The organism is Psychrobacter sp. bablab_jr014 (assembly GCF_016464015.1).
In the GTDB taxonomy this organism is placed as follows: Bacteria; Pseudomonadota; Gammaproteobacteria; order Pseudomonadales; family Moraxellaceae; genus Psychrobacter.
The window spans coordinates 1-57671 of record NZ_JACDXT010000001.1 but is presented as its reverse complement, the minus strand read 5'-3'; the positions used below and the strand labels follow the sequence as shown (position 1 = coordinate 57671).

The following is a 57671-nucleotide window of genomic DNA, read 5'->3' as shown; positions in this document are numbered from 1 at the left end:
CCGTTTCATCAGTACCGCCAAAGGCTTGCGGCATCATTGCCCACTGACACGCTGGAATGTCATTATAGGGCTGATTTTCGCCATGAATCGCACGCTCAACCGTATAGCCGTCATTGTTGACCAGTACGATGACAGGGTTGATACGCTGGTTAATGATGGTCGCCAGCTCTTGTATGGTCAGTAGCGCCGAGCCATCGCCAATCAATACCACGCTGCGCTTGTGCGGGGATGCGATTGCCGCGCCGAGACTGGCAGGCAAGGTATAACCGATAGACCCCCACATAGGCTGACCGTAGCAGGTGACGCCTTCAGGCAAGCGCACGTCACTGATGCCAAAGTACGCCGTCCCCTGATCGGCAAAGACCAAGTTGTTATCCGCCAACTGATCGGCGACGATGTGCCATAAGTCGTCTTGTCTAATGGCTTCATCATCCGCGCCTTGTTGCTGGTGCGGCTGCACTGGCTCACAAAACGGCTTTGGCGTGATGGCGATGCCTGAGGTCATAACGTCGTGCAAAGCTTGTAAGGCGTCTTTTAGCGCAATCGGTGCAAAGGTTTTGCCGCTTACCGAGGCGCGCTCGTAATGCAAATCGACCACCACATCATCATCAATATCTTGGGTAAAGCCTGCCGTAGTGGTATCGGTATAATTAACCCCAATTTTAATCAAGCATTCACAGTTTTCGACCGCGTCTTTGACCACAGGACGTGACGCCACACCCGCATACGTGCCCGCCCAGCGCTCGCTGTGCTCATCGAGTAAGGTTTTGCCCCATGACAGCGTGGTATACGGAATATTTGTGTCCGCAATCAAGGCTTTTAGCTCGTTTTGTAGTCCCAAACGATGTACCATTAAATCCGCCATCAGTGTGGTGGTTTTGTTGGGTAAAAACTCCATCAGCGCTTGCCTAAAGTCTTTGAGTGCCGCCTGACTGGTGATGTCTTCTTCACTGTCTATCAGCTTGGTGGTCGGTGGATAAATGGGCTGGCGCGCCACATCAGGCGACAGCATCAGATAGCCTGGGCGGTGCTTTTTAAGCACCATACGAATCACGCGGTCAATCTCTGATGCCGCATTTTCAGGCGTGATTTGTGCGCGTGCGACGGTGACAGGCTCGACCATCTTAATAAAATGGTTAAACACCCCATCGCCAAGCGTATGGTGAATACGTCGTTTGGCGTTTTGCTGCGCTATAGATGGTGCGCCCACCACATGCAGTACGGGCGCGTATTCGGCGAATGACCCTGCCGTGGCATTGATGGCGGACAGCTCCCCCACCCCGAAGGTCGTGATCATCGCGGCAAACCCACGCTCACGCGCATAGCCATCGGCAGCGTAGCCTGCGTTTAGCTCATTGGCATTGCCCACCCAGCGCAAATCTTTGGAGGCAATAACATTGTCCAAAAATGGTAGGTTAAAATCCCCAGGCACGCCAAAGATATCGGTCGCCCCCGCTTCGTGAATACGTTCAAACAAATAATCTGCAATCGTATATTGCTGTGTCATTTTGTCGTTCCTTGTCTATTATTGTGAATCATGATGCTCTGAGGCATCTGTTTATTTATGATTTATGGCCATATTTTTGGAATACATATCATAAAAATAAGTTATAACATAAGTCGGCAGATGCTTTGTACCTTATTTTGATAATTTTTGCGTTTTTAACGAAAAGGTTTGCATGAATATGAACAAAAAAAGCCAAGACACATCAATAACCTGAGTTATGGATATGTCTTGGCTTTGACTAGATATCGAAACGAGAGCGCTATTTTAAATCAAGGGCGCGTTTTAGCACGTAGCGTACTTAGCTGCTGCTGACCATCGTATCAGGTGATAAGATTGCCGCTAGTTGTTCGTCACTAAGCAGCTTTTCTTGTTTGACCAGCTCTGCCACGCCTGAGCCACTTAGCAAGGCATTACCTGCAATACGACTGGCATTGTCATAGCCAATATGTGGCACAAGCGCGGTCACGATACCGATGCTGTTTTGGACATGCTGCTCACAGCGCGCTTCATTAGCGGTGATACCTTTAATGCACAACTCATCGAGCATACGGATTGATTTTTCTAGCAGACGCGCATTGTTTAATAGGTTATAAACAATCAGCGGCTCCATCGCGTTGAGCTGGAGCTGTGCGGCCTCTGCTGCCATAGTAATGGTGGTATCCGTACCCATCACTTGATACGCGGTTTGACTCATGGCTTCAGGAATCACAGGATTGACTTTACCCGGCATAATAGATGAGCCAGGCTGCATCGCAGGCAAGTTAATCTCACCCAAGCCTGTACGTGGTCCACTAGAGAGCAAACGCAAGTCATTGCTTATTTTCGACAGCTTGATAGACAGACGTTTGAGCGCACCAGAGAAAGTCACGAACGCGCCCATGTCCGCGCTGGCGGCGATCAAATCATCAGCCAATGTCACGGGCAAACCACTGATGGCCGCCAGCTCTTCAATCGCCAAGCTGGCATAGCCTTTTGGTGCGTTGATGCCTGTGCCAATCGCCGTGCCGCCTAAATTTAATTCGCACAGTTGCAAGCACGCCTGTTCGATACTCGCTGTTTCGCTGCCCAAATCATTGGCAAATGCATGAAACTCTTGACCGAGCGTCATTGGTACCGCATCTTGTAATTGGGTACGACCCATTTTTAAGATACCGCTAAATTCTTCACCTTTTGCCGCTAGGCTGTGTTGCAGATTATTAATGGCTGTCTTTAACGGCGCTGCCGCAAACACAATCGCTAGACGCGCCGCGCTTGGATACACATCATTGGTCGATTGCGAACGGTTCACATCGTTATTGGGATGCAAATGGCTGTATTGACCGTACTCAAAGCCCATCTTTTTTAGACCAATATTGGCAATAACTTCATTGGCATTCATATTGGTCGACGTGCCCGCCCCACCTTGGATAAGGTCAACGATAAACTGCTCATGATGCTCGCCATTGATCAAATCAGCGCACGCTTCGGTGATGGCGCTGAGCTTGTCGTCAGTCAGTAAGCCATGCTGATAGTTGGCTTTGGCAGCGGCGGTTTTTACCATCGCAAGCGCTTTAATCAAGTCAGGAAACGCGCTGATTGGTGTGCCTGTGATGTCAAAGTTTTGATAGGCGCGCTGGGTCTGGATACCATACAGTGCCGCCGCGGGCACAGCTTGTTCGCCAAGCAAATCTTTTTCGATACGCGTTTGGGTGTTGTCGTGGCTTAAGGTGTCAGTGTTTTTCATAGTTCTCGGTCTTTTAAGATAGGTCGGTGGCATCAGTCTTGGTAGGACTGAAAAACAAAGCCATCGTAACCGAGAAGCAAGCAACAGAAAAACGCAAATATTCATCGCTCAGAGACAAAAATATTTGTGCTTAAAAATATTTTATTATAGATATGGTTGTGCTATTAGGATGATATATTTTTGGGTAATGCCAATGCAAAAAAACTACAGCCCCAGCACTTGCTTTAACGCTGTAATTTGCGGCTTTTGACGATCGGCATAGCGATACGCCAACACGACTTCGCGCATTAAACTGTTATCGCCTAGATGATGTACTTGCACAGGCGCGGCACTACGAATCCACAGCCCTGCATAGGGTATCAACGCCACGCCAAGCCCCGACTCGACCATCCTAACGATGGCATCTAAGTCGTTGATTTCCATGATGGTATTGACTTTAATGTCTTGCTGCTTAAAAAACTTGCTAAGCTTTGCCCCTGCTGAGGACTGTAAGCTATAATGAATAAATGGGTGCTGTTCAAGCGTTTGTTTGACGCTATGAAATGCCCATTTTTTGGGACTTATCAGCACATACGGTTCGGTCATAATCGACTGAGTGACAATATCTTTGGGTAAGGCAAAAGACGGCTGTATGGTAATCGCCGCATCTATCTCACCGACTTCGAGCGTGTCAAACAGCTCGACCGCGCGTCCAGGAACAATTTCTGTCTGCATCAGGGGCGCAAGGAGCGTAATCGCCTTAAGCGCTTCGGGCAAGATGCCCACTTGCACGGAGTTAATCGCGCCAATCCTCAGCTGACCGTAATAACTGGCAATATCGGTATCCGACGGCAGCTGCATAGTGGCATACAGCGCTAGGATTTCTTTTGCAATCGGCAAAATACGCGTGCCTTGCGGGTTTAGCGTAATGGCTCTGGCAGAGCGCGTAAACAGCGACACACCCAGATTGTCTTCTAGCGTTTTAATCTGCGCGCTGACCGCCGATTGCGTCAGGTTGATGTGCCGAGCAGCGGCGGCAAAGCTGTCTAATTCGCAAACCGCGACAAAGGTTTTTAGCTCTCTGATCATTTATGTCACCATTATTATTACGATACGTTTTTAGGGCGTGTCTTCATTTTAAAAATGGTGATAAAAATGAGATAAATTAAAGGCAAACAAGGAAAATAGCACAGACAATATCAAGATATTGACCAGCTATTTGACACCGTTTGCCGAAGATTTAGCCATTTTTAGCCCATTTAGTCGTAGACGTTTGAATTGAAGAAACGCCCTAATACCAAAAAAAAGCCAGACCGCTGATGCTATCTGGCTTTTTATTACCGTTTATATTTTAAATTTAAGTTCTATACAGAACTTTCACTACATGCCAGCCAAATTTGGTTTTGACCAAATGCGGAGTGAACAGCTCGCCTGTAAAGCACACCTTATCAAACGCGGGTACCATCTGCCCTTTGGTGAACTCGCCCAAGTTGCCGCCATTTTTCCCCGATGGGCAAGTTGAATGCTTTTTAGCGAGCACATCAAAATGCGCGCCGTTGTTAAGCTGAGCAATCAAACTTTCAGCCAATTCTTTATTTTTTACCAAAATATGCAGTGCGCTTGCGGTACGAGCCATAGCCAAACCCTTTTTAAAGTATCAGTTTTAAAGTATCAATGATTGGCGCATTATAGCATTACTTTGATGGCCTGCTTTCATTGTTGACTTTGCTGACTTTGCTGAATGATGCGCAGTGTATTGGCGTCATAGTCGCCTGCGAAGAATTGCTGCAAAAGCGCGGCAAAAATACTGTCCTTGCCCGCCGCGAGCGCAAACAAGGTCAATGAAGAATGCAGCTTTAGATTGTCAGGTGTGCCAAAAATGTCCAAAGCGCTTTTATTCGGGTGCAATTGCAACAGCTCAGCGCATTCTATCAATCGTGCGCCAAGCACTTTATGCTGCAAATAAGCTGCTGCCTGCGCCACACTTGCCAGCGCAAAGCGCTGCGCCATCATGCTGTGACCCAGCCCTGCTATCTGCGGGAAAATAAACCACATCCAGTGTGTGCGCTTACGACCTTGGGTCAGCTCGGCAAGTACTGACGGATAGATATCATTTTGCGCGTGGATAAAGTCGTCAAATAGGTCGTCATTATTCGTGTTCATAGGCGTTGGCAACGGTTTGAGAAATGGATGATATTTTCTATTATCCCCTTAAATGCTAACGTGCATGTATAAATATTGAATACGAATGTTTTACGCCCTTCCCCAACGCCAGCCCTTAAACTTGGCAAAAAAGCCTTTGAGCTTGCTTGAGAAGTCAAAGGTTTCAGATTCAGGGACGTCTTCGACATGATGACGGGCAGCGAGTATCGGCTGTTGTACCAGTGCTTCGTGGTGCTGGTAAGCGCGGTCGAGGCTGATACCCATAATGGTGAGATTGGTCGGGCGCGGCAAACAGCGATAGATTTGCCCTTTGTTAATCAAATCAATAATCATGTGCGCGTCTTTAAATTCAGTCAGCATCAGCATCATTAAATCAGGTTGTAGGTTTTTTAGCGCATACACCACAGGCGCAATATTGTCGCCATTGAGCGTCACATCAGCGATGGCCACACCAAACTTTTGCTTTTGTAGCAGTGTTGATGCGTCATCTAAATTACTCGCCCAGCTCACTTGATAAGCGCTGTCAAAGTGCTGTTTGATTTGTAAATACACGTCCTCGTCATCATCGAGTACCAGCACATGACGATGGCGGCGTGAAGGCGTACTCTCTACCGTAGGCGCAGCGACATCACGCGTCTGCTGGGCGATTTCGGTGGCTTTATCGACGACGCGCTTTAGCTCGTCATTTTGCCACGGCTTGGTAATGTAGCGGTAAATTTCGCCTTCATTGACCGAGTCGATGACCGCATTTAAGTCGGCATAGCCTGTCAGTAGGATGCGGATGGTATTGGGCGAGGCTTCTTTGACTTCACGCAGCACCTCTGTGCCTTGCTTGTCAGGCATACGCTGGTCGCTGATGACCACTTGCACGTCATTTTGACTGACGTATTCGATCAGCTGCTCAGGGTCGGTGGTGGTAAACACATCATGTGACTGGCGAAAGTGCATCTTTAGACTGCGTAAGATGCGCTGCTCGTCATCTATAAAAGCAATTTTGGGTTTTGGCATACTCATGGTTTGGGCTCTCAATCAATAAAATCAGCACGGTATCGGTAGGTACAGCGGCTCATAAATGCTTCGTTAAGCAAACAACACTTTTTGCGGTCTTTCGGCTTTGGCGGTTGGCGTATACGCCTCAATGGGTAAACGAATGGTAAAGGTCGTGCCGCGTCCAATCACTGAATGTACGCCGATTTCGCCGCCGTGTTGTTCAATGATTTGCGCACAAATCGCCAGTCCAAGCCCCGTGCCCTCGCCTGCCTTTTTGGTGGTAAAAAACGGCTCAAAAATACGCGCCAGCACCGCATCCTCAATACCGCTGCCGTTATCGGTGACGCTAATTAAGACCGTATCGCCTGCATCATTATCAAGGCACGTGACCACTTTTAGCTCGCCTTTGGTGTCTTGACGCATCGCTTGCGCGGCATTGTTAAACAGGTTGAGCAGCACTTGGTTAATTTGCGAAGGGTTACACTGTACCGCTGGCAGCTCAGCAAGGTCGGTCGTGACATTTAGCGTTTTTAGATTATTACGCGCCATGGTCAGGGAGCTTGCAATACAGTCGTTAATATCGACGTTTTTAATCTTAGATTCATCAATACGCGAGAAGTCACGTAGACTGACGACCAGCTCGGCAATTTGGTCAACGCCATACAAACTGTCGCCAATCAGATGCGCCAAGTCGTCACTGACTTCATCTTCTTTAATCTCATCACAGCAGCGTAACGTCTCAGCAATCCGTTTATTTTTGTCATCTTGGCTGGTGCTTGGGTCGTTTAGCGCGACCAGCAGCGCTTCGGTGTGCGTCATCAGCTCATCAAAACGGGTTAAATTATCACCAATCAATTCCATATTACTGCGCACGTAGCCGAGCGGTGTGTTGACCTCATGTGCCACACCCGCGACCATCTGACCGAGCGTTGCCATTTTCTCTGAGCGCACCAGCTGCACTTGCGAGGCTTTTAGCTCATGCAAAGCGTGCTCTAAATCTTTGGTACGGTTGGCGACCTGCTGCTCAAGATGGACGTTAATCTCGGCTAGCGCGCCTTCGTTTTCGACCACGCGGTCAATCAGGCGGTTGGTCTTGTCACTGATTAATTGGATTTCACTGACACTTGAATTTGGCAATTTGTGTTCGCCAAGTTTTTGATATTGCTTTTGTTCAATCAGTTTGCCCATGCGCGATACCGAGCTTGCCATGTTTTTTAGTGGCTCGGTAAAGTAGCGGCGAAACGCCCACGCAGTCAGCAGCAAGATGGGTAAGAAACCCAACAGCATCGCGCGTACCAACTGGTCAGACAAGGTATTTGCCACACCCATCAAATCGCTGTCAGGCTTGACCACGACCATCTTCCAATAGGTAAACGGCATCTTAAATACAAATGCCGTCGCAGGCTCGTTTAAAATAAAATCATTGCTAATCTTGACCGTATCGACCAAATGACTGTCAACGAGGTTAAAAGCTTGGTCAACGTTTAAGAGCAGTAGCGCGGACAATAGGTTAGATTCGTTTTCGCTGATGCGGTTCATGTTGGTGGTTGATAAGATACTGCGCGCGGCAAGGTTGTAGCGTCCTTCGTCCTTTTGCTTGGCGTTATTAATCAGCTGATTGTTGACCGTCTCCAAACTGTTAGCAATCGGCGCAAAGCTGGCTTGCTTTTCGGCAAGTTGGCTGGCGGTCATCATCTCGCCTTGCGGGTTGTTCTCAGTCACTGTGGTCACGGTGGATTTGTCAGGGAAAGTCAAAAAATGGTTGTCCAAATCAACCAAGAACACATAGCCGCCCACTTTTTCTTGCCACTTTTGCATGGCGGTATCTAGGTTATCGAGCAGTAAGTTAAACGACACCACGCCATCAAAGGCTTGGTTTTGGCTGTTGTATAGCGCTTTGGCACAGGTCATCATGGGATTGTTACTGACAGGGTCAATATAGGCGCGGCTCCAGACGCAGTGGTCGTGGCGTGCATACATCGCAGGGATATACCACCAGTCACGGTAGTAGGCATTGGGCGTCACAGTGCTGCTGTTATAGCGCTCGGTGGGCTGCATATTGCCATTGGCATCACGCGACCAAACAAAGGACTGGCGCTCAACGCCGTCTTGATACATGTTGGGGTCGAACCACACGCCGCCACCGACGATGCGCTGATCAGTCTGCTGCATCAGATTGCCGACCGTGTCTTGATAGCTCTCAGGCGTTTTTGGCAAACCGCCCACCACAGCACTGGTCGCTTTCGCCATACCGTCCACATGGTTGATACCGACCATAATGCTGTTAATGACTTCGTTACCTGTCTCGACGACCGTCTCCGATGTCATTTCAGAGATGCGCGGCTTGGCTTGAGTGTCAATGACCCAATACACCATCACTACCATCAAAGAAAACGCCAATACCAAAATCACCAGCATTCTTGTGGTAATACTGCCAAACTTGCCCACTCGACCCATACCTATTGCCTTTATCCGTGGCACCATTGTCATTCGCGTTATGTACTGGCTAACAAGAAAACTATTTTTACTGTAAAAGAAAAGAGGTGTTTGCTAGAAATATCGATAATGAGCCGCTGCCGTTAATATTGCGCTCAAGGATAGGGGTTAAATATGACAAAATGATGATAATCGTTAAAATTAGCGCAATGGCTAAAATAATGTCCAAAAAAAGCGCCACAACGTCCGCTGCGGTGCTTTTCTTTTGCAAAAATTAAATGAATGTAAAACCAACCTCAGTCTGACTAGCTGACTTTGTCCCACAGTTTGCTCAATCGCTTGGGCGATACAGGCTGGCGCGTTTTCATCGGCTGGGCAAACAGCTGAATGCGGTATTCTTCTACCAGCCAGCGATAGGCGCTGATGGCATCGCTGTCCGCACGTCCCGCCAAGCGCTCCATGTGTACATCGAGCGCATATACGCCATCAAGATCGGCATCGAGATTGTGCTCAAGGCGCTCTAGGCGAATCTCCAGCGCCTCAAGGTAGCGTGGATACTGCTGCCAATGGCTGTAATCCATCCGATACACAAAATCCGCCAGATGCAAATCTTCTAACTGGTCTTCCATATCGTCAATCGACTCGCCAAAGACTTCTCTATCGAGCATCAATAGACCTTGGCGCACACGCTGCCAGCGGGTGTAGACGTCTTTGAGCGTCTTAATGACCTTTTGCCCTGTCAACAAAAACTGCTGCAATACCACATCGGCAGTCTGTTTGTATTCCGCCTGCGTCAATGGCAGCATCTCTGCCAGCTCAACCGCGACTTCAGGCGCATTTTCAGGCAAATGCTGATGATGGTCGAAGAGCACATAATGCTCTTCAAGTGTGGCATCCAGCGTTGCATCAATGACAATGGTCTTAAGCGCGTCAAGGTCACCGAGCGGCGCAAAGGCCAGCTTAAATATCTTGTCAATTTGGCTGGTCAGCTGTTTTTTCTTCGCGCCCAAGCTGCCTTTTATCAAGGTCAGCACGCCGATACGATGCGCCTGCAACGCAGCGGTGACGTCGGTATACTCATGAATCGAGACCGCCTCGCCCGCCTCATCCGCGACCAGTGCCGAAAACTGCTTCATCACCACGCCCGCGCTGTGATGGTTTTTGCTAAAGCCAAAATGCTCAGGAAAGCTGGTGTGCGCGCCCTGCTGCGTGGTCAGTGCTTGACTGGTTTCGCTGGCATGACGCAGCTGCAAAGTGGCAAGGTCACGCCCTTTTTCAATCACACGGTTTTTATCATCAACCACACAGATTTGCGGCTGTAGATACTTATCAACGCTTGCAGGATTAAACATCTCAGGCGTGACGGTCGTAATACCGCGGCGCGCTAAAGCCTGACACAGCTGCTTGAGTAGCCCTTGTGAATGTTCAGGCGCCAGCTCATCAAACAAGGCATCCGCCGTATCAGGAATCGGGACGATTTGGCGGCGCACATCTTTAGGCAGCGATTTTAAGAGCTGGAGCACCAGCTCAAAACGCCAACCGGGCACACCCCACATCAGCTCCAGCGCATCCAGCTGCGGCAAAGCAGCTAAAGGCACGCGAATACTCACACCATCATCTTCGCTCGCAGGGTCAAACACATAGCGCAGCGGTAGTTTTAAATCGCCCAATTGCCACTGCTCAGGAAAATCGCCTGTGGTCGGTGCTTGACTGGTTAACACATCATCATCTGAGAAGAACAAATAACGGCTGTCGCTTTTTTCTACCTCAGCGCGCCAGTCCTCAAAGGCTTTACGGCTGGCGATATGCTCAGGAATCTTGCGGTCATAAAACTGATACAGCGCCTCTTCATCGACCAGCAAATCACGACGACGCAGCTTGTCTTCGATGCGCTCAACATGAGCAATCTTGTCCATATTGTGCTGCAAAAATGGCGCTTGACGACCAAAATTACCCGTCACCAAACCATCACGGATAAAGATTTCGCGTGCCTCGGTCATATTGACCTGCTCATAGTTAGCAAGCTGCTTACCGATAATAATCAAGCCAAACAAGCTAATCTGCGCGTAAGCTTTAACACGCCCTGTTTTTTTCGACCAATGCGGCTCAAAGTAATGGTATTTTAGCAAGTTGCCCGCCGCTGAGATAATCCACTCAGGCTCAATCTTGGCAACCGTACGCATAAAGACCTGCGAGGTCTCTACCATCTCAAATGCCATGACCCACGGCGGCGTTTGTTTAAATACCGTACTTGCGGGGAAAATCTTGGTCTTTTGCTGGCGCGCGGCAAGGTATTCACCACGGTTTTCCGTCTTATGCGCGATGATGGACAGCAATCCTGTCAATAAAGCACGGTGCAAGTTGGCATATTTGACTGCCTTTTGCTGCGTATCATCGCCAATCGGCGTGCTGTTATTATTTTGCGTTTGCTCATCGATGAGGTTTAAATCCCCAACCATTTGCTCAAGCTGGCGCTGGGTCTTGTGCCATTCACGGATACGCGGAAAGCTTAAGTAATGCTTTTTGGCAAACTGCTTGCGCTGGTTGCTGGACAGTTTTTGTCCTTCGCTGTCGGTCTCAAACAGCGCTTGCCACAGACTGATATAAAATAAAAAGTCCGAATCGTCTTGGCGGAACAGCGCATGCTTTTGATCTGCTTGCGTGCGCTTATTGGCAGGGCGTTCACGCGGGTCTTGTACCGCGAGCGCCGCCACCACAATCAGCATCTCTTTGATACAGTCAAACTCACTGCCCGCCACCAGCATACGCGCCAAACGCGGGTCAATCGGCATACGCGCCATTTGTTGCCCAACGCGAGTCAACTGTAGACCATTGGCCGTGTGCTTTTTACCGCGTGGTTTGCCTTTGGGCTGCGTAGCTTTTGCGGCATTGTTTGCACTGTTAATCGCACCCAGCTCATCCAAGAGCTTGCGCCCATCAGTCACCAAACGGCTGTCAGGCGGCTCGATAAAATCAAAGTCCTCGACACTGCCCAGACGTAGGCTCGCCATCTGCAAAATCACCGATGCCAAGTTGGTACGCAGAATCTCAGGCTCAGTAAATTCAGGACGGCTGGTAAAATCTTCTTCACTGTACAAGCGAATACATACGCCAGGCGCGACACGACCACAGCGCCCTTTACGCTGGTTTGCCGCCGCTTGCGAAATGGCTTCAATAGGTAAGCGCTGCACACGCGAGCGATAAGAATAACGCGAAATACGCGCAAAGCCCAAGTCCACCACATAGCGGATACCAGGTACGGTCAAGGCAGTCTCAGCGACGTTGGTCGCGATGACGATACGCCGCCCGCGTCCAGACGGCTGGAAGATACGCTGCTGCTCAGCGTAGGTTTGGCGCGCAAATAAAGGCAATACCTCGGTATGGCGCGGACCATGCCGCTCAAGCACTTCTTGTAACTCACGAATCTCCGCCTCTGTCGCCGCAAAGATTAGAATGTCCGCTTGGTCAGGGTGTCCTTTGCTTTTGGCGTCATCAAAGCACTCCTCGACCGCCGCCACGACAGCACGCGGCAGATTATCTTCAAAGTCATCATAGCTGTCATCATTCGAGCTGGTCACAGGCTCATCGGTCAGCGGACGATAACGCACTTCAACAGGATAGCTGCGCCCTTCGACATTAAAAATCGGCGCAGGCACGCGGCGTTTGCTCGCCTTGTCATAATGACTAAAATATTCACTAAAGCGCTGGGTGTCTAGAGTTGCCGAGGTAATAATCACCTTTAAGTCAGGGCGCTTAGGCAATAGGTTTTTTAGATAACCCATAATAAAGTCAATGTTTAAGCTGCGCTCGTGCGCCTCATCAATGATGATGGTGTCGTATTTGCTTAAAAACTTATCGTGACCGAGTTCGGCAAGCAAAATGCCATCGGTCATCAATTTGACCAGCGATTGCGCCGAGCCTTGCTCATTAAAGCGAATCTTAAAGCTGATGGTCTGACCTAGCGGCTCGCCCAATTCTTCGGCAACACGGTTGGCAACACTGCGCGCGGCAAGACGGCGTGGCTGGGTATGACCGATTTGCCCTGTGACGCCGCGCCCTGCGAGCATGGCAAGCTTAGGCAGCTGGGTGGTTTTACCCGAGCCTGTCTCCCCCGCCACAATAATCACTTGATGCTCACGAATCGCGTTGATTAGGTCTTCAGCGCGCTGACTGACAGGCAAATCCATATTGAGGCGCGCTGCCAAATCATCAGGCACGCTATCAACACGCGCTTGTACCGCCTCTTGTGAGCGGGTTTTTATCTTTTCCAGCTGTGCGGTTTTTTTGTCCAGCTCGCTTTGTTTGCGCTCGTCCACTTTGCCGTTAGACAGACGGCGAATGTCTTGCTCAAGGCGATATAGATAATGGCGGTCTTTGGCGAGTACTGGCAGATCAGTATTCGTATCAGTCGGTGCTTGGGTCATTGATTACTCACTGTCTGTCGTTGTCTGTTGTTACTTAAAAAATGAGTCAAAATGGGTTTGGTGTTAAAAACTACTATCTTGCTTAGGCTATTTATTTCATTCAATGTTAAAATTATGGGGCTTGTGCAGCTATCATTCAAGCGCACACTAATTAGTAAAGGCAGCGCTAACAGATAACCGCTTTGTGTTTTTTCTTAGTCAGTACCATAAAAAACGACCAGTCCCAATTGATAAACAACTCTATATAGAATCATTATCAATAGATACTGGTCGCTCTTGGTAATGCTGTTCACCACGGCTTAAAGCTTAGCTATCAAGCTGTGATTTTGTCCAAACGATTAAGACGCGCCAAGCTCTAGTAGGCTTGCATTACCACCGATAGCGGTAGTGTTGATGGTCTTAACGCGCTCGGTCACAAAGCGGTGGATATAGTCAGGTGTCAACATTTCAGACAAACCTGCCATATCTGTAACGCCGATGGTCTGAGTCAAGATGCCACCAGTCTTGGCAAGCTCTTGACTCACGCTTTGTACTTCGCTTGGGCTGCCAGAAACGGCAACCTGTGCCAAACGGTCAATGTGCAACAACGTGATGGTTTGAGAGTCGTTTGCGACACTCAAGACATCTTCGTTGATGCCCGCATCGTACAAGGCACGCGCTGCTTCTTCACACATTTCTTCTTGGCTTGGGCAATGCAAAATCACCTCATTACCTGTCAGTAGCGCTGCGACCAGCTGACCGATGACTGCCATTGCTTTGGTAGACTCACCGCCCATGACCATGGTTTTACCACGGGCAGTCAGGTACAAGTCGTTCGACTCCCCTGTTGCGCCGATAAGATGCGTGACTTCGTCCAGCTCAGCGGTGTGGCTCAGCAGATGCTCAAACAATCGACGTGCTTTATTGGCATTACCAGTAATCAAAGCCAGCTTTGGAATCGCCGCTTCGATATAACGGGCGCGCTCAGCTGCACTTAGTAAACGCCACGCTTCACAAACTTGCGCATGATTTTTCTTAAATTCTTTAGCCATGTCGTTACTCCTTATGCGGCGCTGGTTGCAGTATTGGTTTCAGACTCATTTTTTAGCGTCATTAGGCGCGCTACGTAGTGAGGGCCACCTGCTTTTGGACCTGTACCAGACAGACCACAACCACCAAATGGCTGTACGTTAACAATCGCACCAATCTGGTTACGGTTCACGTAAGTGTTACCAACACGTACACGGCTTTCGATACGCTCTGCTAAATGCTCAATACGGCTATGGATACCTAGTGTCAAACCAAAGCCTGTCGCATTGATAGAATCAATCAATTGATCCAAATCGCGTGCTTGGTAGCGTAAGACGTGTAAGATTGGGCCGAAGTGCTCACCACCAATCACATCGATGTTTTGTACTTCAATCGCAGTTGGCAATACAAACGTGGTGTCTTGACCTACATTTGAGCTGCCGCTCACTGGCGTTTGGCTAATGATGGTCGTCGTTGACTCGTCACGCATACGCTCGATATGCGCATTCAAGCCACTTTGTGCGTCTTCATCAATCACAGGACCCACATCGGTTGAAATCTCTAGTGGATTACCAACGATAAGCTCAGACATGTGACCTTTTAACAGCTCGATCATCTCATCAGCGACTTCTTCTTGCACACACAAGATACGACAGGCTGAACAGCGCTGACCAGCTGAACCAAAGGCAGACATGACTGCATCACGTACGACCTGCTCTGGCAATGCGGTTGAGTCCGCAATCATTGCATTCTGACCGCCAGTTTCTGCGATCAAGATTGGCAATTCACGACCTGCATAGTCTTTACTGTTTAGGCTTTCGTTAATGCGCTGCGCTGTTTGCGTTGAACCTGTGAAAATAACGCCTGCTAGGTTGTCCGCTGTGGTCAATGCCGCACCGACTTCACCTGCGCCTGTTACGAACTGTAGTGCGCCAGCAGGAACGCCTGCTTGGTACATCAGCTGCGCGGCAAAGTGTGCAATCAAGCTGGTTTGTTCAGCAGGTTTGGCCACTACGGTGTTACCCGCAGCTAATGCTGCAACAATCTGACCGGTATAAATTGCCAATGGGAAATTCCATGGGCTGATACAGACAAACGTACCACGTGCGCGGTAAACTTGGCGCATTTGGTTGCCATTTAGATCGGTAAAGCTGTATGCCTTGTCTTCTAAACGCTCCGCTTCATTGGCATAAAAGCGGCAGAAGTCAACGGCTTCACGTACTTCATCGATACTGTCTTGCGTGGTTTTGCCCGCTTCCACTTGGCACAGTGCCATGAATTCAGCGTAGTTGTCTTCTAGTAAATCAGCGATTTTGCGTAGGATGTCTGCACGCTTGCTCGCTGGGAACGCTTGCCACTCTGCTTGACCGTCGATGGCTGCTTGTACCGCTTGTTTGGCAACATCGGCATTAGCAAAGGTCACAGTGCCTGCTTGGACATCACGATTCCATGGTGCGCGAACAGCATGTACAGGCAGATCAGCAATCTCAAGACTGTCGCCATTGATGATGGGTTTTGCGTGCCACTGCTTGTCTACATGGCTGTGGATAGCGTCTTTAAACGGATGCCATTGTGACTCAACAAAGATGTTCGGGCCAAAACCAGCACGGCGATCGCCATAGATGTCGAGCGGCATCACGATGCTTTGGTTGCGCAAGGTCGCATTCGCAGTCAGCTTGTCGTACGGATGCACGGTTAGCTTGTCGATTGGGTACGACTTGTCTAATAGCTGGTGAACGAATGAGCTGTTGGCACCGTTTTCTAGCAGACGACGTACCAAGTAGGGTAGCAAGTCTTTGTGCGCGCCAACGGGTGCGTAGATACGTACAGGGATGTTATACGCTTGCAAGATATGATCGTATAGCGCATCGCCCATACCGTGTAGACGCTGGAACTCAAACTCTTTGTGCGTACTCATGGTCATCACAGATGCCAAGGTGTGCGCGTTATGTGTTGCAAACTGTGGCCAAATCAAGCCGCGTAAGTGGTCAGATAACAAGAAGCGTGCACACGCCAGATACGCCGTGTCCGTACCTTCCTTACGTGTCCAAACAGGATAGCCAACCAAGCCTTTTTGCTGCGCAAGCTTGATTTCATAGTCCCAGTAAGCCCCTTTAACCAGACGTACAGGGATACGGTCGCCTTCTTCTTTAGCCAAACGAGCCAGCCATGCAAATACCGCGATAGCGCGTTTTGAGTAGCCCTGAACAACCAGACCCAGACCATCCCAACCTTTGGTTAATGGGTCACGGTAGAGTGATTCGAACAGTTTTAGCGAAATCTCTAGACGGTCTGCTTCTTCAGCATCAATGCTGATATCCACACCGACTTCACGAGCTGCTTCGATAAGTAGCAAACAGCGCTGACGTAGCAAGCCAAGTACTTGTGCTTCTTGCGTCGCTTCATAACGTGGATGCAATGCAGACAGCTTAATAGATACTGATGGCTTTGGCATGCCCTCTTTTACTTTGACATTTGCTGTCGCTTTAATCGCGTGCAAGTACGAGTTGAAATACTTTTCAGCATCTTTGTTCGTGATTGCCGCTTCGCCCAGCATATCGAATGAGTACGTGTAGCCTTTATTACGGTAAGGCTGGCTGTTGCGGTTCGCGCTCTCGATGGTCTCACCAAGTACGAACTGGTGACCCATGATACGCATGGCCTTTTGCATGGCGCTACGAATCATTGGCTCGCCCATTTTCTTGGTCATACGATCCAAGAAACCTGAAGCGGTGGTTTTGTGGTCGATGCTGACCACACGGCCTGTCATCATCAGACCCCATGTAGAGGCATTGACAATCAAACCATTGTCGTCTTTTAAATGTTTTTTCCAGTCTGCCACACTCATTTTGTCGCGGATGAGCGCATCAGCAGTATAGTTGTCAGGCACACGGATCAAGGCTTCTGCCAAGCTCATGAGCAAGATACCTTCTTGGGTATCTAGGCTGTACTCAAGCAGTAGTGAGTCAACCATCTTGACCGCTTTATTGTTGTTACGTACATGCTCAACCAACTTGCGAGTCTGTTCAGCAGCGCCTTGACGCTCTTGATCGGTTGGCTTTGCTAAAGGCAATAGCTCGCCGAGCCAGCGCTCTTCTGGGGCACAGTACAAAGGTGAAATATAAGAATACAACGCCGCCGACGATTGTTCGAGATGCTGTGGGTTTAGCAGCTCTGTCGGTGAAAATAAAATGGGCTCTTTTGGTGTAAATTTGTCTATTGGGTTCATACCAACTCCACAACTATCGTTTAGAAAAACATAATAGATGAGGCGAGACGACCTTATTTGTTACAACCACTTGGACTAATTTTTTGGAATAGCAGGCAGGTGACCGAATCATTAGTAACAATGAAGCGTCAAACTGGACCAACCTAAATTTAGAAAACAAACGATTGTATCGACTAACATAAGGTCTAACAACGCCATCACAAAACGAGTAAATCCAGCATACACTGAAAACAGTTAAGTATGTCGTCGAACGTTAGACGTACTACGCTAACAATACGAAGGCAACAATGAACAGTTAAGCGGCATTAGTGCCTTCTTCTCGTTCGTAGTGAAAGGAGGGGGAGAGACAGCAGTCTGATGAGCATCAGTGCTTGGAGTGTCCTCCGTGACAAGCTTAATTCACTATAAGAAAAACCTCTACGGCGTTGATTGAGGTGATGCGCTTAACTTGGCTATACTAGCACAAACTTTTTTTTAAAACCTAAATGAATTATAGGCTTAAGTAAAACTCTCCTTTAATCTTATACCACCTAGCTGCACAGACGTCAAACCACAGTATTTTTCTTCCTCTATAAACCATCTTAAGGCAAGATATACCAGCGCTGTGCAGCGTTATGACCCACAGCGAGGACTTAACAAAGTCGCCGCTGCGTTCAGAGCTGTAAAATACACAAAAATAACAAAGAATGCCACCTTTTAGACAACTTTTTTTATAAAAAAACGCATAAATCTATAACAAAACGATTTTTATCAACAAAATTGCGGTCAATATCCATACTGGAATGGTAATTTCTGAAAATTTGCCTGTCATAAATTTAACGGCGGTAAAGGTAATAAAACCGAGCGCAATACCATCAGCGATAGAGTATGTCAGCGGGGTCAGCATGAGTACCACAGCAACGGGCGCGGCCTCAGTCAAATCTTCCCAGTTGATGTCTTTTAGAGTAAATAGCATCAACACCGACACATAAAATATCGCACCTGCGGTAGCGTACGCAGGAATCATGCCTGCCAGCGGCGCAAAAAAGATACTGAGTAAGAACATCATGCCGACCGTGACCGCCATCAGACCTGTACGTCCACCTGACGCCACGCCTGAGGCACTTTCAATATAGCTGGTGGTCGAGGATGTACCAAGCACAGCGCCTGTCACCGTTGCGGTAGAGTCGGCAAGTAGCGCTTTGTCCATATTTGGAATGTTGCCGTCTTTATCAAGTAACCCCGCTTTGCTCGCGATACCCACAAGGCTGCCTGTGGTATCGAACAAATCAACAAACAAGAACGCAAAAATAACGCTAATCATGCCAATATCAAACGCACCGCGAATGTCGAGCTGCATGAATGTCGGTGCTACTGAAGGCGGCGCACTGATGATGCCACTGTACTCTGTCTGCCCTGCCAGTAAGCTAATCACGGTGATGGCTAAGATACCAATCGTCACTGCACCTGAGACTTGCTTATACACCAAGCCAATAATAATAAAGAAGCCCAATGCCGCCATCATGGGTGCAAAGCTGCTCATATCCCCAAGCGTGACCAAGGTTGCCTGCTGCGCGACAATGATGCCTGAGCTTTGTAGCGCAATAAAACCCAAGAACGCGCCAATACCTGCCACGATGCCTTGTTTTAGACACATGGGAATGGCATTAATCACCCACTCACGGATTTTAAATAGGCTTAAAATAATAAACAAACAGCCTGATAAGAAGACTGCGCCCAGTGCCGTTTGCCAGCTGTAGCCCATACCAAGCACGACACCATAGGTAAAAAAGGCATTCAAGCCCATGCCAGGTGCCAAGGCTACGGGCAATCTGGCATACAGACCCATAATAAAACAGCCCACAGCAGCGGCAAGACACGTGGCGACGAATACCGCGCCTTTATCCATGCCTGCTTCTGAAAGCACATTGGGGTTTACGAAAATGATGTAGGCCATCGTCAAAAAAGTGGTAATACCTGCGATAATTTCAGTCTTTATCGTGGTGTTTTGACCATTGATGCCAAAATAACGTTCAATTGCGTTCATAAATGTCGCGCCCAGCTCGTTTATCCGTCGAGATAAATTGGTTTATGCCAAAGAGTATGCTATTGATAGAGATACATCCTAAGCCATCAATACATCGCATCTGTAGGCAGATTTAACAAAACGTAACATTTTAGAGAAGCGGCTTCATGAATTCAATCGCTATCGATGTCTGATGCGTATAAATCGGTATCATAGCGCGATATGAAATCGTACTTTATAGATATATTATCTTTACGGTTTTTGCTATTATCGCGCTCTATTGGCTATGCTGTCTGACATGGCTTATTAAGCACTTATAAAAGCATGAGTACTTGGCGATGTTGACGAGCTATTTTTGATTTACTTTGTTGCTGTCTTTTATGATTAAGCGCTGCGTGTTTATGCTCTACATATAGCCGTGTCTTTTGGTATGTGATACGGATATATAGTTAGTAGTCATAAAGCGCTATTTTGCGAGTGGTACTCTTGTGTACCTGTATTGACCTTATTATTCGTGAGTCTATGACATGCCTGAATCGTTAAATATCATTGACCTTATTATGCAAGCCAGCTTGCTCGTGCAGATGGTTATGGGGCTGCTGTTATTCGCCTCATTATTAAGCTGGGTACTGATTTTTCAATTGAGCAGCCGTTTGGGCACAGCCAAGCGCTATGACGCGCAATTTGAGACATGGTTTTGGTCAGGCGAAGACTTGGCAAAGCTGTATCAAGGCATTCAAGGCTCGCCTGACCGTCAGGGGCTTGAGCAAATTTTTTACGTTGGTTTTTCTGAATACCTGCGTATGCATAAAAAACGCCAGCCCAAAGACGACATCATCGATGGCGTAGAGCGCAAATTGCGCGTGGGGCTTGGACGTCAGCAGCAGCTGTTAGAATCAGGCATTGCAGTACTTGCCAGTATTGGCTCGGTCGCACCATACGTCGGTCTGTTCGGTACGGTTTGGGGCATTATGAATGCCTTTTTGGGCTTGTCTCAAACAGAGCAAGCGTCACTTGCCGCCGTCGCGCCTGGTATTGCCGAAGCCTTGATTGCTACAGCAATGGGCTTATTCGCCGCCATTCCTGCGGTACTCGCATACAACCACTTTACCGCCAAGTCCGCCCTCCTCTATGACGCACGCGCCCTATTTTGCGACGAGATGACAGGCATGCTCCAGCGTGAGACGCAAACCGATACCATCCCAACGCCTACGCCTGCCGCCACGCCGATGCAAGGACAACGGTTATGAAACCGAGTCCCTTTGCCCGCCGCAAAACGGCTTTAAACGCCCAGATGAACGTCGTGCCCTATATCGACGTCATGCTCGTGTTGTTGGTGATTTTTATGGTAACCACGCCAATGCTAACGACAGGCGTGGATGTGGATTTGCCCAAAGAGCAAACCAATACGCTAAGCCAGCAGCAGCTGCCTGTGATTGTCTCGCTAACGGACAGTAACGAGCTGTATATCAGCTATGAAAGCAATGTCGATATGCCGATTACGGAAGCTGAGCTGATTAATATCCTCTCTAACATCCAAACCCAAAATGAAAATGCGGGTGAGCCGCCCGTACAGGTGATGATTAACGCCGATCAAAACAATCAATACGGTTCCATCATGTCACTTATGGCAAAATTACAACAAGCAGGCGTGCAAAAGGTCGGTCTCTTGACTGGCAAGCCACTGCCCATGCATCAGTAGCATTTTATCGATTAATGTGATGATACCTCCCATGAATACAGCTCCCAGCGTTTTTGTTCCTGTTCAGCCAAAAGGTGACGGTCTGTCCGCGCCCACCTTGCTGAGTCTGCTTGCGCATGGCGTCATTTTGGGGCTGCTGATTTATAACTATCACGCCGATGATTTGACGCCTACTGGCAGCCTTGAAACCACCATGGTCTCCCCCGAGCAGCTCGCTGCTATTCAAGGGCAAGTGCTGGCCAATCGTGCTGCTGCTCAAGCGGCGGCGAGTAGCCAAAGCGATAACGCAATCAATAGCAGTGACGCGATGGCAGCGCCCAGTGATGGCAGTGATAATGTCAATACCAGCCCGCAGCGCCGTTCAGTATTTACCGAATCTAATGAGCCTGTGTATACCAGTAACAACCGCCCGTTACTTATGAGCGAAGAGCAGCAAGAGCAAATCCTCAAGGAGATGGAGGACTACGAGCGTGAAAGCGAAGCATGGGCGCGGGAAATGGACGCGCAAGCCAATCAGCGTATTGAAGAAGTGGATGACCAGCGCCAGCGTGATCAAGACGACCTACAACACCGACTCAAAGCATACCAAGACAGCTATGACAATCCGCCACCACGTATCGAAAGACCAAAAGCACCCGCGCGAAATAATAGCGATGGTTCAAGCTCAGGTAATTCACAGAGAAACTTTGATTTAGCCGATGGTACATCAACGGTACCCAATTCAGGCAGTCAAACCACAAGCCCGCGCACAGGAAATAGCAACAGTGCGGGTGGCAGTAGCGGCGCGAGCGATGCACAAATACTAGCTGCGATTCGTAAACAGTTTAAGGCATCTGAAGGTAGACCCGAGGATGTGATATTAACTATTACTGTTGATCCGAGTGGTCGAGTTATAAATGTAGAACCTGATAAAGATACAATATATAGCCGTGAGGCTGTCAGAGCAGCTAAAGCAGTCGGACGCTTTGACATTGACAACAGCAGCCCCAAATATCCTACTTTTACCATCACTTTTCGTGGTAGCAACTAACACGATTACGATGCATCTGTAATTCTCTTCGTTTACAGCGTGCCACTTGTATCCCCTTTGATATTGCATTACTTTATGACTATCAGGCGCGACTACCGCCTATAAGAATAAATACATAATGTTAGGAGTTTATATTTTGCCAGTAATTATTTATAAGTCCGCCTGCAAAAAAACTTCATTTGGTAAACTGCATCTATTGTCTTTGGTTGGTGCGGTAATGATGGTAAGTGCCATGCCTTATGCCAATGCTGCCCCTGAACCTTTAGTGTTTGATTACAAAGTGCCCAAACAAACCAATCAAATTGCCCTTGTGCCATTTGCAGGTGATACCGTCATCTCTCCTATGGCGGCAAAGGTGCTCAATTCCGATCTTAAGACCACCAGTCAAAACCTGCCTGAGCAGCCGCATACCAGCCGTGAGGTGGCAAGTAAACTACCACTGTGGCAAAGTACGGCCATTCCTTATGTCGTGGTCGGTAACACGCGCATGGCAGGTGGTGATGTGGTTATTGATTATGAAGTCGTTGACACGCAAACAGGGCGCGCGATAGAAGGCAAGCAAACACTTAATTCAAAACGTGATGCCAATAGTTTACGTTACGCTGCCGATGTGATTGCTGATAATGTCCGTCATTTAATCACAGGTGAGCCGCGCGATTATGCAGGACGTATCGCGTATATTGAAGAATCAGGTACAGGGGCGAAAAAGATTTCGCGCATCAAAGTCATGGATGCGACTGGCGAGAATGAACAAACCATTGCCGAAGTACAAGGCTCAATCTACTCGCCAGCATGGTCGGCGGATGGCGGACGTATCGCCTATGTGGTACAACGCGACAGATCCTATCCTGTGATTTATGTCCAAAGTATCAGTGGCGGCGCACAGCCTATCACTGCCAACTTGCGCGGCTCTAATATGAGTCCCTCTTTTTCACCTGATGGTGGACGCATTTTGTTCTCTAGCAGTCACGAAGGCGAGGATTATATCTACGAGATGAGTACTAGTGGCGGCGCGGCGCGCAGACTGACCAAAGGATTACAGCCGAGCTATGCGCCTGACGGTCAATCTTTTGCTTATGTCTATGACAACGGCAAAAACAATCAGCCGCGTATCTATCGTTATACCTTTGGCTCAGGCAGTGTGCAGCAAGTCTCAAAAGGTGGCTATGCCACCACGCCACACTTTAATAAAGACGGTACACAGATTGCTTATCTAAGTGGCCGCTCAGCGGCCGTGATGAATAGTAGTGGCGACAATGTTGCAAGTTTTGGGGGAATGGGACTGGACGAAGCGCCGACGTTTTCACCCAGTGGCAAGCGTGTGGTTCTGGCGACTAAGGAAGGCAGTAAAGGCACACTGACCATCAAATCTTTAGATGGCAGCAATACCGTCACCAAAATAGGTAACGGCACTATCCGCTCACCCGTATGGTCAGCACCTGTAAAATAATAAACCATTTGCCGTTATTTGGTTCATTTAACTGTTTGCTGCTGTAATGACGCTTTTTTATTATTAAACCATCAGTGCCTTACAAATAAGATAAGGCACTTTTTTATTATCAAAGTGACGCACAATACGTTATTTTTGCTTAGGCTATTTTATAGCTGTATACGATGTTGTGCCCTTATCGAGATATGCATCATTATGATGACCCATATTATTTCTGCGACGACCGCGCTGCTTTTTACATTGCTGCTGACAGGCTGTCAGAGCATACAGTTCGTTGATAGCCCTATTCCTGTCACCACCTTGCAGCAGGCCGCTACGCACAGTCATTAACACAGACATCACTGGTGTGCGTATAAAAAAACAGCGCAACATTGGCGCTGTTTTTTTTAAATAAAGAATGACGCTACTCGGCAGCTGGTGCATGTTTGATAATAGTCTTAGCCAAATGCTCACCGAACCAAATGGCGGTATCGATATCGCCTTTACATGGCGTTTCTTCAGGCGGTGCATCAACAGACTGCGTCATTAAGCCTAAAAATCCAGACAGACGGTTCAAATCGGTTTCACTATGTCCTGTCGGCATCAGCGGCAAACCCAGCCAGTGCATCCCGTGCTGCATGGCATAAAGGCATATTTGTTGCAATACCGCCAACTTATCGCCGCTGAGTCCGCCTGAATTGGCAAAGCCTGCCGCCCACTTACCTTCCCATTTGCGGTGATACCAACGCTGTGAAGTCTCATCCATAAAGGTTTTAAATTCGGCGGTCACGCTACCCATATAGACCGCACTGCCAAACACCAAAATATCAGCAGCATCAATAAAATCCCAATCGGCATCGTGAATATCTATTGCTTTGACTTGCTCGGCGGATAGCTGCTGGCGCGCACCGTCAGCGATAGCGATGGCAACGCGGCGGGTGTGACCATAGTTGCTATGGTAAATCACAGCCATAGACAAATCTTGGGTCGATGCTTGCGGGGTCTTTAGGATCGTCATACACGCTCTAATGTCAAATAATCAGTGAATTAAATAAGGATAAATAAAAAATAAAAACCGCTACAAACGATGCTAAGCCAAACGCACAATAATCATTGCCATACGTCCTGTCGCAGGCTGCCCTAAATGCGTTTGCCGACGATAGGAATAATAATCTGCATTGGCATAACTGCACGCTACAGGCATGGGATGTTGTACGTGCGCGCCTGCGTGTATCAATTGGTCAAAGGCAAGCTGCGGCAAATTGATATGGCACTTATCTGTATCCATCGTTTTGGCGTCACTATAACGCTGTATAAAGTCCGCTTCGCTCATGTCAGAGATGCTGTGCGCCGCTTGGCAACCTGCATACAGCTTATGCGCCATTGCCATGCCGACTTCATAATTATCTTGGCTGATGCTTGCCCCTATCCATGCAGAAATAGGCGCAGTGCTGTCAAATTGAGCGACTGTCTTAGCAATAATACCATTTGCCAACCCTTGCCAGCCTGCATGAATCGCGGCTATTTTTCCTGTCGTTGGCTGGTACAGGGTCACAGGCACGCAATCAGCAGTCATAATCGCTAATGCTTGTCCTGCGCGGCTACTTATCATCGCATCGGCAGCAGGTGCTTGCAAACTCGGAGCAGCGTCCGCGTCATAAATGGTATCGCCATGCACTTGGCTAAGCCATTGTATTTTGGTAATGGGCTGTGCGTTTGTGTCATGTCTGCTTATATTTTGGTTTAGCATGGCAAGCAGTTGCATACGGCGCGCACGGACAGCGGCAGCGTCATCACCCACATGCAGCCCCAAGTTAAAGGCTTCATAGCTGGGTGTATTGGGCGTGGTGGTGATATCGGTATCTGTCGTCAGCCCTGTGGTGGTCTGTAATACTAGTAACGTTTCACTCTGTGCCAAGCGCTGTAACGGCGCGCGATTTTGCATGATTTATCTCTCAGTCAAGCCATCGTCCAGCGCATCAATCAGCGCCAGCATGTCTTCAGGCAGTGGTGCAGTGACCTCAATATCTTGCCCCGTCACAGGATGTACAAAACCAAGCGCGTAAGCGTGCAGCGCCTGACGCGGAAAGCGCTGAATTGTCTGCCGCTGCACTTCACTCAAGCCTGAGCGCAGCTGACGACGACCGCCATACATACGGTCACCCACCAGTGGATGCCCGATATGGCTCATGTGTACACGAATCTGATGCGTGCGTCCTGTCTCTAGCCCAACATCCACAAGGCAGTAGTTTTCATTCAGCGGTGTAATGTCCATCAAGTGCGTGACCGCGTCACGACCTGCGGTCATCACCGTCATTTTGGTACGCTGGGTTCGATGACGGCCAATCGGCGCATCAATTACCCGATGACGCATGAGGCTTGCCGCATCGCCCGCGACCACACATTGATAATGACGGTACACAGATTTGTCTTTTAGCTGCTCCATCAGTGCCATTTGTGCAGGCTTGGTTTTGCCGATCAGCAATAGCCCTGAGGTGTCTTTATCAATACGGTGCACAAGGCCTGCACGTGGCAAATGGTGCTGCGCAGGATAATGGTACAGCAAGGCATTGACCAATGTTCCCGTTGGGTTACCCGCGCCTGGATGCACGACCATGCCGACAGGTTTATTAATCACCAATACCGCATCGTCTTCATAGACCACATCGATATCGATATCTTCGGGCAAATCTGCGCCATGCTGCTCAAGCGTGGTACTAAGATGCAGCTCATCACCTGCCTGCACGCGGTATTTGGGTTTTTGCGTTGTCCCATTGCACACAAGGCTACCATCGCTCAGCCAGCCTTGCAGCTGTGCGCGCGAAAAATCGCTCAACGCCAATGATGCGACCTTATCAATGCGCAGTCCAGATTGATTCTCAGTGACCGTATGACGAATATCAACAACATCAGAAGCAGGCGTATCTAAATCTTGTGCTTCGTCTTCATTGTCATCATCGAGTGCTTCGGTATCGTCATCAAACAGTGGCTCATCAAGCATGTCATTATCGACATCAAAGTCATTATCGGTCTTAAAATCGGTATCTTTGGTTGCAGGTTGTGAAATCGGTGTGGTCATAGCATCATCAATTCGGGTTGGTCGATTAGGATGGGCAGCATCGGGTTGGTCGATTAGGATGGGCAGCATCAGTGCGCCATCACTTGAATAACCGCATAGTGTATCATGCCTCTCTTCACTACCCTATCAATAAGTGCGCCAATTGCACATACAAAAACTCTCTACAATGTCACATCCAAGTAATTTACTGTATCTGCAAGGCAGGTTTGATGATTTCTACTCGCGTCTTTACAGACTCGTGCTAAACTGTGCCTCGGTCTGTGTCGAATACGGGCATTATTGCGTAGCATATACATTAATAATAATGATGACTGGCTCGGCACACGAGAAATAACGATGACACTCACTGACTCTATGGACTGCCCAACTGCGGCAAGGATAGTCAGAGCTTTCAATAATCTTTGAATAACAAATCACGGTTATTGTTTTTTATTAATCTGTATATGGCATATAGCGCTGCTATGATGCGTTTGGTACTGGAGAGGAATATGCGCCCTGCTGGCAACACGTTTATCAAAATATCATCAATAACCTTGCTTGCGCTCAGCGTCAATTTGGTCGGCTGTCAGACCTTCAAGAACTTAACAGGCAAAAATGATGATGCCATCGTCACCGCCGAAAAGTCAGAACAAAGCTACTACCGCGATGCGGTGACCAGCCTTGATAAAGAGCATTTTAACGCCGCTATCGAAGACTTGACGAATCTACGCACCTTTTATCCAACAGGCCAATATGCTGAGCAAGCTCTGCTTGACACCATGTACGCGCAGTACGAAAACGGCAAATACGAAGACGCCGCCGCCAGTGCCGAGCAGTTTATACGCCTATATCCATCAAACCCACAAATCAGCTACGCCTATTACGTGCGCGGCGTGGCCAATATGGAAGGCAGCTCAGACGGTCTTAATCTATTTAACTTAAACCAAGCTGAGCGTGACACCGCATACTTGCGCCTTGCCTTTGCTAACTTTCAGGAGCTGATCAGTAAATACCCAAACAGCCCCTATACACCTGACGCCGCGCAGCGCATGACTTTTATTTACAACCAGTTTGCCGAAAGTGAGTTGACTGCTGCCAAATGGTATATCGAGCGTGAGGCCTATGTGGCTGCTGCCAATCGTGCTAAGTGGGTCTTTCAGTACTACCCACAGAGCCAATCTGTACCAGAAGCCATTGCTATTTTGGCGTACAGTCATGAACAGCTTGGCTTAACGGAGCTGGCTAATGAATACCGCACACTATTACAAATCAACTATCCTGAATGGTTGACCAATGATGGACAAGTCAAGGTATCCACCAAACGTGCGCGCTCATGGCTGAACAAAGTCACTTTTGGTAAATTGGGTCGCTCAGGGATGGATGCCAGCGCTACGGCAACGGGTGACTATACAGGGGCAACACGCACACAAATGATTCGCAATGCAGCCCAGCTCAGACTACCAAGTGATGACGCCGCTACACAAAGCAGTATGAACCTACAAAATGGGGACGGTGTGAATGTTGGCTTAGACCTGCCTGACAATGCTACTGAACAAACGACCAGCCCAGCAAGTGCCATCCAAGCGGCGAAAGAAGCCAGTGCGGATAATCGCCCTACCAGTAATAGCCGCATCCGTTTTGCACCCAGTGACGACATGATAGATGATGATTAAACCTCGGTAAAACCCATTATCGTGTTATACTACAAGGTCAACTTTTTTCACGGTTGACCTTTTTTATCGCTCAGTTTTCGTCCTTTTTGATAGGTGGTGCTGTCTTATTGTGTATCGATAGCGGTATTATTGCGCCCTATGACGTGATAATGGTCACAGACATCTTGTGACTAATGCCTAAAAAAGCGACTAAAAGTAAGCGGTAAATAAGTCTTTGTGCTGATTATTTTTTTGATGGTAAGCTGGCTGATATGAGTATCCCCAATCATATTTTAGAACAACTAAACAGCCAAGCTGACCTCGTCAGTATTATTGGGCGGCACACCACGCTTAAACGCGCGGGCAATGAGTTTAAGGGCTGTTGCCCCTTTCATGGCGAAAAGTCCCCTTCCTTTTATGTCAATCCACAAAAAAACATTTATCACTGCTTTGGTTGCGGTGTGGGTGGCAATGCGATTGGTTTTCTACGTGATTATGAAAACCTAACCTTTATGGAAGCGGTTGACGAACTGTCACGCCAGACAGGCATTGAAGTGCCTAAAGACGAACAAAAAAACGTCAGTTACCAGCGCACGCCCATACAATCTGCACCCAAAGCGCCTATTCTTCCTACTCCTACCAGCGCGCCGCCAAACTATAGCGAGCAAGCGCCCGCTTTTTCTGTTCCTGACGCTGCACCTGAATATGAGACGCATGACAGCGGCTATCCTCATGATGCCGTGCCTATGGACGCGGCGCCTTATCCACCGATGATTGATGACAGCGACGCGGGCTATATCGATAATGGTATAGACAGCAGCTACGACGACATGGGCTATGATGTCAGTTTTGACAATGGCTTGCCCGCCGATATGTCGATGATGAATGGCGCGGAGACGGCGGCAGATGGCAACCTATACGAGCTACTCGAGCGTATTGCCGCGTTTTATCGGCAAAGCTTAACGAGCCACCCGCACGCGATGCATTATTTTCAAAGTCGCGGCATTACGGATGCCAGCCTTGACACCTTTATGCTGGGCTATGCGCCCTTTGGCTGGCAGCATTTAGAGCATGCCTTTCCGCAAGACATCGAGGGCTTACGCGCATTAGGTCTGGTGCGCCGTTCTGAATCGGGGCGCGATTATGACCTATTGCGTGACCGCGTGATTTTTCCCATTCGTGACAATCAAGGGCGGGTGATTGGCTTTGCTGGGCGCGCGCTGGACAATGAGGTTAAGCCCAAATATATTAACTCCTCAGACTCGCCTGTGTTTCATAAGCAGCACGTCCTCTATGGCTACTATGAGTCGCGCAAGCAGCGTGCGGACTCGTGGCTGGTCGTCGAAGGGTATATGGATGTGATTGCGCTGTATCAAGCGGGGATTTATGGCGCGGTCGCGTCAATGGGTACGGCGATTAACGAAAGCCAAATCTCGCGCTTGCTCACACTCAACCCTACGCTAACCTTATGTTTTGATGGTGATAGCGCGGGACAAAAGGCCGCATGGCGCACGCTTGAAGTCAGCTTGCCGATTCTTAGCGATGACAAAGAGCTACGCTTTTTGACTTTACCTGATGCGCACGACCCTGATACTTATATCAAGGCGCACAGTACTGAGGCAATGCGTGAGCAAATCCGTCATGCCGTGCCGTTATCGCAATACATTTATGCTTATTTAAGCGAGCGCTACGACTTAAGCCTTGTTGAAGGCAAAGCCAAACTGATGGCGCAGGTCAAAGCCTTGAGCGCCGCCCTGCCTAAAGGCAGCAGCTTTCGATATTTGCTCAACAATGACATTTATCAAAAGCTGGGCGGCAAGCGTAAACCGAGCATCACCGCCAAAGACGCACTGTTAGACTTTGACAGCGGCATGACCGTCAGTCAGCAGTTGCAGCTGTGCTTTTTGTATTGTCCGCACGCGCTACGCCACGATGTATTAACGCGCCTTTGGCAACAGGCGAGAATCAATGACGCACTGCCCCAGCATATTAAACAAAAAGCGCCTGCTGATGCCTTGCGTCCGCTGGCATGGGCAGATTTACAAGACCCAATGCTCTTTGAGGTGGTCAATACGGTACAGCGCTGCTTGCCGTTTTTACCAGCAGACACCAACGCGGGCGCGCATTTTATCTTGGCAAATCTAAGCGCCGACACGCAGGCGGTATTAAGCCGCAGTTGGGCAGAATTTTATCGCACCTTATCCAAGCATGAGGTGTCAAACTTTGATGATTTGATTGATAATCTGTTGACTCAAGTCTTAAACCGTCATTTGCAAAAAAAGACCCAAGCCTTAATCAGCAATCCCAATCCCGTGACCTTGGCGATTGTGCGTAAACAAAGCCAATGCCTAAACGACTGGCTGCGCGCCAAACAAGCTGAACAATCGGCGCAGATGAGCTGATGGCACATGAATAACGGTAATATCGACTTTTGTGGTTGCCTGCCTGTATAAGGATTTGGCCTACACGCAGGCTACCCCTTTAAATAAGCCAGCAACATCCCCACTATAAAGAGGAATGCACGCGGTCGGAACATCATGTGTAAATCACAGGGTCTGTGTTAAAATGCGCTGTTATGACGCGCGCTCAGCCTTTGGTCTGTTATCAAAGCCCTATTAATGTCCGTATTGCATGTCGTATTTTTGATGTTTTTGAGATGGCAACACAGCGCCATTGTATTGTAGTTTTTAAGCCTTTATATTTTATCAACTCATTTTTATGAGCACTGAGACGCGCCAAGGCTGGCCTTAACACATCGCAACCTGTTAAGCCGCATATTCTTATAAGCGCAGCAGTGTTATAATCATGCCTGATGCAAGCAAAGCGAGTATTTATGAAAGATAAGTCAGTTTCTCATCCTACCTCTCAGCTGGCCACCTTGATTCAAATGGGTAAAGAGCAAGGATACCTTACCTATGCTGAGGTAAACGACCAGCTGCCCGAATCCATCACCGAAAGCGACCAGATTGAAGACATCGTGCAGATGCTGACCGATGTGGGCATCAAAATCTTTGAAGCAGCGCCTGATGATGACGACATCTTAATGAATGACGACTCAAGCGATGACGATATGGCAGCCGATGAAGCGGCAGCGGTATTGGCATCGGTCGAGACGGAGCCTGGTCGCACCACTGACCCTGTGCGTATGTATATGCGCGAGATGGGTACGGTTGACCTACTGACTCGTGAAGGTGAGATTGCGATTGCCAAGCGTATTGAAGAAGGTATCCGTGACGTCCAGCACGCGATGGCATACTGGCCAGGTACGGTGCAATTGGTGCTTGATGAGTATCAGCGTGTACAAGAAGGCGAGAAAAAACTCTCTGACGTCATCACAGGCTTTTTGGATCCAGAAACAGGCGATGACGCTGCAGACGATACCGACGACAAAATGCCCGTTATCAAAGCTAAAAGTAATGGCAAAGCCGACCTTGATGATGAAGACGATGACGATATCGACGATGACGACATCGAAGATAACGATGACGATGCTGAAGAAGAAAGCAGCGGCCTTGACCCTGAAGAAGTACGCGCTCGTCTAGAAGAGATTGAAGCCCTATTCACGGCCGCCAAGCAAGCTTTGATTGATTATGGTCGTGGCAGCGTGCAAGCAGATGCCGCGTATGGGCTGCTTGCCAACCGCTTTATGATGCTCAAACTAAATAACCGCCTCTCTGACCAAGTCATGGCACTGATGCATGACGTGTACGATGATGTGCGCAAACACGAGCGTCAAATCATGCGTTTGGTTATCCGCCGTGGTCGTATGCCGCGCGCCGAGTTCCGTAAGACCTTCCCAAGTAACGAAGCCAACGTTGATTGGTTGACTGAGCGTCTAAAAGGCAAGCCTGCCTTTGCTGAAACGCTAGAAAAAGTGATTGATGACGTTATTATCTTACAGCGCAAAATCCGTGACTACGAGCAAAAGCTCGACATGGAAATCCACGACATGAAAGACGTCGCCCGCCGTATGGCAATCGGTGAAGCCAAAGCCCGCCGCGCCAAAAAAGAAATGGTCGAGGCAAACTTGCGTCTGGTGATTTCTATCGCGAAAAAATATACCAACCGTGGTCTACAGTTCTTGGATTTGATTCAAGAAGGTAACATTGGTTTGATGAAAGCGGTGGATAAATTTGAATACCGCCGTGGTTATAAGTTCTCAACCTATGCCACATGGTGGATTCGTCAGGCGATTACCCGCTCTATCGCTGACCAAGCGCGCACCATCCGTATCCCTGTACACATGATTGAGACGATTAACAAAATCAACCGCGTCTCACGTCAGCTGCTACAAGAAATGGGACGCGAACCAACGCCTGAGGAATTGGGCGAGCGTTTAGAGATGGACGAAGTCAAAGTCCGTAAAGTGCTCAAAATCGCCAAAGAGCCGATTTCAATGGAAACCCCTATTGGTGATGATGAAGACTCACACCTAGGCGACTTTATTGAGGACTCGACCATCTCAAGTCCTGTCGATGATGCCACCTCAGCGGGTCTGCGTGAAGCCACTCGCGACGTATTGGGCAACCTCACCGAACGTGAAGCGCGCGTACTAAAAATGCGCTTTGGTATCGACATGCCGACCGACCACACGTTAGAAGAAGTCGGCAAGCAATTTGATGTAACGCGTGAGCGTATCCGTCAGATTGAGGCAAAAGCCTTGCGTAAACTGCGTCACCCATCGCGCTCTGAGCACTTACGTTCTTTCTTAGAAAACGACTAGGACTTGCTTTGCGCTTTGATTAATAAATAACTGATAAAAAAGTCGAGCTGAGTCTCGGCTTTTTTTATGGCCTTTATTTAATAAAAGCGCAAAGCAATGAACCAGAGCGAGCGTTCAACCCTTCATTTGAAACAGCACTATAAAGTATATATATTCCGTATACGTTTCATATATTGGAAAACTTATGGGTATTGTAAAAATTGATGACACGCTGCACGAAGAGATTCGTAAAGCCAGCAGCGTTATGGTGCGCTCAATTAACGCACAGGCGGAATATTGGATAAAAATAGGCATGCTCGCCGAAGCCAACCCGCATCTGTCCTACACTGATATCATTAACGAGCAACTAAAACACGCCGATGTGAATGTAAGGAACTTAATTGATGGCTAATATCTCCTTAAAAACCCCAGAAGAGCTTGATTTGATGCGTGAATCTGGACGCTTACTGGCATCAGTTTTTGCTTATTTAGACCAGCACATCAGCGCAGGCATCACCACGATGGCGATTAATGACTTGGCGGAGCGCTACATCGTCGATGAGTTACAGTCACGACCTGCCAGCAAAGGTCAATACGACTATCAATATGTACTCAATAGTTCGGTCAATCAGGTGGTATGCCACGGCGTGCCCTCAGACACGCAGACGCTCAAATCAGGCGATATCGTCAATGTCGATATTACCTTAGAAAAAAATGGCTTTATCGCCGACTCCAGCAAAATGTATATGATTGGCGAGGTCATGCCGTTAGCTAAGCGCCTTGTGGACGAGACTTATGCCGCGATGTGGGCAGGTATCCGTGTGGTAAAAGCAGGCGCGACGCTCGGCGATGTCGGGCATGCCATCCAAAGCCACGCCGAAAAAAATGGCTACTCGGTTGTTCGGGAATACTGCGGACACGGCATCGGGCGCGAGATGCACGAGCAGCCCGAAGTGCTGCACTATGGACGCGCAGGCAAGGGCTTGGTGTTAGAAGAAGGCATGACCTTTACCATCGAGCCAATGATTAACCAAGGCAAGGCCAAAATCAAAATGAAAAAAGACGGCTGGACGGTGGTCACGGCGGACAAAAAACTCTCTGCCCAGTGGGAACACACCATCGCTGTGACGGCGGACGGCTATGAAGTGTTGACGCTGCGGGAAGAAGAAATGGTTTAATGCTAAATTTTTGAGTATATGTAGGCATACAAGAAGGGACAAGTTTAACAAGCGCTTGTCCCTTTTTATATTTCTGATGACCATTATATTGTTGGCTTATAAAAAATTGCTGCTATCATAGGGCGCGGTAATGTTCACACTCAGTAAGCGCATTGTCCGCTTTTATACCTGCCTGCACTAGGAAACGCTATGATTGTCCGCCAACAACCGCACCCATTAAGAATTTTCTTTACCTTACGCGGCTCAATTATTCCCAAAATCTATCCGCAGATTCTACTGGTCACGCTGCTGAGTTTAATCGTGACCATCATTCAGCATGAGTTGCCCAAATCCTTTCCCTATTACAGTACCGCGATGTTTACCTTATTGGGCATTGCGCTGTCATTGTTTTTGGGCTTTCGCAACAATGCCAGCTATCAGCGCTGGTGGGAAGCGCGCACACTATGGGGTCAGCTCGTTTACGATGCGCGTAGCTTTGCCCGTCAAGTCATCTCTTATATTGATAGCGATACCGAGGCAGGACAACACGCCCAGCGCACAATGATTCATCTGACCATTGCCTTTACCCATGCTGTGCGTCACCGTTTGCGTGGCACCGCACCGTGGACGGATATTGCGCCCTACATGACGCCTGAGCAGCTTACACAGCTACAAAATGTACGCAATGTCCCTGACGGCATCATGCGCATGCTTGGTAAAACGCTGGGCAATGTCCGCCGCCAACAAATGGTCTCTGAACAAATCATCCAAAATATGGATGAGCGCTTAAACTCGATGACCGTTGTGCTTGCTGCGTGTGAGCGCATCTTAAACACGCCGCTGCCCTTTGCCTATATGCTGCTCGTGCACCGCACCACTTATATTTATTGTATTATGCTGCCCTTTGGTTTGGTGGCGTCGATGGGCTGGACGACGCCGTTTGTCTGCGCGGTGATTGCCTATACGTTTTTTGGTTTGGACGCGCTGAGCGAAGAGCTTGAAGATCCCTTTGGTATGGCCGCCAATCAGTTGCCGTTGCTTGCCTTATCGCGCACGATTGAGGTCAATCTGTTAGAGGCCTTAAATGAGGGCCATGTACCACCCGATATCGCGCCTGTGAGTGGCTATTTGCCTTAGCCCTTCTAGTACTTAGCACTCAAGCACTCATTATGTGCGCTTGAATAATGCACAACGTGCCATTATAAACAAGGGCACTTACTACCCATTTTATTGATACCGTCAAAACAAGGCATTTATTATGAGTCAAAACAACGACAACAAAACCAATAAAGCGCTGAATATCAACGCGATTGGCGCAGCCAAAGGCATCCGCGGCAAAAAAACCGACATCCAAAATCCTGAGCTGTGGGATTTTCCGATGAACTATCCGATGAGCATCATCGGGCACGAAGGCGAGCACGACACGCTACTCAATGAGCTAAAGCTTATTTTGGGCGGCATGTTCCCTGAGTTTGATTTTGCTTCAATGGAAGTCAAACCCTCAAAAACCAACCGCTTTCATTCAGTACGCGTCAATCTGCACTTGACCTCAGCCGAACAGGTCAATGAATTGTATGCGGCACTTGATAACGCCAAAACGGTACGTATGGTGCTGTAACGCGCCTATCCTCTCTGCTGTTTTTATTGCCAGTTTTACCTAAGTTTTTATATAAGCACAATCGTCACGCGAATGGCTGGCGATTTGCTGCATTTTGCGCTACAATCAGCGCCCTTTGCGCTACTCACGCCTTTTGATAGCTCATTTAAGCAGGGCAAAAATAAGCACAAAAAAATTTAATTTTTTACAAAAACCGCTTAGCCCTTATGCGCTCTTTCATTGCGAAAAATCAAGCCAAATTTTTGGTACGTCCAACATATTATCTGGCTAAAATCAATCTAGTATTTTAAAAAAAATCCCGCTATATTGTGCCTACAAACAACAACGAACGCTATATATAGTATTTATTGTTCAAAAAACGAACAGTAGATAGCGGCTTTGTATTGCCTAAAATTCACGGCTATTTTTGCCTAACTATAGACAGCGTATGACTTTAGGCTGAGATGAATTATAGCCTCTCAGCACTTTTGCACCATCAATCCATGAGGACACCATGACACATATTGACAAGCTTCAAGTGACCAAACGTGACGGACGTCTAGAGCCGATTAATCTGGACAAAATCCATAAGGTAATCACGTGGGCAGCACATGATTTGGACAATGTGTCGGTGTCGCAAGTGGAGCTAAAGTCGCACATTCAGTTTTATGAAGGCATCAAGACTCGCGATATTCATGAGACCATCATCAAGTCTGCCGCTGACCTCATCTCTGAAAACACCCCAGACTATCAGTACTTAGCAGCGCGTTTGGCGATTTTTCATCTGCGTAAGATTGCGTATAACACCTTTACCCCGCCGCACCTGCTTGACCATGTGCAAACATTGACCGACGCGGGCAAGTATGACGAGCACATCCTCGCCGACTACAGCAAGGCTGAATTTGACGAGCTGGACGACTATATCGACCATTGGCGCGATATGAACCTTGCCTACGCTGCCGTTGAGCAAATGGCGGGCAAGTACCTTGTGCAAGACCGCGTGAGCAAAAAAGTCTTTGAAAGCCCGCAGTTCCTTTACATGCTGGTCGGTATGTGCCTGTTTTCAAACTACGACAAGGACACGCGCCTAGACTTCGTCAAGCGCTTTTATGACGCCGCGTCACAGTTCAAAATCTCACTGCCTACGCCCATCATGTCAGGCGTGCGTACGCCATCGCGCCAGTTCAGCTCGTGCGTCTTGATTGAGTGCGGCGACAGCCTTGACTCTATCAACGCCACCACCAGCGCCATCGTCCGCTATGTGTCTCAGCGCGCAGGCATCGGCATCAACGCAGGTCGCATCCGTGCATTGGGTAGCCCTATCCGTGGCGGCGAAGCGCAGCACACAGGCTGTATCCCGTTTTATAAATTGTTCCAAACGGCGGTCAAATGCTGTTCACAAGGCGGCGTACGTGGCGGCGCAGCGACCCTATTCTATCCGCTATGGCATTTAGAAGTTGAGTCGCTACTGGTGCTCAAAAACAACCGCGGCGTCGAAGACAACCGCGTGCGCCACATGGACTACGGCGTACAGATTAACAAAACGCTATACACGCGCCTGATTAAAGGACAAGCCATCAGCCTGTTCTCACCTTCAGACGTACCTGGTCTGTATGATGCATTCTTTGAAGATCAAGACAAATTCGAAGCGCTATACACTCAATATGAGCAAGACGAGAGCATCCGCAAGCGCCAAATCCCAGCCGCTGACCTATTCAGCCTGATGATGCAAGAGCGCGCGAGCACAGGTCGCATCTATATCCAAAACGTCGACCACTGCAACACGCACAGCCCTTTTGATGCCAAAGTTGCGCCGATTCGCCAGTCAAACCTGTGCATGGAAATCGCGCTACCGACCAGCCCGTTGGACAACATCAATGACGAAACAGGCGAGATTGCGCTCTGTACGCTGTCTGCTGTCAACCTTGGTAAAGTCGACAACGTGAGCGACATCGAAGAGCCAGCCGAGCTGATCGTCCGCGCCCTTGATGCTCTGCTTGACTATCAAGACTACCCTGTCGCCGCTGCCGAAAATGGCAGTATGCGCCGCCGCACGCTCGGTGTGGGCGTCATCAACTACGCCTACTACCTTGCCAAAAATGGCGCACGCTACTCGGACGACAGTGCGCTTGGACTCACGCACCAGACCTTTGAAGCGTTGCAATACTACTTGCTAAAAGCCTCAAACAAACTGGCACAAGAAAAAGGCGCGTGCCCTGCCTTTAACGAGACCACGTACTCGCAAGGCATCTTGCCGATTGACACCTATAAAAAGGATTTGGACGGCATCTGCCAAGAGCCGCTACATCTCGATTGGGAAGCGCTACGCAGCAGCATCACCGAACACGGTCTGCGCAACTCGACCCTATCGGCGCTGATGCCCTCTGAAACCTCAAGTCAGATTGCCAACGCGACCAATGGCATCGAGCCGCCACGCGGTCTGGTCTCTATCAAGGCATCAAAAGACGGCATCCTAAAACAAGTCGTGCCTGAGATTAACACGCTCAAGAACCAATACGAGCTACTGTGGCAAATGCCAAGCAATGACGGCTATCTAAAACTGGTCGCCATCATGCAAAAGTTTATCGACCAAAGCATCTCGGCGAACACCAACTACGACCCCGCCCGCTTTGAGGGTCAGCGCGTACCGATGAAAGTCTTGTTAAAAGATCTATTGACCGCGTATAAGCTGGGCGTAAAAACGCTGTACTACCACAATACCCGTGACGGCGCGAACGATGCCCAAGCGGATATGGAAGATGACGGCTGTGCTGGCGGCGCGTGTAAGTTGTAAATAAAAAAGCGAACTCGGCTGTGGGGCTGGGTTCGTTGTTTAAGAAGTTGTGTTTGGGAATTAAGAAAATAGCTTTATATTTCTATTTAAAATAAACCCTATAGAAGATATAAATATGCTTTATAAATACAGTAGTTCGGAATTTAAGAATCTAAGAAAAATACTGTGTGATATATTAATTGAAGAGCTTTCAAAAGAATCGCTATCGAAAGAATTAAAAAAACTAGTAGAAATACTTGTTCACTTTTTGAACGTCATTGATGAAAATATAACCGATTTTTTAGACAAAGCAGACTTGGAGTATAATAGTTGGACTGATGTACATATTGCAGCATCTGGTAATTTGCTGTCATCTTACAATCACACAATACTCAGGGCAGAAAATGAAAAAAGTCTAAATGGATTTAAATTCAAAGAATTAGTAGATGCTATTTATGTAACTATATATGCGGATATATATGAAGCATCTCTCATATGTACAGAGACAGGAATTAAAAATTACTTAAATAAAACAGTCCAAGATTTCCAGTATTATTCTGATATATTATCAGATGATTCTTTCAAAAGATTATCATTTTTATGGTTCTCTATACCAAAAAGAGTTTTTGATATTCATTTAAAGCAAAACTTGAGTAAAGAATCATTGGAAAATATCAAGAAGTTACAGGAAAATGAAGATGTAATAACGAAGAATATAGAAACAAGTAAAAAACTTCTTAAGCAAACACAAGATCTTAAAAACACTCTAGAAGAGCAGAGAAGCGAATATAATTTCGTATCTCTATCGAAAGGTTTTACATCTTTGAAAGACGTAAAGAAAAAGGAAATGGACGATGAAAAAACAATATATCGGATACTAATGGGCTGTATAATACTAATTATTATAGCAAAATTTTTATGGTCAATATTTTACTTAAGTCAAGAAAATATAAATAACCTTATATTTATCACTGCTACTGTTTCTACTATTTTTTTACTACTTGTTATTTTATACTTTTTTAGAATATCTCTTTCTAATATAAAGTCTATTCGCTCTCAAATACTTCAAATAGATCTACGTATAACACTTTGCCAGTTTATACATAACTATAATTTAGATACTGAGGGTTTAAGAGAAGGAATGAAGGAAAGCTTTGATAATTTTGAAAAAGTTATTTTTGCACCTATAGTAGCTAACGAGGATCAAATGCCTAATACGTTTGATGGTCTCGATCAAATCACAAACTTATTAAGCTCAATAACCAATAAAGGCAAGTCATCGTAGGCTGGATAAACTTTGTAACACTCAACTATTTGAAATAAGTTAGGTCTCGCTCTTTAACCCTAACCGCAAACCAACACTCAAAAACGGAGGTCGTGTGCAATATACCGCAATCATCAAAGATGGTGGCTTGTTTATTCCTAATGTATTTTCAGACCTAGACGACGACCGCGCTCATGTCGTCCAAGTGACCGTTGATATGGCAAGTGTTCGCCAGCAGTTAGATACCGATGACGTGCCAAAGCCTGCGGCAAAAGCGCCAAAAAAGACCGCCAAGCGCCCCGCAAAAAAAACGCCACCCGCCCCACGTGCGGTGGACACCAGTCATCAAGAAGCAGCGCGGGAGAAAGCGCTTGATGAGCTAGAGGCGCTTGATGACAGCGAGCTGAGCGAAATGCTCAAGGCATATATCAATGATGGACAAGGCTCAGCGCAGATAGCGTTAGATAACTTATAGTTTATATATTGTACGTTTGACCTTAAGACGATAGAGCGAGATTAAACATTATTTTTCGTAGCCTCTGGAGACGAAGTCACAGCAAGCAAGAAAAATAACGTTTAATCGAGCGACTGCATAGCGCTCTATAACTCATTTACTTTACACAAAAACCGAAAACCCCAAAAAGGCAATGCCATGACTTACTCAATCTTTTGTCAAACCCCAAACAATGCTTTGAGCGAGCCGATGTTCTTCGGTCAGCCCGTCAACGTGGCGCGCTACGACCAGCAAAAGCACCCCATCTTTGAGCAGCTGATTGAAAAGCAGCTCAGCTTTTTTTGGCGTCCCGAAGAGGTCGATGTGTCGCGCGACCGCATGGATTTTGGTAACTTGTCATCGCATGAGCAGCATATCTTTTTGAGCAACCTTAAGTACCAGACCCTACTCGACTCGATTCAAGGTCGCAGCCCAAACGTGGTGCTGTTGCCGCTGGTGTCTATCCCTGAGCTAGAGACATGGATTGAGACGTGGTCGTTTTCTGAGACCATCCACTCGCGCAGCTATACGCACATCATCCGCAATATCGTCAATGACCCAAGCGTTGTGTTTGACGACATCATGGAAAATGGCAACATCCTAGAGCGTGCCTCAGACATCGCCCACTACTATGATGACTTGTACCGCAACAGCCAGCTATACAGCCTATACGGCGCGGGCACGCATACGGTCAATGGCGAGCAAATCACCGTTGACTTGCGCAGCCTTAAAAAACAGCTGTATCTGTGCATTATGGCGGTCAATGTGTTAGAGGCGATTCGTTTTTATGTGTCGTTCGCCTGCTCATTTGCCTTTGCCGAGCGCAAGCTGATGGAAGGCAATGCCAAGATTATCAAGCTGATTGCCCGTGATGAGGCGCTGCATCTGACAGGCTCACAGCACATGATTAACCTCATGCGTAACGGCAAAGACGACCCTGAAATGGCAGAGATTGCCGAAGAATGCCGTGAAGAGAGTATTGAAATTTTCCGTAAAGCCGCCGAACAAGAAAAAGACTGGGCGGGCTACTTGTTTAAAGACGGCTCGATGATTGGTCTCAACAAAGACATCTTGTGCCAGTATGTCGAGTACATCACCAACTTGCGTATGGAAGCGGTGGGCTTGCCAGCAGCGTTCCCGCATTCAAAATCAAACCCGATTCCGTGGATTAACACATGGCTGTCGTCTGATAATGTGCAGGTTGCGCCGCAAGAGACGGAAATCAGCTCGTACTTGGTGGGGCAGATTGATTCTGACTTGTCTAACAGTGACTTTGACGACTTTGAGCTGTAATTTTTAGGTGTGATTAGCGCGTCGATGACATATCGCTGTCATGTGGGCGCGCTATCATCAAGGCAAAAAATACCAATAAAAACAACCATCAGGAGATTGGGCAATGACGTGGGTAGTGACCAGCAAACAGCGCTTTTATTTGCACGATAGCGAGACCTTGCTAGACGGCTTACTGCGTACTGGGCACAATATCAATTATCAGTGCCGCGAAGGCTACTGTGGCAGCTGCCGCGTACAAAAGATTGCGCACTCTGAGCCGATTGAGTATGTGACTCACCCACTGGCAATGGTTGATGAAGACGAAATATTGCCCTGCTGCTGCCGCGTCCAAGGCGTGATTCATATTAATGAAGAGTTGATTATTGATTAATTGCCTGTTGAATGGCTTGATGATTGAGATGATCGAAAGGCAAAACCATAAAAAAGCGCCCGCTATCATTAACGGGCGCTTTTTTATGGCGGGTTTATAGATTCAATTGCGTTTTATGCCTCGAGCGCAACCTATACGTTACCTTTATTGTGTGGGCTGTTGTTGTGGCTGCCCCATGCCATTTTGTTCAAACAATTGTAGCAGCTCTTCACGCAGGCGTAGACGTTCTGCCTCTGACATGGTGGGCGCTTCTTGGATTTCATCTTGCGCCCCCATGTCATTATTAAAGTCGCCCTCAAACGACGCAGGCTGCGCGGGGCTTTCTTCTTGTTGTGGACGGGCGGTCAGGGTGATTTCTACCTGTACCGTTTTACCGCCGCGCAATACTTGGGTATTGAGCTTGGTATTGAGCGGTTTACGTGCCACATATTGCACCAAGGTATTGGCATCGGTCATCTCAACGCCGTCGATACTTAGGATAATATCGCCTACTTTTAGACCGCTTTTTGCTGCTGGACCATTGGGTACGACATTGAGCACCTCGACCCCTGTTGAGGTTTCTAATTGCGTGGGGTCACGCAGCTGGGATTGAATCTCGATACCCAGCCAGCCACGACTGACGCGGCCGTCTTTAATCAGCGCGGTCATCACCTGCTCAACGAGTGCGGTCGGAATGGCAAAGCCAATACCCATCGAGCCGCCCGACTTGGAGAAAATCACGGTGTTGATACCCACCAGCTCGCCACTGGCATCGACGAGCGCGCCGCCTGAGTTACCAGGGTTAATCGCGGCATCGGTCTGGATAAAGTCCTCAAACTTATTGACACCAAGACCTGTACGCCCTGTCGCTGAGATGATGCCTTGCGTTACGGTCTGCCCAACACCAAAGGGGTTACCAATCGCCAGCGCCACATCACCGACTTGAATAGGCGCTTCACGGAACGCAAGCGGCGTCAGCCCTTTCATATCGACTTTAATTACTGCAAGGTCACTGTCAGGGTCAGCACCGACCACCGTTGCGCGGCTTTTACGCCCATCATTCAGACCGACGATGATTTCGTCCGCCTTTTCGACCACGTGCGCGTTGGTGACGATATAGCCATCATCGGACACGATGACGCCTGAGCCTAAATTGGTTTCGCCTTGGTCACTTGGCACGCCATTATGATACTCGAAAAATCGGCGCAGCACGGGGTCATTCATATACGGGTTTTCCGCCATGCTTTGGGTGGTGTAGATATTGACCACCGATTGCGCCGCACGCGCTACGGCATCATGGTACGAGCTGACCGCAGGCGCGGTACTGCTCACAGGCGGCGGGGTGATTTTTTCCGCTTCGGGTGTCCTCGGCGGCTGCCACGTCTCCTCTGAGGCACTTTTTGTATTGATAAATAACCAAATCGCGACCACAACCGCAGCGGCAAGCAGTGCCCAAGGCAACCAGCGGAAAAAAGGCGTATTACGATTGTTATTGGGTGCAGACATACAAAAACCTCAGTACATAAATGAAATAGACGACACAAAATAGTGTAAACATGGTGCGGTTGGCTTTCAAATTATAACGGTCGCACCCTAGGAATAGTAACGTATCGTGTATTTATTCAGTTAGTGAAGTTATCGGGCTTTTTGCTGCCTATGTTAAGATAGGCAATCGATACAGCGCCCACATGACAAGGGCTAATGCCATTTTTAATTTGTGCTGTGATTGGCGCAGTTCACTCCTAACGACCACGCAATCACCAAAATCTAAGCATAAGTGCGCATGTTAAAACGGCGTTAACGACAATGATATAAGGAGTTTTTTATGAGCACCCAGAGCGATACTTCAAATACGTCCAATGACGGCATCAGCGCCCAGCAGCTCACCGCCTATTGTGATGATTATTTGTCTGCTGCTAATTTTAAAGACTACTGCCCAAACGGTTTGCAAGTCGATGGCGGGCAGCCGATTCGCCGTATCGTCACAGGCGTGACCGCGTGCGAAGCCTTAATTGATGCGGCGATTGCGGATAATGCCGATGCCATTATGGTGCATCATGGCTATTTTTGGAAAGGCGAGCCAGCCCCACTGACAGGCATGAAAGGCACGCGCATCCGCAAGCTTTTGACCCACGGCATCTCACTTATCGCGTATCACTTGCCACTCGATGCGCACCCGACCTTGGGCAACAATGCCACTTTGGCGGACTTGCTGGATTTAGAGATTACAGGCGGACTGTATCCTCATGAGGCGCATCCTGTGGGTAATATTGCCACCTGCGCCCTGCAAACGGTAGACGCACTGGCGACCAAGATTGCAGACGCACTGGGACGCACACCACTACACATCGCGGCTGACTTGCCTAATGATGACGGTTTAATTCGCCGAGTGGGGCTGTGTACAGGCGGCGCGCAAGATATGATTGAGCAAGCGGCGCAGATGGGCTGTGACGCCTATATCTCAGGGGAAATCTCCGAGCGTACCACGCACAGCGCGCGCGAGCTGGGCATTCATTACTTTGCCGCAGGACATCACGCCACCGAGCGCGGCGGTATTCAGGCTTTAGGCAAGCGCATTGCCGCAGAATTTGACTTGCCTGTGACCTTTATTGATATTGATAACCCTGCTTAGGCTGCTTAAGCGACTGTTGGTATCAATGGCAAATTGCTTTGTTTAAGCCCTTTTTGCGACATACACAGGTCACATCGCCACTGCACTTAGTCAGCATTCAGATACATGGGCGTGATATCGCCGTGCTATTATCACGCCCAGCAAAAGATACACAGCAATGCTAAGAATGTTAATTGAAAAATTTCGCAATTTCAAACACTTAACCTAATTATGTTACTAAACCTTTCGCTAGAGTGACATAAACTTGAATACGACCGCTGCGCCCCTATCTTATGGCTACCTCGTTATTTTGTTAGGGCGTGTCTTCATTTTAAAAATGGTGATAAAAATGAGATAAATTACAGGCAAACAAGGAAAATAGCGCAGATAATATCGAGATATTCACCAGTTATTTGACACCGTTTGCCGAAGATTTAGCCATTTCTAAATCATTTAGTCATAAACGTTTGAATTGAAGACACGCCCTAATCCTTTTAAGCAATTTACTTGTCATGAAACTTGCGGGTCACCTATATTGCGCGGCATACGCTGCCGATTGCCATACCCCGCTCATAGCACAATGTGATGACATTATGTCCAATCGCGTTTTCATGACCCTACCGATTTTGCCATTCCTGCACCGTTTTTATTTGGCATCAAAACTGCATGACGCACCATTATCGATGGTCGCTATGCACGGTAGCTTAGTGACCACAGTTAGGAGATTCGTCATGCAGCAGAGTATGTATCATTCGACCAAGCGTTTACTACAAGCATCCAGTATTGCCTTATTGTCCCTGCCTGCCCAAAGTGCGCCTGCGCTCAATATGCAGACGCCCGCCTACACCCAAGTGATGGCACAAAAAACCCTGACCATCGCGGCTGTGCCTGGGGACAGTACGTTTTTTGCGACTGATGGTTTTCAGCATGGCTTTGGCTACGATTTGGTACGTCAGTATGCGGACGAATTGGGCGTTGCGGTACATTTAAAAGGCTACGCTACCGATGAGGCGGCGCTGCGGGCGCTCAAATCTGGACAGGCCGATATAGCACTCACCACCGCCAGTACGCAGCTAAAAAGCCAGCTCAACTTAGCCTCAGCAAATTTAAGCTGCGGCTATGACAGCAATTTGACCAAAAACGGTCTGCATCCGAAAGTCAGCTGGAGCTTTCGCCAGTCGAGCGACCCCTTGTCCAAAAAAGCCAGCCACTTTTTATGTGACAATGTCAAACTCGACAATACCAAGCAGCTTGCGACCTTTTATAACCGCAAACTGTTAAAAGACGCTTATAGCCAGCAGCATTTTAAAGACACCTTGACGCAAAAGCTGCCTGGTTATCAGGCCTATTTTCAAAAAGAAGCCCGTGAATACAATCACGACTGGCAAGTCTTGGTCGCGATGGGCTATCAAGAGTCGCACCTCAATGCCGATGCGGTATCGCCAACAGGGGTACGCGGACTGATGATGTTGACCAATGCGACAGCAGAGGCAATGGGTGTGGCCAACCGTGTCGACCCTATCCAAAGCATCGCAGGCGGCGCAAAGTATTTGGAGCAAATGAAGGCAGAGTTTGCCGATGTACCGACAGGCGATCGTCTGTGGTTTGCCCTCGCCGCTTATAATATGGGACCCAATGCCGTAAAAAATATTCAAGACAAGCTTGCTACCGTAGGTATTGACGGCAACAGCTGGCATAATGTCTATGCGTATCTGGATAAAAATCAAGCGCGCAACAGTCGCTATACGCAGTGCATGCACTATGTCAGCAATATTCGCAGCTACCTTGAAGCGATTAAAACGCAAATGGTGTGACGACCGTTCGCTACATCAATACTTTCCTTTTAATATCTAGGCTAAACTTATTATTTTAACCTCGAATCGCCTAAAAAATAGTCGCTGTCAGTGCCATGGTCGAATGTTCAACACGCCCTAATCTGTACGCATAAAAAAACGGCATTCTTAGATGCCGTTTTTTTATGCGTTACGTTTATGCTTAGCGATTTGGAACGGTTAGACGCTGTCCACGTTGTAGCATGGTATCAGCTGGGATATTGTTCATATCTGCGAGCGCTTGGGTCGAGATGCCGTATTTGCGCGCCAGCCCAATCAAGCTATCGCCTGAGCCTACCGTATAACTGACGGTCGCTTTTGGAATTTGAATTACTTGTCCAACTTGTAGCTGCGCATTTGGCGCAAGATTATTGGTCGCTGCCAAGTCCTCAACCGACACACCAGCACGACGCGCAAGCGCAATCAGACCATCGCCTGACTGAACTTTATAACGCTCAGTATTACCCAGTTTTTTACCACTGCTGCTTGCTGCTGGTGCACTGCTGCTGGTTGATGCTTTACTGCTTGAGCTGCTACTCGATGCACTACTGGTTGCCGCAGGTGCACTACCACCAGCAGGAATGGTGATATTGCGACCGAGGATAAGGTTCGATGTGGTACTCAAGCCATTCGCCGCCGCCAAGTCACTGATACCGATATTGTAACGGCGCGCAACACTGGTCAAGCTATCGCCCGACTGGACTTTATAACTGACAGGCTTGTCGTTCAGTTTTAAGTCCACCTTCGCTTGTGCCACAGGCACATTGATACGCTGTCCACGTTGCAAGCGCGCATTAGCATCAAAGCTGCTGTTCACAGCTGCAATATCAGCCGCACTAACGCCTAAATTATTGGCAATACCTATTAGTGTATCACCCGACTTCACCGTATAGGTGCTGGTTGGTGTGCGCGAGCTGCTAGCACTGCTACTGCTTGAGCTGCTACGTGTATTGCTCATGCTGCTTGCTTTACTGGCGGCACTGACATCCACATTGGCTGGGATTTTTAGCGTTTGTCCCACGTATAGATTGTCAGTTGCACTAATACCATTCATATCAGCAAGCGCCGCAGATGACATATTGAATTGACGTGCGAGCGCAATTAAGCCATCACCTGCTTGGACTTTGTAGTTTTGCGTACGTACGCTGCTTGAACTACTGGTATTGCTACTGGTACTGGCAGGTGTGCTACTACGGCTTGACGCAGTCACTTTGCCTGGCACGAGCCACAGCTTTTGCCCACGGAGTAAGGACGCTTGAGTACTTAAATTATTGTAGCTCGCGAGCTGCGATACCGACAAGCCAAAGCGGTTTGCTGTCCCTGTCAGTGTATCCCCTGACTGCACGGTATAGCTGTCTGGCTTACTGCTGCTACGGCTACTTGACGCGCTATTGCTTGATGCGCTGCTGGCGCTACTAACAAGCGGTTGAATGGGTTTTGCATTGTATAAATACAACGTTGAGCCTGCCAATAAATTCGCTGCAGGGTCGATCTGGTTCCATTCAGCGATATCGCGCCAGCTTACCCCAGCACGACTAGCAATGTTTGATAGCGTGTCACCACGCATGACAGTATAAGTACTGCGTGTGCCTTGTGGTTTTGGTTTGGCGGTATTGTTACTGGTTGAAAAGCTGAGTTTTTTCTCTTTACCACTGGCTTCTAGAATAGACTGCTGTGTCTGAATCGCGGACAGTTTAATATTGCCGTCGACTGGACTGACCACATCGCTTTCGCGCGTTTGCGCTTGAATTTGACGCGCGATAAAGTCACGTTCAGCTTTGCTGAGCGCTGGCTCTTGTACAATAGTGTTATTCTGCGTGATTTGCGCTGATGTCGTTGGCAAGCTGTTACTGTTTTTTAGCTCAGCATTGATACGACTGGTTTCTTTGCTGCTGATAGGTGGTTCGCTATAGCTTGGTGCGCTACTGCTATACACTGAGCTGCTGCTGGGTTTTGGCGTTGGCGGAATGTAGCTGGTCGTTTGCTGTGGCACGCTTGCACTGGCAGCATATTCGGCAAGACCTGCACCCGTGGTCGGTAATGCCCCACTGCTGTAGGGCTTATTATTGTAGCTCGGCGCGCTACTGCTTGAGGTTGTCGGTTCAGGCGTGTTGGCAGCGGCGGCTAAGACGTTACTGGTTCCATTACCGCGTAGCATGCTGAGCTTGGCATCGGCGTTTAGACTGACATCATTAGGTACGATAACACGCTGTGGACCTGCCGAATCGACACGTCCTGATAGCAATGCGGTATTTAGCTTTTGTAGCTCATCGTAGCTGACGCCTGTGATCTGAGAAACTTCAGACAAACTCACACCGTAGTTGACAGGTACACTACGGAAATGCTGACGGTTGGCAATCGCTGGGAAATATACGCCGTACTGTTCAGGTTTGCTGACGATTTCTGCCACTGCCAAGAATCGCGGGACATAGTTCATGGTCTCAGTTGGCAATTTGAGTGACCAAAAATCCGTCGGTAGGCCATTTGCACGGTTGGCATCGATGGCTTTTTGTACGCGGCCTGGACCTGCGTTATACGCTGCCAATGCCAGCTCCCAGCTGCCAAATTGGTTATATAGCGCGGTCAAAAAGTCATAAGCTGCACGAGTCGACTCAATCACATCACGGCGACCATCATAAGTGCTGCTTTGATTCAGACCATAGATACGCCCTGTACTTGGGATGAACTGCCACAAACCTGCGGCAGCGGCGCTACTGGTACCACTTGGATCGTACGAGCTTTCAATGACAGGCAATAGCGCAAGCTCGGTTGGAATATTGCGGCGCTCGGCTTCACGTACGGTATGGTAAATATAGCGACTGGCACGAGCAGTTAGGCGGTTTAGATAATCTTGGCGGGTAATAAACCAGTTTTTTTGCGCTTCGATACGCTGATTGTAACCATGCGTACCGCCATTCATACGATAGCCTGCACGCAAACGGTTCCAAAGATCACCATACTGCTGAATGGCCAGTTTATTATCCTCAACCATCGTCATATCGGTCGCTTCAAGCAAGTCGGCCAGCTCATCCAAACTTTCTGCGTCAAGATAGGCGGTTGAGTAGCCTTCATCTGTCGTATTCTGTGGACGCGGGGATGGCTTACTTTTCGTATTACCCTTAACAACAGGGGTACGGTTATTGACCGTAGGCGTCTTTACTGCCGTTGTATTACTACAGGCACTAATAAGTAAAGTAGAGACTGCCAAGGTTAAAGGTAACGCAATAAAAGAGCGAGAAGAGGATGACACAATAGACATGATAACGATGACTTCCTAACAGCAATAATAAGTAAAAGTGAACAAAAATTATAATCTATTCTGACTAACGAAAACCATCGATATTCAATATACGATGGTTGGTAATGTACTCATAGCCATAGTACATAGATGTACCCAGATTACAGATTTTAGTCCTAGTTAATAGTAACTTGTGATACCGCGCGCAACAATACTGCATTGCCCGTGGCGACCGTCAAGGTCACACGCGAATTGGTAACAAAGTTGACCTTTTTACCATCCTTGACCCAGCTTTCAACGGTACTGATATTGGCTTTGGCCTGCGTGCCTGACGTTACCACATCTGTTATTTTGATATCATACTGATAGTTTGAGGTTTGGTTCCAGCTGCTTTGTAACAAATTAAGATAGCCTTCTTTATTCAGGCTGGTCGTTTTACCACGGCGAGACAACGAAATCAGCGCATCATCAGAAACAAGATTGGCAACGCGGTTGATATCTTGGCTATTGGCAGCCGCTTTCATTGCAGCCGCATAGCTTTCAACCAAACTGTCTGTCATATTTGCTGCTTGCGCTTGTACTGCAACAGCACTGATTGCTGCAGCGACTGTCACTACGCTTGCGCCTTTAATCATCAGCGCCAATACTCTTTTACTTAGCATACGTTTCATAATAATCCTTAATCTGCTGATAGCAGTAATGGCGTGCTCATTCGTTAAATATTAAGTAACGAGCAGTAGCCTTTTCTTTAGCGTATCATTAATTCATCACAGAGATGTAACACGATGTGTCATTATTGCGTCAGTACCGACTATGCATATAAGTACTTATTGAGCACTATGCTTTTCAATTGTTTGTATTAAAAAAGCGCTACTTCTTTTGAAGTAACGCTTATGCAGTTTAGGAAGATTTTTGCTCGCTACCCATCTGAGCGGCTGATTCGTCATCGGCCAAGCGCATACCCAAACGCTCTACACGTTTGTCCATCATCTGACGGGCGAGCGCTTGCATATCTTCGACCCGATCAATCTCGTCCACAATCTCAAGCCCAAGCAAGGTTTCGAACACGTCCTCTAGGGTTACCAAGCCTTTGACCTCGCCATACTCACCTACCGCAATCGCAATATGAATACGATTTTTGAGCATCAAATCCAGTAAGTCAAACAGCTTCATTTTTGAAAAGACAAAGCTGATATCACGCTGAAACTGCGTCAACGGCTTATTCATACCATGATTGGCTTTGGCAAGTAGTATATCTGTTTTTAGAACAAAACCCGTAATATTATCTAAATCGCCATCATAGACAGGCAGACGAGAAAAGCTCAGTTTCGGTCTATCTACCAATAATTCTGCGACCGTTTTATTTTGTTCAAAGGCAAGCATGACTGAACGCGGGGTCATGATGTCCTCGACTTTCATTGCCCCAAAAGCAAGCAGATTGCGAATAATGCGCGACTCTAGCGGATCAATCTGTCCTGACTCTTCACCAATGCTGGCAAGTGCTGCAAACTCACGACGGCTAAAAGTCTGATGCTCCTTGCCGCGCACCAGCAGTTTGGTCAAACGCTCGGATATCCAAATCAAAGGATACAACAGTAAAATGATGCCGCGGACAAAATAAGCGACTACACCGCTTAATTGACGCCAATACATCGTGCCTAATGTCTTTGGAATAATCTCTGACAAAAACAAAATCGCCAACGTCATAAACGCAGAAAACAGACCAAACCAAGCACTACCGAAGACAATAGTCGCCTGCGCGCCCGCACCAATGGAGCCAAGGGTATGCGCAACGGTGTTTAAGGTCAAAATCGCCGCAAGCGACTGATCAATATTATCGACCTTTAAGCGTCTGAGCATGCTCGCTTTTTTAGGGCTACTCTCTTCCACATCTGCAATATAAGACGGCGTCATGCTAAGCAGTGCAGACTCCGCTAAAGAGCAGATAAAAGAGATACCAATCGCTACCAATACAAAGAGCGCTAACAGCAAGATATTTAGCGCCGTAGGTTCAGCAGCCACACTTGTGGCCGATGAGCTAGCACCGACAGCAAGGGCTGGATAAGGTAATAGCGCGGCAAGTATGCCTATAACAGACAACACAGATTTACGATACCCAGATGGCATATATCGTGATGTCGGCGGAGGCTCTGATGCTGCCTCCTCACAATAGACGCTTGCGCGCTGAACAGAAGATACAGAAAACAAAGTGGTCAACAAGTGAGATAACCCAATCAGATGAAGTGAAAAGAAAGTTAAATTGTGGTGCTATTATAATCGTTTGATAGTAGCACTGATATTTCGATTGTACAATCATCGCTAGAATAAACAAAACGATAATGCTGGCGTCATTTTAAATTAAGGTGATATAACGCGCTTACAAAATATTCTAATAAAAAGTAGGCAGCAGCATCTTATGGTTATATTACTGTTTCTCTTATATTTATGGCTTAAAAAGCAATACACCCTATTGATATACAAATTATAGTATCAGTGGCTATCGTTGCTTAATCACTCAATTATTTGCCTCAGTGCTGTGCCCTGCTAATAAATCGTCATCGTTAAGACCTAAATGTGGTAAAGACCATAAAATAAAGAACAATTTTTACGCCACAAAATCGCTCGCACGTCGCATTAACAGTTACCAAGCCTAGGATTTTTTGTTACTATGCGTCTAATTTTATTTTTATCTTCCACTTACTGAGAAAAATTATGAGCTTTTTTATTCAAGCTGCCCACGCTGCACCAGAGGCAACCACTGCAGGTTCTATGCTCAGCTCTATCTTGCTGCCTGTTGCATTTTTTGCCATTTTTTACTTTTTGGTTATTCGCCCACAGTCAAAGCGCGCCAAAGAACATCGCGCAATGGTCGATTCACTCAAAGTAGGTAGCGAAGTAATTTTTGCGGGCGGCCTGATGGGACGTATTGAAAAAATTGAAGGCGATTATGCTGTCGTTAGCCTAAACCGCAACACCGAGATTAAAGTACAGCGCGCCTCTGTCATTTCAGTATTGCCTGCAGGCACTATTGAGAGCGTATAATCACTTTAGCGGTATTATCGCCCTTATTTAAAATGACCGCTAATGGTAGGCGGTCATTTTTTGCTATTAGTCCGCGACACAGTATCTGCTCATCATGAGCCGCCCTCTCCGATTATGGCTGATGATAGACTTAGCATTTTTTTTGCTGTCCTCATATCTGCTTGTCGTGTTTTGACCGACTGGCTTACTGCTTAATACTGTCTGACTGGCCTTAGTATACATGGTCATCACTAGCGTTAGGTTGTCTACCAGTATTCATCAATTTTAAGAAGTGATTATGCAATACTCCACTTGGAAATACCTACTCATTGCCGTCGTGCTTATCATTGCCGGTCTCTATGCAGCACCCAACCTCTATCCTGATGAGCCTGCGGTACAGATTACCAGTGCGGCAGCAGGTACGCAGTTGTCTGAGGGCATCTTAGAGCAGTCTGAGAGTGTACTTAAAGACGCTGGCATCAGCTATCACAACGGTACGTTTGAAGATAATAGCGCACTGGTGCGCCTAGACAACGCTGTTTCGCAGCTAAAAGCACAAGAGGTGCTGCGCCAAAACTTGGGCGAAGACTATGTGGTTGCGCTCAACTTGGCACAAACCACGCCGCAGTGGCTGCGTGATATTGGTGCGCGTCCCATGAAGCTCGGTCTTGATTTGCGTGGCGGGGTGCGCTTTGTCCTCGAAGTTGATATGGACAAGGCCCTTGAGCAGCGCTTGAGTAATGATAGCCGCGAAGTGCGTAGTAGCTTACGTAGTGAGCGTATTGCGACTACAGGTATTAAAACAGACAATCAAGGCATCGTGTTGCACTTTGCTGACACCGATACCCGCAGCCGCGCCCAAAATGTCTTGCAGTCAGCGGTCGGCACACGTTTTAGTCTACAGCCAACGATTGATGCGCAAGGCCCTGCCCTAGCCCTACGTTATAATGATGCAACGATTGACGAAATCAACAGTTACGCGGTCAACCAAAACTTGACCACCTTGCGTAACCGTATCAGTGAGCTTGGCGTTGCCGAAGCCTTGGTACAGTCACAAGGCGCAAACCGTATCGTGGTTGAGCTACCAGGGGTACAAGATACTGCTGAAGCCAAGCGTGTTCTTGGTCGTACCGCGAACCTTGAGTTCCGTTTGGTCGCAGATGGCAGTGACACCTATACTGGCGGTATTCCTCCAGCAGGCACAGAAGCCTTTCCGTTTGAAACGCTCGATGGCCCACCTGTACTGTTAAAACGCCAAGCCATTGTGACGGGTGATAAGGTCACCAATGCCCAGACCAGCGTTGATGAAAGCGGTCGTCCAGAGGTTAACATTACCTTGGACAACGCAGGTGGTAAGCTGATGCAAAACGCCACACGTACGGCTGTCGGTCAGCAAATGGCCGTATTGTTTATTGAAAACAAACAGCGCATCACTTACGAGACCGACCCTACCACAGGTGAAGTACAAGAAGTGCGCACACCGTATGCCGAAACCAAAGTCATTAACCGTGCCAACATCCAAGCCGTGCTTGGCTCATCATTCCGTATCACAGGCTTAGACAGCAGCGCTGAAGCCGCTGAGCTTGCCCTACTACTACGCTCAGGCGCACTAGCAGCACCGATGTACTTTGTTGAAGAGCGCACTATTGGCCCATCGCTCGGTCAAGAAAACATTGATAAAGGCTTATTTTCAACGCAAGTGGGTTACCTTTTGGTCTTTGCGTTTATGATTATCTTCTATCGCCTCTTTGGCTTAATTGCCAACATCGCACTTGGTATCAACCTTGTGATTATGGTGGCGATTATGTCGATTTTAGGCTCATCACTCACCCTGCCAGGTATTGCGGGTATCGTCTTGACCATCGGTATGGCGGTCGATGCCAACGTACTGATTTTTGAGCGTATTCGAGAAGAATTGGCCAATGGCGTCCGCCCCAAATCGGCGATTGTGGCAGGTTTTGACCGTGCCTTTAGTAGTATTTTTGATGCCAACATCACGACCCTTTTGGTGGCGTTTATTCTATTTGCCATCGGTAGTGGTCCGATTAAAGGCTTTGCGATTACCCTTGCGATTGGTATCGTCAGCTCGCTATTTACCGCTATTTTGGTCACCCGCGCGCTGGTACAAATCGCTTATGGCAAGCGCAAATCTATCAAACGTTTGAGCATCGGCTAGGAGAAAAACATGGCGATTGAACAAAATAACCCCAATGAGCAGGGCAATACGCGTACCAGTACAGACGGTACGCCTGAGCCACGCCGCCGCCGTAAGAAGCCGCGCCGTAATGGTAAAGGCAGCAATCAAGCCGCCAATGCCAATTTAGCTATCAATGAGCGTCAAAACGCGGCAGCAGCTGAGACAGCCGATACGTTTGATAGTGCGGATGAAGCGGCTGCCAATGCCGAAGGTGGCGTCAAAGCCATCGGCGAACAGCGCCTTATTCCCTTTATGAAGATTGAAAAGCCAATGGCAATCTTGTCATTTTTATTGATTATTGGCAGTATTATCGCCATTGCGGTCAATGGTCTAAATCTCGGCCTTGACTTCACAGGCGGCGTGTCTGCAGACATTCAATACGAGCAGCCTGTTGAGCAATCAGAAGTGGTCAATGCGCTCGCAAGCAATGGCTTTGATGATGCGGTCGTGCAGTATTTGGGCAAGCGTGATGAGCTGCTGGTACGTCTACCACCACAGTCGGACAACGTCGATGGCCTAAATGCTTCACTTGATAAAGCGCTGGACTTGCCAAACAACAATGCCTCTATCAGTAACGTCAATATCATCGGTAGTCAGGTCGGTGGTGAGGTCTATCTCAGCTCGGTCATGGCATTGGCATTGGCATTGGCCTGTATGCTTGGTTATGTGGCGTTACGCTTTCAGTTTAAGCTGGCGCTTGGTGCGGTCGTGGCACTGTTCCACGATACCATCGTCACGTTGGGTGTGTTTGCCCTATTTGGCTTTCCATTTGATTTAACCGTACTGGCAGCCGTACTGGCGCTGATTGGTTACTCATTGAACGACACCATCGTTGTATATGACCGCATCCGTGAAAACTTCCGCCGCGTGCGTGGTATCAGTCCACGTCAGATTCTAGACTTGTCATTGACCGAGACGCTGCGTCGTACCATCATGACCGTATCGACGGTACTGCTGGTCGTACTCGCGATGCTGTTCTTAGGCGGTGAAGGCTTATTCTGGTTCTCAGTGGCGCTGTTCGTTGGTCTATTGGCAGGTACGTATTCTTCAGTGTATATCGCAAGCTCGATTCCACTACGTATGGGCTTGTCACGCGATGACTTCGTGGTCAAAGTGAAACCTGAATTTGAAGAAGAAATCGTCAGCTTTAATGACCCAAAAATGACAGATTAACCCTTATGTGTCCTTTTCGTGATATATTAAATAAAGCACCTAGTCCTTAGGTGCTTTACTTTTTTATGACACGCCCTAACACTTCAGCTCATCATTACCCTCTTTGTCTTGTTACTTGTCACTCCAAGGTTGTACGTCATGTCTACTGCCTCGTCCCCATCTTCTGATATCAGCTATCGGCGTATTGTGGCGATTGCGATTCCTGTGATATTCGCCAATCTCGCCATTCCAATGCAAAGTGTCATCGATACCGCAATTGTGGGCAATATGCCTGAGGCGGCAAAACTGGCGGGCATGGGCTTAGCAATTCAGCTGTTCTCCTTAGCCTTAGTCAGCTTTAACTTTTTGCAATATGCGTCCTCGGGACTCTCCGCACAGGCACTCGGCAAACAACAAGACACACACGCTATTGACCCTGCGCCGCTATTGTCGATTTTACAGCGGGCGTTGGTATTGGCGCTTGCCATTGGGGTGCTACTATTAGCGCTTAAGCCGTGGATTATTGATATTGGTCTCCAGCTGCTCTCTGCCAATACCGCCAGTGGCGCGGCGGCAAAGACCTATCTGGACGTGCGCTTTTGGAGCGTGACCGCTGAGCTGATGAACTATGCCTTTTTGGGATGGTTTGCAGGGCAAAGCAAGACCCGCTATATGCTGTATCAGCAAAGCTTTATTGCGCTGATTAATGTCTTGGCAACGCTGTTTTTTGTGTATGTCATGGATATGGGCTTGGCAGGTGTGGCGCTCGGTACGGTGCTTGCCTTTTGGCTGGGTATTGGTTTAGCGTTGTGGCTGAGCCAGCGTCATTTGGGTGTTCACTGGCGTACTCTTCTCACGCCAAATGCCATCTATTTCACTCGTGAAAAGATGCTTAGGCTATTTTCATTAAATAAAGATATTTTTATCCGTACGCTTATTTTAACCGTAAGCTTTGCTTGGATTACCCGCCTATCTGCGCAAAGTGGCGACTTGGTATTGGCAGCCAATGCCATTTTGCTGCAAGTGCTGAGTATTTCCGCCTTTGCCTTAGATGGTGTAGCGGTCTCAGCAGAGACGTTAAGCGGGCAAGCCTACGGGCGGCGCAATTGGCGGCAGTTCTATCAGGTGGTAGCGCGCACAGGCTTGGTCAGTTATGTGCTCGCAGCGGCGCTTAGCCTGCTGTGGTGGCTGTTGATGCCTTATTATCTAGATGCGATGACGGACATTACCGAAGTGCTGGCACTTGCAAAGCAGTACCAATATTATGCTGTACTGCTGCCCTTAGTCGGCGTTGGCGCATATTGGCTGGATGGGATTTTCTTTGGTTTGACCGCTGGGCGCTTGATTCGTTATGCAGCGATTATCCTTGCTGTGCTATTTTTCCCGCTCAGTTTTTGGCTGTATCAGCAGTTTTCGGTAGCGGGTATTTGGCTTAGCGTTTGGGCGCTATTGCTCTTGCGCTTATTGATTTTGGCGGTTTTTTTGTGGGTAAAGCGCCGTACCGATGGGGCGGCATCTGAAACCGTAACGGTATAATACTTTTTATGATTAGGGCGTGTTGAACATTCGCAAATAGGCACTGCTGATTGCTAAAATTGTTCCAGACAAGGCGCAAAGCGACGATAATGCAGATGCCTTAGCGAGATTTGCAACGCAG

General features: G+C 48.1%; 41 protein-coding genes (1 of these 41 running past the window's edge). 23 read left to right on the top strand and 18 right to left on the bottom strand.

What is annotated here, in order from left to right; translation table 11 throughout:
• The 11 genes from JIE71_RS00200 to JIE71_RS00150 form a co-directional block, all read right to left on the bottom strand.
• A protein-coding gene (locus tag JIE71_RS00200) for an alpha-keto acid decarboxylase family protein (RefSeq protein ID WP_199506713.1) crosses the window boundary here: on the bottom strand, positions 1 to 1507 show its 5' portion. The gene continues 167 nt to the left of window position 1, outside the view; 1507 of the gene's 1674 nt are visible here — the first part of the coding sequence; the start codon lies at positions 1505 to 1507; the stop codon falls past the left edge of the window.
• 298 nt (positions 1508 to 1805) lie between these two features.
• Positions 1806 to 3230, bottom strand: coding sequence for an aspartate ammonia-lyase (locus JIE71_RS00195; protein ID WP_199506712.1), 1425 nt, complete (start codon positions 3228 to 3230; stop codon positions 1806 to 1808).
• Positions 3231 to 3434: 204 nt separating this feature from the next.
• Positions 3435 to 4298: a LysR substrate-binding domain-containing protein gene (locus tag JIE71_RS00190; protein WP_199506711.1), complete on the bottom strand. Its 864-nt coding sequence runs from the start codon at positions 4296 to 4298 to the stop codon at positions 3435 to 3437.
• 268 nt (positions 4299 to 4566) lie between these two features.
• Positions 4567 to 4845: a peptidylprolyl isomerase PpiC gene (gene ppiC / locus JIE71_RS00185; protein WP_199506710.1), complete on the bottom strand. Its 279-nt coding sequence runs from the start codon at positions 4843 to 4845 to the stop codon at positions 4567 to 4569.
• Between the two features lie 77 nt (positions 4846 to 4922).
• Positions 4923 to 5372 carry a DUF1810 domain-containing protein gene (locus JIE71_RS00180; protein WP_199506709.1) on the bottom strand — a complete coding sequence of 150 codons (450 nt, stop codon included), beginning with the start codon at positions 5370 to 5372 and terminating at the stop codon, positions 4923 to 4925.
• 90 nt (positions 5373 to 5462) lie between these two features.
• A complete protein-coding gene (locus JIE71_RS00175; RefSeq protein WP_199506785.1) occupies positions 5463 to 6380 on the bottom strand; it encodes a response regulator in 918 nt (305 codons plus the stop codon).
• Between the two features lie 72 nt (positions 6381 to 6452).
• Positions 6453 to 8819, bottom strand: coding sequence for an ATP-binding protein (locus JIE71_RS00170; RefSeq protein WP_199506708.1), 2367 nt, complete (start codon positions 8817 to 8819; stop codon positions 6453 to 6455).
• 284 nt (positions 8820 to 9103) lie between these two features.
• Positions 9104 to 13222, bottom strand: a complete 4119-nt coding sequence (hrpA, locus tag JIE71_RS00165) for an ATP-dependent RNA helicase HrpA (protein WP_199506707.1) — start codon at positions 13220 to 13222, stop codon at positions 9104 to 9106.
• A gap of 338 nt (positions 13223 to 13560) precedes the next feature.
• Positions 13561 to 14253, bottom strand: coding sequence for a 1-pyrroline-5-carboxylate dehydrogenase (locus JIE71_RS00160; protein ID WP_199506706.1), 693 nt, complete (start codon positions 14251 to 14253; stop codon positions 13561 to 13563).
• A gap of 11 nt (positions 14254 to 14264) precedes the next feature.
• Positions 14265 to 17459, bottom strand: a complete 3195-nt coding sequence (putA, locus tag JIE71_RS00155; protein ID WP_199506705.1) for a bifunctional proline dehydrogenase/L-glutamate gamma-semialdehyde dehydrogenase PutA — start codon at positions 17457 to 17459, stop codon at positions 14265 to 14267.
• Between the two features lie 730 nt (positions 17460 to 18189).
• Positions 18190 to 19485, bottom strand: a complete 1296-nt coding sequence (locus tag JIE71_RS00150) for an NCS2 family permease (protein WP_199506704.1) — start codon at positions 19483 to 19485, stop codon at positions 18190 to 18192.
• A gap of 506 nt (positions 19486 to 19991) precedes the next feature.
• Here JIE71_RS00150 and tolQ point away from each other — a divergent pair.
• The 5 genes from tolQ to JIE71_RS12470 all read left to right on the top strand — a co-directional run bounded on the left by tolQ (position 19992) and on the right by JIE71_RS12470 (position 23976).
• Positions 19992 to 20714 (top strand): protein TolQ, encoded by a 723-nt coding sequence (tolQ, locus tag JIE71_RS00145; protein WP_199506703.1) that lies wholly within the window; start codon positions 19992 to 19994, stop codon positions 20712 to 20714.
• Positions 20711 to 21166: a protein TolR gene (gene tolR / locus JIE71_RS00140; RefSeq protein ID WP_199506702.1), complete on the top strand. Its 456-nt coding sequence runs from the start codon at positions 20711 to 20713 to the stop codon at positions 21164 to 21166. The genes tolQ and tolR overlap by 4 nt, the downstream gene beginning before the upstream one ends.
• A 31-nt stretch (positions 21167 to 21197) precedes the next feature.
• Positions 21198 to 22196, top strand: coding sequence for an energy transducer TonB (locus JIE71_RS00135; RefSeq protein ID WP_199506701.1), 999 nt, complete (start codon positions 21198 to 21200; stop codon positions 22194 to 22196).
• A gap of 136 nt (positions 22197 to 22332) precedes the next feature.
• On the top strand, positions 22333 to 23646 hold the full coding sequence (locus tag JIE71_RS00130) for a translocation protein TolB (RefSeq protein ID WP_228284471.1): 1314 nt from the start codon (positions 22333 to 22335) through the stop codon (positions 23644 to 23646).
• Positions 23647 to 23841: 195 nt separating this feature from the next.
• Entirely contained in the window at positions 23842 to 23976 is a 135-nt protein-coding gene (locus JIE71_RS12470) for a hypothetical protein (protein ID WP_266095936.1), read from the top strand.
• A gap of 73 nt (positions 23977 to 24049) precedes the next feature.
• On the opposite strand, the gene JIE71_RS00125 is transcribed toward JIE71_RS12470, so the two are convergent.
• The 3 genes from JIE71_RS00125 to JIE71_RS00115 all read right to left on the bottom strand — a co-directional run bounded on the left by JIE71_RS00125 (position 24050) and on the right by JIE71_RS00115 (position 26626).
• A complete protein-coding gene (locus JIE71_RS00125; RefSeq protein WP_199506700.1) occupies positions 24050 to 24643 on the bottom strand; it encodes a flavodoxin family protein in 594 nt (197 codons plus the stop codon).
• 72 nt (positions 24644 to 24715) lie between these two features.
• A complete protein-coding gene (locus tag JIE71_RS00120; RefSeq protein WP_199506699.1) occupies positions 24716 to 25570 on the bottom strand; it encodes a polyphenol oxidase family protein in 855 nt (284 codons plus the stop codon).
• A gap of 3 nt (positions 25571 to 25573) precedes the next feature.
• Positions 25574 to 26626 (bottom strand): RluA family pseudouridine synthase, encoded by a 1053-nt coding sequence (locus JIE71_RS00115; RefSeq protein WP_416231991.1) that lies wholly within the window; start codon positions 26624 to 26626, stop codon positions 25574 to 25576.
• Positions 26627 to 27192: 566 nt separating this feature from the next.
• On the opposite strand from JIE71_RS00115, the gene JIE71_RS00110 reads away from it, so the two are divergent.
• The 12 genes from JIE71_RS00110 (at position 27193) to yfaE (ending at position 41984) form a co-directional block, all read left to right on the top strand.
• Complete coding sequence (locus JIE71_RS00110) at positions 27193 to 28356, top strand: outer membrane protein assembly factor BamD (protein WP_199506783.1); 1164 nt, start codon at positions 27193 to 27195, stop codon at positions 28354 to 28356.
• A 251-nt stretch (positions 28357 to 28607) separates the two neighbouring features.
• Entirely contained in the window at positions 28608 to 30737 is a 2130-nt protein-coding gene (locus JIE71_RS00105; protein WP_199506697.1) for a DNA primase, read from the top strand.
• A gap of 431 nt (positions 30738 to 31168) precedes the next feature.
• The gene (gene rpoD / locus JIE71_RS00100) at positions 31169 to 33058 is read left to right on the top strand and encodes an RNA polymerase sigma factor RpoD (RefSeq protein ID WP_199506696.1); all 1890 of its coding nucleotides are present in this window, start codon (positions 31169 to 31171) and stop codon (positions 33056 to 33058) included.
• A gap of 184 nt (positions 33059 to 33242) precedes the next feature.
• Positions 33243 to 33449 carry a ParD-like family protein gene (locus tag JIE71_RS00095; RefSeq protein ID WP_199506695.1) on the top strand — a complete coding sequence of 69 codons (207 nt, stop codon included), beginning with the start codon at positions 33243 to 33245 and terminating at the stop codon, positions 33447 to 33449.
• Positions 33442 to 34215 carry a type I methionyl aminopeptidase gene (gene map / locus JIE71_RS00090; RefSeq protein WP_199506694.1) on the top strand — a complete coding sequence of 258 codons (774 nt, stop codon included), beginning with the start codon at positions 33442 to 33444 and terminating at the stop codon, positions 34213 to 34215. Before JIE71_RS00095 ends, map begins: the two co-directional genes overlap by 8 nt.
• Positions 34216 to 34404: 189 nt before the next feature.
• Positions 34405 to 35331, top strand: a complete 927-nt coding sequence (locus JIE71_RS00085) for a bestrophin family protein (RefSeq protein ID WP_199506693.1) — start codon at positions 34405 to 34407, stop codon at positions 35329 to 35331.
• 121 nt (positions 35332 to 35452) lie between these two features.
• Positions 35453 to 35812: a YbeD family protein gene (locus JIE71_RS00080; protein ID WP_199506692.1), complete on the top strand. Its 360-nt coding sequence runs from the start codon at positions 35453 to 35455 to the stop codon at positions 35810 to 35812.
• 493 nt (positions 35813 to 36305) lie between these two features.
• Entirely contained in the window at positions 36306 to 38585 is a 2280-nt protein-coding gene (nrdA, locus tag JIE71_RS00075; RefSeq protein ID WP_199506691.1) for a class 1a ribonucleoside-diphosphate reductase subunit alpha, read from the top strand.
• Positions 38586 to 38700: 115 nt separating this feature from the next.
• Positions 38701 to 39849, top strand: a complete 1149-nt coding sequence (locus JIE71_RS00070) for a hypothetical protein (RefSeq protein WP_199506690.1) — start codon at positions 38701 to 38703, stop codon at positions 39847 to 39849.
• Between the two features lie 94 nt (positions 39850 to 39943).
• A complete protein-coding gene (locus JIE71_RS00065; protein ID WP_199506689.1) occupies positions 39944 to 40303 on the top strand; it encodes a hypothetical protein in 360 nt (119 codons plus the stop codon).
• Between the two features lie 177 nt (positions 40304 to 40480).
• On the top strand, positions 40481 to 41614 hold the full coding sequence (gene nrdB, locus JIE71_RS00060; RefSeq protein WP_199506688.1) for a class Ia ribonucleoside-diphosphate reductase subunit beta: 1134 nt from the start codon (positions 40481 to 40483) through the stop codon (positions 41612 to 41614).
• Positions 41615 to 41717: 103 nt separating this feature from the next.
• A complete protein-coding gene (gene yfaE / locus JIE71_RS00055; protein WP_199506687.1) occupies positions 41718 to 41984 on the top strand; it encodes a class I ribonucleotide reductase maintenance protein YfaE in 267 nt (88 codons plus the stop codon).
• A gap of 144 nt (positions 41985 to 42128) precedes the next feature.
• Here the strand turns inward: yfaE and JIE71_RS00050 are convergent, their stop codons facing one another.
• Positions 42129 to 43469, bottom strand: coding sequence for a S1C family serine protease (locus tag JIE71_RS00050; RefSeq protein ID WP_199506686.1), 1341 nt, complete (start codon positions 43467 to 43469; stop codon positions 42129 to 42131).
• A 319-nt stretch (positions 43470 to 43788) separates the two neighbouring features.
• Here JIE71_RS00050 and JIE71_RS00045 point away from each other — a divergent pair, with 319 nt between their 5' ends.
• On the top strand, positions 43789 to 44595 hold the full coding sequence (locus JIE71_RS00045) for a Nif3-like dinuclear metal center hexameric protein (protein ID WP_199506685.1): 807 nt from the start codon (positions 43789 to 43791) through the stop codon (positions 44593 to 44595).
• 572 nt (positions 44596 to 45167) lie between these two features.
• Positions 45168 to 46388, top strand: coding sequence for a transglycosylase SLT domain-containing protein (locus JIE71_RS00040; RefSeq protein WP_228284470.1), 1221 nt, complete (start codon positions 45168 to 45170; stop codon positions 46386 to 46388).
• 181 nt (positions 46389 to 46569) lie between these two features.
• On the opposite strand, the gene JIE71_RS00035 is transcribed toward JIE71_RS00040, so the two are convergent.
• The 3 genes from JIE71_RS00035 to JIE71_RS00025 form a co-directional block, all read right to left on the bottom strand.
• Positions 46570 to 49665 carry a lytic transglycosylase gene (locus JIE71_RS00035; RefSeq protein ID WP_199506684.1) on the bottom strand — a complete coding sequence of 1032 codons (3096 nt, stop codon included), beginning with the start codon at positions 49663 to 49665 and terminating at the stop codon, positions 46570 to 46572.
• Between the two features lie 155 nt (positions 49666 to 49820).
• Positions 49821 to 50315, bottom strand: a complete 495-nt coding sequence (locus JIE71_RS00030) for a hypothetical protein (protein ID WP_199506683.1) — start codon at positions 50313 to 50315, stop codon at positions 49821 to 49823.
• A 229-nt stretch (positions 50316 to 50544) separates the two neighbouring features.
• Positions 50545 to 51771 carry a CNNM domain-containing protein gene (locus JIE71_RS00025; protein WP_206767414.1) on the bottom strand — a complete coding sequence of 409 codons (1227 nt, stop codon included), beginning with the start codon at positions 51769 to 51771 and terminating at the stop codon, positions 50545 to 50547.
• A 585-nt stretch (positions 51772 to 52356) separates the two neighbouring features.
• Here JIE71_RS00025 and yajC point away from each other — a divergent pair.
• The 4 genes from yajC to JIE71_RS00005 all read left to right on the top strand — a co-directional run bounded on the left by yajC (position 52357) and on the right by JIE71_RS00005 (position 57550).
• Positions 52357 to 52686, top strand: a complete 330-nt coding sequence (gene yajC / locus JIE71_RS00020) for a preprotein translocase subunit YajC (protein WP_199506682.1) — start codon at positions 52357 to 52359, stop codon at positions 52684 to 52686.
• A 277-nt stretch (positions 52687 to 52963) separates the two neighbouring features.
• Positions 52964 to 54841: a protein translocase subunit SecD gene (gene secD, locus JIE71_RS00015; protein ID WP_199506681.1), complete on the top strand. Its 1878-nt coding sequence runs from the start codon at positions 52964 to 52966 to the stop codon at positions 54839 to 54841.
• Between the two features lie 9 nt (positions 54842 to 54850).
• Positions 54851 to 56035, top strand: coding sequence for a protein translocase subunit SecF (gene secF / locus JIE71_RS00010; RefSeq protein ID WP_199506680.1), 1185 nt, complete (start codon positions 54851 to 54853; stop codon positions 56033 to 56035).
• Between the two features lie 138 nt (positions 56036 to 56173).
• Entirely contained in the window at positions 56174 to 57550 is a 1377-nt protein-coding gene (locus JIE71_RS00005) for an MATE family efflux transporter (RefSeq protein WP_199506679.1), read from the top strand.
• The last annotated feature ends 121 nt before the right edge of the window (positions 57551 to 57671 follow it).

Excerpts from the sequence above, each read along its gene's own strand:
- putA (WP_199506705.1), bottom strand. The coding sequence starts at position 17,459 with ATGAACCCAATAGACAAATTTACACCAAAAGAGCCCATTTTATTTTCA.
- JIE71_RS00135 (WP_199506701.1), top strand. The coding sequence starts at position 21,198 with ATGAATACAGCTCCCAGCGTTTTTGTTCCTGTTCAGCCAAAAGGTGAC.
- JIE71_RS00105 (WP_199506697.1), top strand. The coding sequence starts at position 28,608 with ATGAGTATCCCCAATCATATTTTAGAACAACTAAACAGCCAAGCTGAC.
- tolQ (WP_199506703.1), top strand. The coding sequence starts at position 19,992 with ATGCCTGAATCGTTAAATATCATTGACCTTATTATGCAAGCCAGCTTG.
- JIE71_RS00160 (WP_199506706.1), bottom strand. The coding sequence starts at position 14,253 with ATGGCTAAAGAATTTAAGAAAAATCATGCGCAAGTTTGTGAAGCGTGG.
- JIE71_RS00035 (WP_199506684.1), bottom strand. The coding sequence starts at position 49,665 with ATGTCTATTGTGTCATCCTCTTCTCGCTCTTTTATTGCGTTACCTTTA.
- JIE71_RS00125 (WP_199506700.1), bottom strand. The coding sequence starts at position 24,643 with ATGACGATCCTAAAGACCCCGCAAGCATCGACCCAAGATTTGTCTATG.
- JIE71_RS00040 (WP_228284470.1), top strand. The coding sequence starts at position 45,168 with ATGTCCAATCGCGTTTTCATGACCCTACCGATTTTGCCATTCCTGCAC.
- JIE71_RS00025 (WP_206767414.1), bottom strand. The coding sequence starts at position 51,771 with ATGCCATCTGGGTATCGTAAATCTGTGTTGTCTGTTATAGGCATACTT.
- JIE71_RS00085 (WP_199506693.1), top strand. The coding sequence starts at position 34,405 with ATGATTGTCCGCCAACAACCGCACCCATTAAGAATTTTCTTTACCTTA.
- JIE71_RS00030 (WP_199506683.1), bottom strand. The coding sequence starts at position 50,315 with ATGAAACGTATGCTAAGTAAAAGAGTATTGGCGCTGATGATTAAAGGC.
- tolR (WP_199506702.1), top strand. The coding sequence starts at position 20,711 with ATGAAACCGAGTCCCTTTGCCCGCCGCAAAACGGCTTTAAACGCCCAG.
- JIE71_RS00180 (WP_199506709.1), bottom strand. The coding sequence starts at position 5,372 with ATGAACACGAATAATGACGACCTATTTGACGACTTTATCCACGCGCAA.
- JIE71_RS00150 (WP_199506704.1), bottom strand. The coding sequence starts at position 19,485 with ATGAACGCAATTGAACGTTATTTTGGCATCAATGGTCAAAACACCACG.
- rpoD (WP_199506696.1), top strand. The coding sequence starts at position 31,169 with ATGAAAGATAAGTCAGTTTCTCATCCTACCTCTCAGCTGGCCACCTTG.
- JIE71_RS00170 (WP_199506708.1), bottom strand. The coding sequence starts at position 8,819 with ATGGGTCGAGTGGGCAAGTTTGGCAGTATTACCACAAGAATGCTGGTG.
- JIE71_RS00195 (WP_199506712.1), bottom strand. The coding sequence starts at position 3,230 with ATGAAAAACACTGACACCTTAAGCCACGACAACACCCAAACGCGTATC.
- map (WP_199506694.1), top strand. The coding sequence starts at position 33,442 with ATGGCTAATATCTCCTTAAAAACCCCAGAAGAGCTTGATTTGATGCGT.
- yajC (WP_199506682.1), top strand. The coding sequence starts at position 52,357 with ATGAGCTTTTTTATTCAAGCTGCCCACGCTGCACCAGAGGCAACCACT.
- secF (WP_199506680.1), top strand. The coding sequence starts at position 54,851 with ATGGCGATTGAACAAAATAACCCCAATGAGCAGGGCAATACGCGTACC.
- JIE71_RS00190 (WP_199506711.1), bottom strand. The coding sequence starts at position 4,298 with ATGATCAGAGAGCTAAAAACCTTTGTCGCGGTTTGCGAATTAGACAGC.
- JIE71_RS00175 (WP_199506785.1), bottom strand. The coding sequence starts at position 6,380 with ATGCCAAAACCCAAAATTGCTTTTATAGATGACGAGCAGCGCATCTTA.
- JIE71_RS00115 (WP_416231991.1), bottom strand. The coding sequence starts at position 26,626 with ATGCTTGATGAGCCACTGTTTGATGACGATACCGAAGCACTCGATGAT.
- nrdB (WP_199506688.1), top strand. The coding sequence starts at position 40,481 with ATGACTTACTCAATCTTTTGTCAAACCCCAAACAATGCTTTGAGCGAG.
- JIE71_RS00045 (WP_199506685.1), top strand. The coding sequence starts at position 43,789 with ATGAGCACCCAGAGCGATACTTCAAATACGTCCAATGACGGCATCAGC.
- JIE71_RS00050 (WP_199506686.1), bottom strand. The coding sequence starts at position 43,469 with ATGTCTGCACCCAATAACAATCGTAATACGCCTTTTTTCCGCTGGTTG.
- JIE71_RS00070 (WP_199506690.1), top strand. The coding sequence starts at position 38,701 with ATGCTTTATAAATACAGTAGTTCGGAATTTAAGAATCTAAGAAAAATA.
- hrpA (WP_199506707.1), bottom strand. The coding sequence starts at position 13,222 with ATGACCCAAGCACCGACTGATACGAATACTGATCTGCCAGTACTCGCC.
- nrdA (WP_199506691.1), top strand. The coding sequence starts at position 36,306 with ATGACACATATTGACAAGCTTCAAGTGACCAAACGTGACGGACGTCTA.
- JIE71_RS00120 (WP_199506699.1), bottom strand. The coding sequence starts at position 25,570 with ATGCAAAATCGCGCGCCGTTACAGCGCTTGGCACAGAGTGAAACGTTA.
- JIE71_RS12470 (WP_266095936.1), top strand. The coding sequence starts at position 23,842 with ATGATGACCCATATTATTTCTGCGACGACCGCGCTGCTTTTTACATTG.
- JIE71_RS00080 (WP_199506692.1), top strand. The coding sequence starts at position 35,453 with ATGAGTCAAAACAACGACAACAAAACCAATAAAGCGCTGAATATCAAC.
- JIE71_RS00095 (WP_199506695.1), top strand. The coding sequence starts at position 33,243 with ATGGGTATTGTAAAAATTGATGACACGCTGCACGAAGAGATTCGTAAA.
- JIE71_RS00110 (WP_199506783.1), top strand. The coding sequence starts at position 27,193 with ATGCGCCCTGCTGGCAACACGTTTATCAAAATATCATCAATAACCTTG.
- JIE71_RS00005 (WP_199506679.1), top strand. The coding sequence starts at position 56,174 with ATGTCTACTGCCTCGTCCCCATCTTCTGATATCAGCTATCGGCGTATT.
- ppiC (WP_199506710.1), bottom strand. The coding sequence starts at position 4,845 with ATGGCTCGTACCGCAAGCGCACTGCATATTTTGGTAAAAAATAAAGAA.
- yfaE (WP_199506687.1), top strand. The coding sequence starts at position 41,718 with ATGACGTGGGTAGTGACCAGCAAACAGCGCTTTTATTTGCACGATAGC.
- secD (WP_199506681.1), top strand. The coding sequence starts at position 52,964 with ATGCAATACTCCACTTGGAAATACCTACTCATTGCCGTCGTGCTTATC.